The sequence below is a fragment of the Brevundimonas sp. AAP58 genome, from assembly GCF_001295975.1.
Classification (GTDB): Bacteria; Pseudomonadota; Alphaproteobacteria; order Caulobacterales; family Caulobacteraceae; genus Brevundimonas.
Window position 1 is genome coordinate 1 of sequence record NZ_LJHU01000002.1, and the last position, 41,398, is coordinate 41,398.

Annotated in this window: 35 protein-coding genes and 1 pseudogene; 15 read left to right on the forward strand and 21 right to left on the reverse strand. The window is 66.5% G+C overall.

All coding sequences use genetic code 11. The features are described from left to right. From IP78_RS00040 to IP78_RS00050, 3 genes are all read right to left on the reverse strand, one after another. On the reverse strand, positions 1-1,149 hold a 1,149-nt coding region (locus IP78_RS00040; RefSeq protein WP_054109669.1), incomplete at its 3' end, for a 3-deoxy-D-manno-octulosonic acid transferase. After that, the gene (locus IP78_RS00045; protein WP_054109670.1) at positions 1,146-1,832 is read right to left on the reverse strand and encodes a lysophospholipid acyltransferase family protein; all 687 of its coding nucleotides are present in this window, start codon (positions 1,830-1,832) and stop codon (positions 1,146-1,148) included. The genes IP78_RS00045 and IP78_RS00040, both read right to left, overlap by 4 nt. Position 1,833: 1 nt before the next feature. After that, a complete protein-coding gene (locus IP78_RS00050; RefSeq protein ID WP_054109671.1) occupies positions 1,834-3,666 on the reverse strand; it encodes an ABC transporter ATP-binding protein in 1,833 nt (610 codons plus the stop codon). Between the two features lie 98 nt (positions 3,667-3,764). Here IP78_RS00050 and IP78_RS00055 point away from each other — a divergent pair, with 98 nt between their 5' ends. Continuing rightward, a complete protein-coding gene (locus IP78_RS00055; protein ID WP_054109672.1) occupies positions 3,765-4,433 on the forward strand; it encodes a beta-lactamase hydrolase domain-containing protein in 669 nt (222 codons plus the stop codon). 3 nt (positions 4,434-4,436) lie between these two features. On the opposite strand, the gene IP78_RS00060 is transcribed toward IP78_RS00055, so the two are convergent. From IP78_RS00060 to IP78_RS00080, 5 genes are all read right to left on the reverse strand, one after another. Continuing rightward, positions 4,437-4,640, reverse strand: coding sequence for a hypothetical protein (locus tag IP78_RS00060; protein WP_054109673.1), 204 nt, complete (start codon positions 4,638-4,640; stop codon positions 4,437-4,439). After that, positions 4,637-4,861: a hypothetical protein gene (locus IP78_RS00065; protein ID WP_054109674.1), complete on the reverse strand. Its 225-nt coding sequence runs from the start codon at positions 4,859-4,861 to the stop codon at positions 4,637-4,639. The genes IP78_RS00060 and IP78_RS00065 overlap by 4 nt, the downstream gene beginning before the upstream one ends. A 93-nt stretch (positions 4,862-4,954) precedes the next feature. Next, on the reverse strand, positions 4,955-5,200 hold the full coding sequence (locus IP78_RS00070) for a DUF4170 domain-containing protein (RefSeq protein ID WP_054109675.1): 246 nt from the start codon (positions 5,198-5,200) through the stop codon (positions 4,955-4,957). 25 nt (positions 5,201-5,225) lie between these two features. Then, the gene (locus IP78_RS00075; RefSeq protein ID WP_054109676.1) at positions 5,226-6,020 is read right to left on the reverse strand and encodes a 3'(2'),5'-bisphosphate nucleotidase CysQ; all 795 of its coding nucleotides are present in this window, start codon (positions 6,018-6,020) and stop codon (positions 5,226-5,228) included. Continuing rightward, entirely contained in the window at positions 6,017-7,363 is a 1,347-nt protein-coding gene (locus IP78_RS00080; RefSeq protein ID WP_054109677.1) for a TldD/PmbA family protein, read from the reverse strand. Before IP78_RS00080 ends, IP78_RS00075 begins: the two co-directional genes overlap by 4 nt. A gap of 82 nt (positions 7,364-7,445) precedes the next feature. Between IP78_RS00080 and IP78_RS00085 the strand changes: the two genes are divergently transcribed. Further along, positions 7,446-8,972, forward strand: a complete 1,527-nt coding sequence (locus IP78_RS00085; protein ID WP_054109701.1) for a UbiD family decarboxylase — start codon at positions 7,446-7,448, stop codon at positions 8,970-8,972. Positions 8,973-9,029: 57 nt separating this feature from the next. Beyond that, on the forward strand, positions 9,030-9,401 hold the full coding sequence (locus tag IP78_RS00090; protein WP_231680821.1) for a hypothetical protein: 372 nt from the start codon (positions 9,030-9,032) through the stop codon (positions 9,399-9,401). A 120-nt stretch (positions 9,402-9,521) separates the two neighbouring features. Here the strand turns inward: IP78_RS00090 and IP78_RS00095 are convergent, their stop codons facing one another. The 3 genes from IP78_RS00095 to IP78_RS00105 all read right to left on the reverse strand — a co-directional run bounded on the left by IP78_RS00095 (position 9,522) and on the right by IP78_RS00105 (position 12,722). After that, on the reverse strand, positions 9,522-10,841 hold the full coding sequence (locus IP78_RS00095) for an MFS transporter (RefSeq protein ID WP_054109679.1): 1,320 nt from the start codon (positions 10,839-10,841) through the stop codon (positions 9,522-9,524). Positions 10,842-10,955: 114 nt separating this feature from the next. After that, entirely contained in the window at positions 10,956-11,816 is an 861-nt protein-coding gene (gene purU / locus IP78_RS00100) for a formyltetrahydrofolate deformylase (protein ID WP_054109680.1), read from the reverse strand. Positions 11,817-11,840: 24 nt separating this feature from the next. Beyond that, positions 11,841-12,722, reverse strand: coding sequence for a methylenetetrahydrofolate reductase (locus IP78_RS00105; protein WP_054109681.1), 882 nt, complete (start codon positions 12,720-12,722; stop codon positions 11,841-11,843). 116 nt (positions 12,723-12,838) lie between these two features. Here IP78_RS00105 and IP78_RS00110 point away from each other — a divergent pair, with 116 nt between their 5' ends. Together IP78_RS00110 and IP78_RS00115 are read left to right on the forward strand one after the other, a co-directional pair. After that, positions 12,839-13,576 (forward strand): alpha/beta fold hydrolase, encoded by a 738-nt coding sequence (locus IP78_RS00110; RefSeq protein WP_054109682.1) that lies wholly within the window; start codon positions 12,839-12,841, stop codon positions 13,574-13,576. A 25-nt stretch (positions 13,577-13,601) separates the two neighbouring features. Beyond that, a complete protein-coding gene (locus IP78_RS00115) occupies positions 13,602-14,999 on the forward strand; it encodes an aminomethyltransferase family protein (RefSeq protein ID WP_054109683.1) in 1,398 nt (465 codons plus the stop codon). Between the two features lie 18 nt (positions 15,000-15,017). Here the strand turns inward: IP78_RS00115 and IP78_RS00120 are convergent, their stop codons facing one another. The 7 genes from IP78_RS00120 to IP78_RS00150 all read right to left on the reverse strand — a co-directional run bounded on the left by IP78_RS00120 (position 15,018) and on the right by IP78_RS00150 (position 22,635). Then, positions 15,018-15,794 carry an IclR family transcriptional regulator gene (locus tag IP78_RS00120; RefSeq protein ID WP_054109684.1) on the reverse strand — a complete coding sequence of 259 codons (777 nt, stop codon included), beginning with the start codon at positions 15,792-15,794 and terminating at the stop codon, positions 15,018-15,020. A gap of 61 nt (positions 15,795-15,855) precedes the next feature. Further along, on the reverse strand, positions 15,856-16,260 hold the full coding sequence (locus IP78_RS00125; protein ID WP_054109685.1) for a nuclear transport factor 2 family protein: 405 nt from the start codon (positions 16,258-16,260) through the stop codon (positions 15,856-15,858). 55 nt (positions 16,261-16,315) lie between these two features. Further along, positions 16,316-18,739: a TonB-dependent receptor gene (locus IP78_RS00130; protein WP_054109686.1), complete on the reverse strand. Its 2,424-nt coding sequence runs from the start codon at positions 18,737-18,739 to the stop codon at positions 16,316-16,318. 165 nt (positions 18,740-18,904) lie between these two features. Continuing rightward, a complete protein-coding gene (locus IP78_RS00135) occupies positions 18,905-20,038 on the reverse strand; it encodes a cobalamin-independent methionine synthase II family protein (RefSeq protein WP_197272340.1) in 1,134 nt (377 codons plus the stop codon). Further along, entirely contained in the window at positions 20,029-20,916 is an 888-nt protein-coding gene (locus IP78_RS00140) for an amidohydrolase family protein (RefSeq protein WP_054109687.1), read from the reverse strand. The genes IP78_RS00135 and IP78_RS00140 overlap by 10 nt, the downstream gene beginning before the upstream one ends. After that, positions 20,913-21,968 carry a 4-oxalomesaconate tautomerase gene (locus IP78_RS00145; protein ID WP_054109688.1) on the reverse strand — a complete coding sequence of 352 codons (1,056 nt, stop codon included), beginning with the start codon at positions 21,966-21,968 and terminating at the stop codon, positions 20,913-20,915. Before IP78_RS00145 ends, IP78_RS00140 begins: the two co-directional genes overlap by 4 nt. Next, the gene (locus IP78_RS00150; protein WP_054109689.1) at positions 21,961-22,635 is read right to left on the reverse strand and encodes a 4-carboxy-4-hydroxy-2-oxoadipate aldolase/oxaloacetate decarboxylase; all 675 of its coding nucleotides are present in this window, start codon (positions 22,633-22,635) and stop codon (positions 21,961-21,963) included. The genes IP78_RS00145 and IP78_RS00150 overlap by 8 nt, the downstream gene beginning before the upstream one ends. A 94-nt stretch (positions 22,636-22,729) precedes the next feature. On the opposite strand from IP78_RS00150, the gene IP78_RS00155 reads away from it, so the two are divergent. From IP78_RS00155 to IP78_RS00180, 6 genes are read left to right on the forward strand one after another with little or no spacing between them, the layout of a single operon-like run. Next, the gene (locus IP78_RS00155) at positions 22,730-23,935 is read left to right on the forward strand and encodes a LysR family transcriptional regulator (protein ID WP_054109690.1); all 1,206 of its coding nucleotides are present in this window, start codon (positions 22,730-22,732) and stop codon (positions 23,933-23,935) included. A 54-nt stretch (positions 23,936-23,989) separates the two neighbouring features. Then, positions 23,990-24,868 carry an NAD(P)-dependent oxidoreductase gene (locus tag IP78_RS00160; RefSeq protein WP_054109691.1) on the forward strand — a complete coding sequence of 293 codons (879 nt, stop codon included), beginning with the start codon at positions 23,990-23,992 and terminating at the stop codon, positions 24,866-24,868. After that, positions 24,865-25,890, forward strand: coding sequence for an amidohydrolase family protein (locus IP78_RS00165; RefSeq protein ID WP_054109692.1), 1,026 nt, complete (start codon positions 24,865-24,867; stop codon positions 25,888-25,890). The genes IP78_RS00160 and IP78_RS00165 overlap by 4 nt, the downstream gene beginning before the upstream one ends. Beyond that, positions 25,887-26,297 (forward strand): protocatechuate 4,5-dioxygenase subunit alpha, encoded by a 411-nt coding sequence (gene ligA, locus IP78_RS00170; protein WP_054109693.1) that lies wholly within the window; start codon positions 25,887-25,889, stop codon positions 26,295-26,297. Before IP78_RS00165 ends, ligA begins: the two co-directional genes overlap by 4 nt. Then, on the forward strand, positions 26,297-27,175 hold the full coding sequence (locus IP78_RS00175) for a class III extradiol dioxygenase subunit beta (RefSeq protein ID WP_054109694.1): 879 nt from the start codon (positions 26,297-26,299) through the stop codon (positions 27,173-27,175). Before ligA ends, IP78_RS00175 begins: the two co-directional genes overlap by 1 nt. Then, positions 27,172-28,113, forward strand: a complete 942-nt coding sequence (locus tag IP78_RS00180) for a Gfo/Idh/MocA family oxidoreductase (RefSeq protein ID WP_054109695.1) — start codon at positions 27,172-27,174, stop codon at positions 28,111-28,113. The genes IP78_RS00175 and IP78_RS00180 overlap by 4 nt, the downstream gene beginning before the upstream one ends. A gap of 125 nt (positions 28,114-28,238) precedes the next feature. Here the strand turns inward: IP78_RS00180 and IP78_RS00185 are convergent, their stop codons facing one another. Then, the gene (locus tag IP78_RS00185; protein ID WP_054109696.1) at positions 28,239-29,408 is read right to left on the reverse strand and encodes an MFS transporter; all 1,170 of its coding nucleotides are present in this window, start codon (positions 29,406-29,408) and stop codon (positions 28,239-28,241) included. Between the two features lie 180 nt (positions 29,409-29,588). Continuing rightward, positions 29,589-32,258 carry a TonB-dependent receptor gene (locus IP78_RS00190; protein WP_054109697.1) on the reverse strand — a complete coding sequence of 890 codons (2,670 nt, stop codon included), beginning with the start codon at positions 32,256-32,258 and terminating at the stop codon, positions 29,589-29,591. Between the two features lie 181 nt (positions 32,259-32,439). Between IP78_RS00190 and IP78_RS00195 the strand changes: the two genes are divergently transcribed. Next, a complete protein-coding gene (locus IP78_RS00195; RefSeq protein ID WP_054109698.1) occupies positions 32,440-33,483 on the forward strand; it encodes a LacI family DNA-binding transcriptional regulator in 1,044 nt (347 codons plus the stop codon). Here IP78_RS00195 and IP78_RS00200 read toward each other — a convergent pair. Next, complete coding sequence (locus tag IP78_RS00200) at positions 33,474-35,948, reverse strand: glycoside hydrolase family 3 protein (protein ID WP_054109699.1); 2,475 nt, start codon at positions 35,946-35,948, stop codon at positions 33,474-33,476. The two genes, IP78_RS00195 and IP78_RS00200, sit on opposite strands and share 10 nt — an antisense overlap. 104 nt (positions 35,949-36,052) lie before the next feature. Between IP78_RS00200 and IP78_RS00205 the strand changes: the two genes are divergently transcribed. The 3 genes and pseudogenes from IP78_RS00205 (at position 36,053) to IP78_RS00210 (ending at position 41,320) form a co-directional block, all read left to right on the forward strand. Next, positions 36,053-36,886: a family 16 glycosylhydrolase gene (locus tag IP78_RS00205; protein WP_054109703.1), complete on the forward strand. Its 834-nt coding sequence runs from the start codon at positions 36,053-36,055 to the stop codon at positions 36,884-36,886. A 283-nt stretch (positions 36,887-37,169) separates the two neighbouring features. Then, positions 37,170-37,622: pseudogene (locus IP78_RS14885) on the forward strand (transposase). 419 nt (positions 37,623-38,041) lie between these two features. Beyond that, positions 38,042-41,320 (forward strand): TonB-dependent receptor domain-containing protein, encoded by a 3,279-nt coding sequence (locus IP78_RS00210; RefSeq protein WP_082384762.1) that lies wholly within the window; start codon positions 38,042-38,044, stop codon positions 41,318-41,320. The last annotated feature ends 78 nt before the right edge of the window (positions 41,321-41,398 follow it).

Genomic DNA, 41,398 nt, shown 5'->3' on the forward strand with positions numbered 1-41,398 from the left:
GACGACGGCGGGCAGGTCTCCAGGCGAGGCGGCGACGGCGAGGCCGCCCGCCGCCGTCAGGGCCTCGGTGACCTCTCGCCAGTTGGCGGCGTCCGGGCCGGTTACGGCGGGTTTGGCCAGTCGTGCGGGTTCCAGCGGATTGTGCCCGCCCCAGGGCTCCCGGCCGAGGAACGACCCGAACGAGCCGCCCATGACCACCACATCCGCTAGCCGCAGGAACAGGCCGAGCTCGCCCAGGGTGTCGGCGACGTAGATGTCGGTCTCGGCGTTCGGCGCCGCGCCCCGCGAGCGCAGGGCGAAGCGGTAGCCGTCGCGGGTCAGGGCGGTCGCGATCTCGGCCCCGCGCTCGGGGTGGCGAGGGACGAGGATCAGGCAGAGCCGCTCGGTCAGGTGATCCAGCGCCCGGACGATGGCGATCTCCTCGCCCTCATGGGTCGAGGCGGCGACGACTACGGGCCGGTCGCCGATGGCGGCGGACAGGGCGGTGAAGGCGCGGGCATCATGGGGCAGGGGGCCGCCTGAGAGCTTCAGGTTGACCAGCCCATCGATCCGCCCTCCCAGCGCCTGGATGCGGTCGGCCGACACGATGTCCTGAGGCAGGATGCGGTCGAAGGCCTGGACCACGGTCCGCGCCGCGCCGGGAAAGCGCGCCCAGCCGTCGGCGGTCTTCTCGGTGATGCGGGCGCTGACGAGCGCGAGCGGAATGGCGCGTGCCTTGGCCGCCAGGATCAGATTGGGCCACAGCTCGCTCTCGACGAAGACGCCGAGCGCCGGTTTCCAGTGATCGAGAAACGCCGCGACCGCGCCGGGGGCGTCGACCGGGGCGTACTGGTGGATCACGCCCGGCGGCAGGCGCTGGGCCAGCAGCTCGGCCGAGGTCACCGTGCCGGAGGTGACCAGCACGGTCAGGTCGGGACGGCTCTTCCTGAACCGTTCGACCACCGGCAGCAGTGACAGGGTCTCGCCGATGCTGACGCCGTGCAACCAGACGAGGTCGCCCTCCGGCCGCGCCACGCCCGCAACGCCCAGGCGTTCGTCGACCCGACGCGGGTCCTCCTTGCCCTGCTTTGCCCGGGCGTCGAGCAGACGCGGAGCCAGAGGCTCCAGCATCCGTGTCAGCAGCCGGTAGGCGGTCAGGGCCAGGCTCATATGCGCTCCAGCCCCGTCAGCGCGTCGGCGCGCGCTTCGACCGCCGTCAGGCGCTCGGTCCAGGCGGCGGTGACATCGCCGAGGTCGGCGCCATCAGGATAAAAATCCAGACCGTAGACGATGGCGCCGCGCGCGAAGGGCAGGGGAAGGAGCGCGCGATCCCAGCTGTTCAGCCGAATAGCGGGGTTGCAGCTCATCCCGATGAACAGCACCGGGGCGCCGGACATCCGGGCCATCAGCGGCATGCCTTCGGCCATGACCCGAGCCGGTCCGCGAGGGCCGTCGGGGGTGATGGCGAGCGCGCCAACCTTCAACTGCTTCAGGCCGTCCCTGAGAGCACGGGATCCGCCCTTGGCCGCATCGGCCTTGTCCTTGTTGGCGGAAGAGCCGCGCACGGCGGGGAAGCCCTGGCGGGCCACGGCCTTGGCGATGAACTCGCCGTCGGCGCTCAGCGATATCAAGGCCTTGGCGGGCTGAGCTCGCGTCAAATCCCAGCAGGCGGGCGACAGGCCGATGCGGGAATGCCAGAAGGCGCAGATGACCCCGCCCTTGGCCGCCCAGACCGCCTCGGCATGCTCGCGGCCTTCATAGGTCCAGCGAATGGTGGCGAAGCAGAAGCGCATCCAGGCGGCCAGCAGCGACGCCAGCAGGCTTTGGATGACCGGGTTCCTCAGCGGCCTCACGTCAGGCGACCGAGGCGACGGACGGAGTCCCGTCCAGCGACTGCGCCTTGGCCAGACGGCTGTAGAGCCCGCCCTTGCGAACCAGGGCGTCGTGGCTGCCGCTCTCGACGATGCGGCCGGCTTCCAGCACCAGGATGCGGTCGGCGTGGCGCACGGTGGACAGTCTGTGGGCGATCATCAACGTTGATCGGCCTGTCATGAGGCGCTCCAGAGCGGCCTGGACCAGGGCCTCGCTCTCGGTGTCGAGCGCCGAGGTGGCCTCATCCAGCAGCAGGATCGGCGCGTCCTTCAGGAACGCCCGGGCGATGGCGATGCGCTGCCGCTGGCCGCCCGACAGGCGCAGGCCCGCCTCGCCCGCGCGGGTGGCGTAACCTTCGGGAAGCGTTGTGATGAAGTCGTGCGCCGCCGCCGCCCTGGCCGCCGCCTCGATCTGCGCCTGCGTCGCGCCGGGCCGGCCATAGGCGATGTTGGCGGCGACGGTGTCGTCGAACAGGAAGGGCTCCTGCGTCACGAGCGCGATGCGGTCGCGCAGGTCCGTCAGGCTGAGCTCGCGCAGGTCGACACCGTTCAGAGTCACGGCCCCGGCGGTCACGTCGTAGAAGCGTGGCAAGAGGCTCAGCAGGGTGGACTTGCCGCCGCCGGACGGGCCGACCAAGGCGACGGTTTCGCCCGGCGAGACGGTGAAGGACACATCCGACAGGGTCGGCCCGACGGCTCCATAGGCGAAGCTCACATCCTCGAAGCCGATCGTCACAGGACCGGCAGGTAACGGCCGGGGCGTGGCCGCCTCGCGGATCTCGGGCGCGATGTCCAGCGCCGCGAACAGCCGACGCGCCGCCGTCATCCCTTCGGTCATCACGGTCTGGAGGTTGGTCACCTGACGCAGCGACTGGCCCGCCGACATGAGCAGGCCGACGTAGGCGGCGAAGGCGCCGATGGTCAGCTGGTCCTGCCGCGCCTGCCAACCCGCATAGGCCATGATGGCCGCGACGATCAGCACGGCGACCAGGTTCGAGGACGGCCCGGCGAAGGCGCGACTGTCCGCCGACTTGATGACGTGCTTCTGGCGGCGCGACACGACCTCGCCGACGCGGGCCTCTTCGGCCGCCTCGCGGTTCTCGATCTTGATCAGGCGGACGCCGTCCAGGTTCTCCATCAGGGCGGTCGACAGGTTCTCGGTCTCGACCATGGCCCCCGTGGTGGCCTTCCTCATCCGCTTGCCGAAGCGGCGGATGATCCAGGCGATGACGGGCGCGCCCAGGAAGACGACCAGCGTCATCCGCCAGTCCAGCCACAGCATGTAGCCCAGCACGGCGACCAGGGTCAGGGCGTGCTGGGTGTAGTTGACGACGCCGTTGGTGAAGGCTTCGCGCACCAGATTGGCGTCGAAGAGAACCGAGGAGACAAAGGCGCCCGAATGCTGGCTGCGCAGCCGTGCCAGGTCGGCCCGGATCATGGCTCCGAACAGCCGCACCTGGATGTCGCCGACCACGCCGTGGCCGATGCGGTTGACCAGCGCCGCCTGGCCGAGCGCCGCGATCGTCGAGATCAGGCCGACGCCCACGATGACCGCCGGCACGCCCCACAGCGCGTCCTCGGGCGGGATGCGGAACAGGCCACCCAGCACCCTGACCGGCTGGCCCAAGAACATGCCGTCGATCGCGGGCTGAAGCAGTTGCAGCACCGTCGCGGTGCTGATCCCCGCGACTGCGGCGCAGATCAGCGACAGGATCAGCGCGCCCCTGCGCCGGGACAGGTAGTCCCGCCAGACGCGCGCCAGCAGGCCGCGCGAGCGCGCGGGCGGGGCGTCCGGGTTCGGAACGATCAAACTCATCCGTCGGAGGTCGGACGCCCCGCCGGTCAAGTCAAGCGAAGTCCGCGCGCAACATGGCTGGTGGCGCCGGTCTGCGAGGCTCGCTATCTGCGCTACCCATGACCAGCCGGTTCGACATGGCGACGGAGGCCGGCCGCAAGGCCGCAGAGCGCGACTACTTCTGGAACGACCACGCCTTCCTGCGGCTGGCGTTTCAGAACGCCCACTGGCTGGGGCCGGATCTGGTGCGCACCAACCAGCCGTCGCCGCGACAGCTTGAAGGTTGGGCGAAGCGGGGGATCAAGACGGTCATCAACCTGCGGGGTCAGAGGGACGAGGGCTACTACTGGCTGGAGAAGGCGGCGTGTGAGCGGCTGGGGCTGACGATGATCGACGCTCCGCTCGACAGCCGCGATCCGCCCGGCAAGGACCGTGTGCGCCGCGCGCGCGACCTGTTCGCCACCATCGAGTACCCGGCGCTGATCCACTGCAAGTCCGGCGCGGACCGGGCCGGTCTGATGGCGGTCTTCTATCGCCATTTCCACCTGGGCGAGCCGATCTCCCAGGCGATGCGGGAGCTATCGAAGAAGTATCTGCACAGCCGCGAGGGCCTGACCGGAGTGCTGGACCACTTCCTGGAGACCTATGTCCGGGAGGTCGAACCGACCGGCGTCGGCTTCATGGAGTGGGTCGAAAGCGACGCCTATGACCCCGAGGCCATGCGAAAAGACTTTCGCGCCAACTGGTGGGGCACCCTGCTGACCGAGAAGCTGCTGCGGCGCGAGTAGGGCTCAGCCCCAGGGACCGGTCGGGGTGCGTGACGGCGGCTCGTCGCGCTCGCGCGTCTCGGCCTTCTTCTCGCTGGACCAGCCCCGGAACCAGCGGCGGTAGCCGTCGGCGTCACGAAGGGCGAAGACCCAGATAACCAGCGTCGCCAGAAGCCCGACCAGTGCCGCGATCTGCGTGCCGTCGAGCGTGGTTCCGAACAGGGTCATACCTGCCTCTCCGGCTCGCGTGCGGGCTCAGTCGCAGTCTTGGGCAGGGGCGCATGGGCGAAGGGGTCGGCGGCCTGTTCAGTGGCCGTAGGAGGCTCGCCCCAGGCGGTGTCCTGTTCCTTGCGCTGTTCATACGGGCGGGACGGCGTCTGACGCGTAGCGACGGCGACGATGGCCACGCCCAGCGCCAGAAGGCTCAGCACGATCAGGGTCGGGGTCATGGGATCGCTCCTGTGCTCTGGCGGAACCTAGACCGAAACAGCGCGCACGTCGCCGGGGCGGTTCCCGCCGCGACGATTGGCCCCCTCGCAGGCTCAGGCGTCGCCGCGCGGGTCGATCAGCCGGTGGGCGTGCAGGATGAAGTAGCGCATGTGGGCGTTGTCCACTGTCGCCTGGGCCCGCGCCTTCCACGCCGCCTTGGCCTCGGCGTAGTTGCCGAAGGCGCCGACGAACTCGACCTTGGACAGGTCGCGGAAGACCGGCTGGTCGAGGTGGCGCAGCTCGCCCCCGATCACGAGGTGCAGAAGCTGGGGGTCGGCGGTGTTGGGGGCATCGGTCATGGAAGAGCGTCCGGGGAGGGGGCGTTTACTCGCGCAGCGGGATAGGCGCAGTGCGCCGGATGATCAACGGGTGGAGCGCCGGGGCCGAGCAGACCAGGCTGGCCTGTCGCGGATCGGGCTGGTTGAACCGCCAGGAGCGGCCGTGGTGGTCGGACACCCTGGCCCCGGCCTCGGCGGCGATCAGGGCCCCGGCGCAGACGTCCCAGTCCCATTTGGGCGTGAGCGCGATGGCGGCGTCGAAGGCTCCGGAGGCCACCAGCGCCATGCGATAGGCGAGGGCGTTTCTCTTCTCGTAGCGCATCGTCGGCCACGGCTCGGGCCAGTGCGGGCCCTCCATCAGTCGGGCGTCGGCGAGGACCGCGGCGTCGTCCAAGGTCGTCTCGTCGGAGGCAGCGATCGGCTTGCCGTTCAGGCGGGCACCCCCGCTGGTCGTTGCTTCATAGGTCTCGCCCGTCGCGGGCACATGGATCACGGCGGCGACGGGCTGGCCGTCCTCGACGACGGCGATGGGCACGCACCACCACGGGCGGGCCTTCATGAAGGCGACGGTGCCGTCGATGGGATCGACGACGAAGATGCGCCGCCGCGACAGGCGGTCCGGGCTGTCCGCCGTCTCCTCTGACAGCCAGCCATAGTCGGGTCGGGCAGTCAGAAGGCGGTCCTTCAGCATGGCGTCGACGGCGAGGTCTGCGTTCGTGACCGGCGATCCGCCGGGCTTGGCGGTGATCTTGAGCCCGCGCGCCCGTTCCGCCTCGGCCAGCGCCCCAGCCGCGAGCGCCGCCTCCCGGATCAGGGCCAGGTCGGCGTCCAGATCGCTCATTTGCCCGCGATGGCAACGCCGTCGATCAGCAGGGATGGGCTGTTGGCCGAGCCCCGGAATTCCAGGTCCGACCCGGGGACCAGCCGCAGCATCATCTCCGCCAGCTTGCCGGCGACGGTGATCTCGCTGACCGGATAGGCGATCTCGCCGTTCTCGAACCAGAAGCCGTGCACCCCCGCCGACCAGTCGCCGGTGTTGGGATTGAGCGACGGTCCGAACATGCCGGTGACGACCAATCCGCTCCCAGCGTCAGCCATCAGCCCGGCCTGATCCTTATCGCCCGGCGTCAGGTGCAGGTTGTGGGTCGAGACGCCGGGCGGCCCGGCGGAGCCCCGCGAGGCATGGCCGGTGGTCTTCAGGCCCAGCTGGGCGGCGGCCGCACGGTTCAGCAGCCAGGTCTGTAGCACACCGTCCTCGACGATGGCGATCTCTTCGACCGGCGAGCCTTCGTCGTCGAAGGGGGTGGAGCCCAGGCCGCGCACGCGGAACGGGTCGTCGATGACGCTGACGCCCCTGGCCAGCACCTGCTGGCCCATTCGCCCCATCAGAAAGGACGTACCGCGCGCCACCGACGGTCCGGCGATGGCACCGATCAGGGGCGACAGCACCTGGGTGGCGATCCTGCGATCGAAGATCACGGGGGCGGTGGTGGAGGCGATCTTCCGCGGTCCCAAACGGGCCGCGGCCCTGCGTCCGGCCTCGGCGCCGATGGCCTCGGGCGAAGGCAGGTCGGACAGGTGGCGCGTGGTGCGGCCCTCTCCGCCGCGCTCCATGGCCCCGTCGCGCTCGGCGATGACGCTGGCGTGCAGCGAGAAGCCGGTGGCCTCGTAGCGGCCGTCGAAGCCCTCCGACGTGACCAGCCGCCAGCGCGAGGAGGAATAGCCGGCGCCCGCGCCCTCGGACCGGGCAACCTCGGGCGTGGCCAGCGCCACGGCCTCGGCCTCGCGGGACACAGCTTCCAGCTCGGCGGCGGATTGTTCGCTGGGATCGAACAGGTCGAGCTCCCGGAACGGCCCCTGCGCCAGCTGATCGCGCGGCGTGATGTCGTTGTAGGGATCTTCCGGGGCCAGCCGCGCCATGGCGACGGCGCGTTCGACCAGGCGAGCGCGGGCGGCTTCCGACAGGTCGGACGCCGAAACCGTCGCCTGACGCCGTCCGACGAAGACCCGCAGTCCGAGGTCGCGGCTCTCCTCGCGCTCGACGTCCTCCAGCGCGCCGTTGCGAACGCCAACCGAAAGGGATGCGCGCTCCGATGATACGGCTTCTGCGGCGTCGGCTCCGGCTTTCAGGGCGTCTCGGACAAGATCGTGCAGAAGGTCGGCGGGCGCGGGACTGTCGGACATGGGGCCGCATATGGCCGACGCGCGCCTGTGCCGCAATCGCCGTGGGCTTCCCAGCGACGCCGGGCGGCTCTACCACCCGACCATGGCTTACAAAGACCTTCGCGAGTTCATCACGGTGCTGGAGGCGCAGGGCGAGCTGGTCCGCGTGACGGAGCCCGTCTCGACCGTGCTGGAGATGACCGAGATCCAGACGCGGCTGTTGCGGAATGGCGGGCCGGCCGTCCTGTTCGAAAAGCCCGTCATGCCCGACGGGTCCATCAGCCCCATCCCGGCGCTGGCCAATCTGTTCGGCACGGTCAAGCGCGTGGCCATGGGCGTGACGCTGGAGAAGAAGCAGCGGACCACGGCGGCGGAGCTGCGCGAGGTCGGCGAACTGCTGGCCTTCCTCAAGAACCCGACGCCGCCGCGCGGCTTCGGCGAGGCGATGGAGTTGTTGCCGCTGGCCCAGACCGTCATGGCCATGCGGCCCAAGACGGTGAAGTCCGCGCCGGTGCAGGAGGTGGTGCTGAAGGGCGACCAGATCGACCTGACGTCATTGCCCATCCAAACCTGCTGGCCCGGAGAGCCCGCGCCGCTCATCACCTGGGGCCTGGTGGTTACCAAGGGGCCGAGCGAGGACCGCGAAGACGACTTTAACCTCGGCATCTATCGCATGCAGGTGCTGGGCAAAGACCGGGCGATCATGCGCTGGCTGGCCCACCGCGGCGGGGCCCAGCACTATGCCCGCCACAAGAAAAAGAAGACCGGGCCGCTGCCCTGCGCCGTCGTGCTTGGGGCCGATCCGGGGACCATCCTGGCGGCTGTGACGCCGGTGCCCGACACCCTGTCGGAGTATCAGTTCGCAGGCCTGATGCGGGGCCAGAAGGCCGAGCTGGTCCCCTGCAAGACCGTGCCGCTGATGGTGCCGGCGCGCGCCGAGATCGTACTGGAGGGCCACGTCCTGCTGGACGAACACGCGCCCGAGGGCCCCTACGGCGACCACACCGGCTACTACAACTCGGTCGAGACCTTCCCGGTCTTCCAGGTCAGCGCCATCACCATGCGCCGCGACCCCGTCTATCTGACCACCTTCACCGGCCGCCCGCCGGACGAGCCTAGCGTGCTGGGCGAGGCGCTGAATGAGGTCTTCATTCCGCTGTTGCGCGCCCAGTTTCCGGAGATCGTCGACTTCTGGCTGCCGCCCGAGGGATGCAGCTACCGCATCGCGGTGGTGTCGATGAAGAAGGCCTATCCCGGCCACGCCAAGCGGGTGATGCTGGGCGTCTGGAGCTTCCTGCGCCAGTTCATGTACACCAAGTGGGTCATCGTCGTGGACGACGACATCGACGCCCGCGACTGGAAGGACGTCATGTGGGCCATCTCGACCAAGATGGACCCTGCCCGCGACATCACCGTCATCGATAACACCCCGATCGACTACCTGGACTTCGCGTCCCCCGAGAGCGGCCTGGGTTCCAAGATCGGCCTGGACGCCACGGACAAATGGCCGCCGGAGACGAAGCGCGAATGGGGCGAGGTCATCCGCATGGACAAGGCCGTGGTCGAGCGGGTGTCGGAGATGTGGGGTCGGCTGGGATTGCCGGGCGATGGGGCCCCCATCTGGAGGTGAGCGAGGAGACCCCGCGGGCATTGTGACGCAAAAAAGATTTTTCGTGACCGATTGGTAATGTCGAAGTATCGTTTTGGGCCACCTCCCCGGGAGTTCACCATGAAGTCTGTAGCCGTAGCTGTCCTTTCGCTTGCCTTGGCCACCCCTGTTTTCACAGTGCCTGTGCCGGCGGATGCGCAGGTGATGGTGGGCCGCGGTGCCGCACGAGGTGCCGCCCCCCGCCGTCCAGCGCTGACCCCGCGCGAAGAAAACCGGCTGATTGAGGCCGAGGATGCCGTCTGGGAACTGGAAGATCAGATCGCCGAAATCGAAGCGGCCGAGTCTCCAACCCCCGAGCAGCAGGCCCAGTTGCCTGAGCTGCGGGAGCGGCTGGAGCGCGAGACGGCTGTCGTCGAACGCCTGACGGCCAAGCGCGACCGCCGGAGCTGAACCGGAACTCTGCGGGCCTTTCTTGAGAGACCCGCAGAGCCCTCAGGACGCAGAGTCCTCAGCGCACCGCAGACCACGACGGCACGAAGTCCGACACCGATACGCGCTTGATGCCAAGGGTCAGGCCGGGCCGGCCGAAGACGCCCTGCCGATGCCGCCCCTGGCCAGGAAGAGCATCAATGCGGCGAGCGTCGCCCCGAGCCCAAGCATGGTCGACACGGTCGACAGTGACCAGCCTGCCTGGAACAGGAAGCCGGCGATGACGGGTGCTAATGCTGCGCCGCCTCTGCCCACACCAATCACGAAACCCGTGGCTGTAGCGCGGAGTTCGGTCGGGAAGGACTGGGCGACGATCGCATAGAGGCCCACGATCGGTGCGTTGGTAAAGAAGCCCGCCACAGCGGCCGCGATAGAGATCTGGTTCAGTGTTTCCCAGCCGAGCCCGAAGCCGATAACGGCAACGGTCGAGGCCAGCATGGCCGCGATGGTCAAAGCCGTCACCCGCGCCTTGAGCGTCAGCAGTCCCAGGGTCAGGGCCCCGAGCGCCCCGCCGATGCTGGCCCAGACCAAGACACCCGCCGCGGTCGGGGCTGCGAAACCCATGTCCACCACGATCTTCGGGATCCATTTGATGATGTAGTAGAAGGTGATGATGTGGGCGAAGTAGGACGCCGCCAGCAGCACAGCCAGCATCGCGAACTGTGGCGAGAACAGTAGCGGCAACCCGGCCTTGGGCTTGATGACGGGGGCTTCTGGCAGGGCCTCGATGGCGGCATGACCCATGCGCTTAAGGGTCTTGTTGATCCGCTCCAGCGCGCCGGGACCCCGCTTGTGCATCTCGAAGGCGATCGACTCCGGGGCGAGCCAGAGAACCAGCGGAATGAAGGCCGCCGTGGCAAGCCCGCCCAGAATGAAGACGGCGGGCCATTCGTAGACCTTCAGCAGTTCGCCTGAAACGAGGCCGCCTAGCACCGAGCCGAACGGGAGGCCCGCCGACATCAAGACGACGCAGAGCGCACGCCGTTTGGCGTTCGCGGCTTCCGCCACGGCGGCATTGATCGAGGCCAGCATGCCGCCGATGCCCAAGCCAGTAATGACGCGATAGATGCAGAGCGTGGTGATGTCGGTCGCGGTGGCAGCCGCAAACATGCCGCCTGACATGACGACGAGGCAGCCGAGGATTGTCTTTCGCCGCCCGATGGCGTCAGCGACGTTACCGAGCAGCAGCGAGCCGAAGGCCATGCCCACCAGCTCCATCGACAGAACGATTCCGAGCGCTGCGCGGTCGATGCCCCAATCGGCCACAATACCGGGCGACGCATAGCTGATGGACAGCACGTCGAAGCCGTCCAGAGCGTTGAGACCGATCATCAGAATGACCACGGTCCACTGGAAGCGCGACATGCGCGCCTGATCGACAAGTGCGCGGGGGTCAGTCATCACCGAAAACTCTCCCTGTGCGGCCACTGGCGGGACGCTTATGGACGCATACCAGATGCGTGGATGGCGTCATGCACATCGCTGACGACGGGTCGCTTGGAAAACGCGATACCATCAGTCGCTGAACACGACGGTCTTGGAGCCGTTCAGCAGCACCCGGTCCTGAAGATGGAAGGCGACCGCCTTGGCCAGCACGCGGCGCTCGATGTCGCGACCCTTGCGGACCAGATCGTCGGGCCGGTCTGCGTGGGTGATCGTCTCGACGTCCTGAGCGATGATCGGGCCTTCATCCAGGTCGGAGGTGACGTAGTGGGCGGTCGCGCCGATCATCTTCACGCCTCGCTTGTGCGCCTGATGATACGGCTTGGCACCTTTGAAGCCCGGCAGGAAGCTGTGGTGGATGTTGATGCAGCGGCCCGACAGATACCCCGCCATGTCGTCGGACAGCACCTGCATGTAGCGGGCGAGCACGACCAGTTCGGCACCCGTCTCCTCGACGATGCGCTTGATGGCGGCTTCCTGCTGCGGCTTGGTGTCGGGCGTGATCGGCAGGTGGTGGAAGGGGATATCGCCGATGAGCGAGATCTTCAGCACCTCGCGCGGGTGATTGGAGACGATGCCGACCACCTCCATCGGCAGCTCGCCTGTGCGCTCGCGATACAGCAGGTCGCCCAGGCAGTGGTCGAACTTCGACACCAGCATCAGCACGCGGCGCTTCTCGGCCGTGTTGCGCAGCGTCCAGGTCATGAGGTGGGCCAAGGCGATGGGGGCGAAGGCCTGGCGCAAGGTCTCGACGTCGGGTGCGTCCGGTGCCAGTTCGAACAGCACCCGCATGAAGAAGCGTCCCTCGTCGCGGTCGTCGAACTGGCCCGCTTCCAGGATGTTGGCACCGTGCTCGAACAGGAAGCCAGCGACCTTGGCGACCAGGCCCGGCTGGTCGTCGCAGGACAGGGTCAGGACGCAGATCTCGGACATGCGGGGCGCGGTCTCCGAAAGGGATCAGGCGGCGTGGGCGACGCGGAAATCGCTGACCCACTGGGCGGTCTTGGCGATCCCACCAAAGGGATAGAAGTGCAGGCTAAGGGGACCATGGCGCTCCAGGTCCAACTGTCCGGCCAGGTCGTGGACCAGGCGGTCGGGCCCGGCTGATCCGATCAGGTTGGTGATCGACAGGCCATAGCGGCTCATGACCCTGGCCGACGTGCCGACACCACAGCGGGCGGCGAACCGCATCAGGGTCTTGATCCCGGCCGGACCCGGCACGCCGATGCGGATCAGGGCGTCCACGCCGTGGTCACGGACCTTGCCGACCCAATGGACGATGGCGTCGGGGTCGAACCCGAACTGGGTCAGGATGGTCATGGAGATGCCGAGCTCGGCAAGCGCGTCACGCTTGTCAAACATGGCCCCCCAAAGGGCGGGCTCGCCGATATCGGGGTGGCCCTCCGGATAGCCGGAGACGCCGACGCTCTCCAGACCCAGGTCGGCCAGCATTCCGGACCGGATCAGCGAGAGGGCGTCGAAGTACGGACCGAGCGGCTCAGGCGGATCGCCCGCCACGACGAAGAGGCGCCGGATCGCGGCCTGGGCGGCGAGCTGTTCCAGAAACGTCCGCAGTTCAGACTCCGACGCGATGCGCCTTGCCGAGAGGTGCGGGGCCGGGTCGAAGCCCAGCGAGTGGACGCGAACGGCTGCGTGCAGGCGCTGCTCGAAGGTCTCGCCGGGCAGGAAGGCGATGGCGATGCGCGTACCCTGGGGAATGACACCAGCCGCCTCTTCCAGCGCCGGAACGTCCTTGGCCGTCATCTCGAGCGAGAACGACTGGAGGAGCGCAGCGAGGCGCGGGCCGGTGGTGGTGTCTGGTCCGGTGACGTCCAGCATTGGGCCTCCCGTCGGCCGCCCTGCGACGACCCCTGCGACAGCCTCTAGCGGGCGTCTGTTTATTCGTATAGATGAAGAGTTCAGGTATGTGAAGCAAAAGAGCGACGGGAGGAGAGATGTCTGGATCGTCGGCCGCGCCGCTTCTGCTTCTGCCCGGCCTGCTGTGTGACGCGCGCACCTGGCCGTCGGAAACCCTGTCCCTGACGCGGCCGGCGATCGCCCCGATGGGCTATGGGGACGCCGACACCTTGACCGACATGGCCGAGCGAGCGCTGGAAGGCGCGCCGGAGCGCGTGTCGCTGCTGGGTCATTCCATGGGCGCGCGGGTTGCACTGGAGATCGTGCGGCGGCATCCGCATCGCGTGGAGCGCCTGGCGCTGGTGTCGACTGGAGTGCACTTGACCCGGCCTGGCGAGGCGAACGCGCGCCATGCCTTGCTGGACATCGGTCTCGCCCAGGGCGCGGAGGCTTTGGTCGACCGCTGGCTGCCGCCGATGGTGGCTGCGCATCGTCGCTCTGACGAGGCGCTGATCCTGTCGCTGAGGACCATGTGCGTTCAGGCGGGCGTCGAGACCTTCGCGCACCAGATCAAGGCCCTGCTCCATCGGCCTGAGGTGGAGCGGCTGCTGCCCACAATCGGCTGTCCGACGCTCGTGCTGGTCGGGTCCGAGGACCAGTGGAGCCCGCCGGACCAGCACCGGGCTATCGCCGCGGCCATCCCGGGCGCGACATTGAAGATCATCGAAGGCGCGGGCCACATGCTGCCCGCCGAGGCACCCGCCGGCTTCGTCGCCGCTATGGCCGAGTGGTTGGCGGCCGAGCCCGCCTCGCTTCCCGTCCGACACGTCGCCTGAACAAGAAACTCAAGGAGGAGACCCCATGACCCAGAGCCTGCAGGACGTCCTGAACGGCGTCAGCAACATCCCCGACTTCCTGCGCAATCAGCAGGCGGGACCCAACGCCTATCCGGGCGTGCCGGCCGAATACAGCAACTGGCGCGACGAGCAGATCGCCTGGCAGCAGACCTGCGTCCTGTTCAACCAGAGCTACCACATGGTGGACCTGCTGGTGGAAGGCCCCGATGCCTTCGCCATGCTGAACAGCCTGGGCATCAACAGCTTCAAGGGCTTCGTGCCCGACCGCGCCAAGCAGTTCGTGCCGGTCAGCCATGACGGCTACGTCATCGGCGACGTGATCCTGTTCTATCTGGCCGAGAACACCTTCAACATGGTGGGCCGCGCCCCGACCATCGAATGGGTCGAGTACCACGCCGCGACCGGCGGCTGGGACGTGCGCGTCGCCCGCGACGAGCGCACCGCCGTGCGCCCCGATCCCCAGAACCGCAAGTCGTACCGGTACCAGATCCAGGGTCCGAACGCGATGAAGCTGATGGAGAAGGCGCTAGGTCACACTCCGCCGGAACTGAAGTTCTTCCACATGACGACCCTGACCATCGCCGGCCGTCAGGTGCGGGCGCTGCGCCACGGCATGGCGGGTCAGCCGGGCTTCGAGCTGTTTGGACCGTGGGAAGAGCGTGAAGAGGTCCATGGTGCCCTGGTGGCCGCCGGGGCTGACTTCGGCCTGAAGCTGGTGGGTGGCCGGACCTATTCGTCCAACACCCTGGAGTCAGGCTGGATCCCGTCGCCGCTGCCGGCCGTCTACACCGGCGAAGCCATGCGGCCCTACCGCGAGTGGCTGCCGGCCACGAGCTATGAGGGCAAGGCGTCCCTGGGCGGCAGCTTCTACTCGGAGAACATCGAGGATTACTACCTGACGCCGTGGGACCTGGGGTACGGCCCCTTCGTCAAGTTCGACCACGACTTCATCGGCAAGGAGGCGCTGGAGAAGAAGCAGGCCGGGCCGCACCGCCAGAAGGTCACCCTCGCGCTCGACAGCGAGGACCTGGTGCGGATCATGAGCTCCTACTTCCAGAAAGGCGACCGGGCGAAGTTCTTCGAGTTCCCCTCGGCGGTCTACACCATGCACCAGTTCGATCGGGTGCTGGGCGCGGGCGGCAAGGACGTCGGCCTGTCGACGTGGGTCGGCTACAGCGCCAACGAGGGCCGCGGCTTGACGCTGGCCATGCTGGACGCCGAGCACGCCAAGCCGGGCACGCAGGTCACTCTGCTGTGGGGCGAGGAGAACGGTGGGTCGAGGAAGCCGACGGTCGAGCGCCACGTCCAGGCCGAGATCCGCGCGACGGTCAGCCCCGTGCCCTATTCGGAAGTGGCGCGGGACGCCTATGCCGACAGCTGGCGCAACCGCAAGGTCGCCTGATCGCGCCGGGCCGGCGGCTCAGGCCGCCGGCTTCCGCTCTGCGTCGTCGGGATGTTCCAGCAGGTCGACAGCGTTCTTCAACGCCTCGATCGCCTGGGCTTCGAACGCCGGCGTGACGCGGGGCAGGGGCACGGCGATGCTGATGGCCCCCGACGCTCGACCGCCCGCCATGACGACCCGAGCGATGCCCTGGATGCCCGCCGTGTGCTCCTCGCGCGTGCGGGCCCAGCCGTTCCTTCGTATGGTCTCGATCTCCTGCCGCAGCTCGGCCTCGGTCGTCAGGGTGTGGCGTGTGAAAGCCTCGCGCTGCGAGGTGGCCAGATACTCCGCCAGTTCGTCCTCGGAATAGGTCGCCAGAATCGCCTTGCCGGCGGCGAAAGCGTGCATCGGCGCGCGGCGTCCGACTTCCAGTGAATAGCGCAAGGCTTGGGTGCCGATCTCGCTGACGGCGGCCTCGACCTCATGGCCCTTGGGCACGAAGAAGCCAACGGTCTCGTTTAGACGCAGGCGCAGCGATCGGATGATGGGTCCCGCACGAGCGATGACATCATCCGCCGAACGTCCGGGCTGAAGTCGCGCGAGGCCCGCGCCGGGGCCATAGCGGCGCCCCAGCTTCTCGACATAGCCGCGCTCCGCCAGGGTCGTCAGCAGGTAGGACAGGCTACTCACCGGGATGACGAGGGCGGTGGCGATCTCGTGCGCCGCCAGCGGCCGACCCTGAGCAACCAGCAACTCGAGGATGTCGAGCGTCCGCATGGCGGATTTGACGGTCGATGTGGGCGCGGCGTCGGTCATGGCGTCAGGCCTCCCATGCGGCGTCTGCGGCGGACTGGCAAGGGGACTGGGCGGTCATGGGTCAGGTCGAGGACTGAAAGCTCAGCGCCCCTCTCCGTTCCGAGAACAGCCATCGACCGTCGAAGCGCACGAAGCGATCGTAGTACCGGCCAACTAGTGGTGGGGCGTCCGCGCCAGTGAACAGCAGCATCGCGCTGGTCGCTGAGGCCGTATCGGGACCCTCCACAGTCACGACGATGTTCGCGCAAACGTGCTGGGTCGTTCGGGGCGGTCGGGCCCTGAAGGCGGCCAGCAGAGCCTCGCGCCCGACGATGGGCTGGTCCGGCGCGGTCGGTCGGGTCATCAGACCGTCGGGGGCGTACAGCGCGACGACCTCCTCCCAGCGGGACTGATCGTTGTGCGTCGCATAAAGATTGATCAGGCGGGCGCAGGCCCATTCGATCTGGAAGCGTTCGGCATCGGTCAATGGGACCCCCGAAACGATGTGGCCCGGGACGGCGAACCGCCCCGGGCCCTGGGCATCAGAAGCGATAGCCGATGGTGAATCCGTAGGTCCGCGGCGGCAGGTAGGTCACCCCGATCAGACGGCCGGTCGAGACCGCAAAGGTCGAGGCCCGCACTTCCTCGTCGCCGATGTTCTTGGCCCAGAGCTGGGCCGTGACCGAGCCATCGCCGCTCTCATAGACGAGAGAGGCGTCGACCATGGTGTAGGCCTCCGAGCTTTCGATATCGCGCTCGAACTCCGAGAAGAAAGTCTGGCTCTTGTAGGAGACGTCCCCCATCAGGGTCAGCATGCCGTCCATCGGCATGACGAACGGCAGGTCGACCTCGCCGTGCAGGTTCCAGGCCCATTCCGGCGTGTTGCGGACGCGGTTGCCCGCGAGCTGCAGATTGCCACCGCCCGGCGCGCCAAAGGCGGTCGGATCGGGGTTGGTGATCGGATTGTAGGGCGTGCCGCCGGCGACGTTGCGCGGATCCAGGGGATCGACGGTGATGTAGTCGTCGAAGGCCGCGTCGGTCCAGGACAGGCCGCCGGACAGGCGGACCGTGTCGGTCGGGGCAGCGAAGAAGTCAGCTTCGAAGCCATTGGCCGAGGTTCGCGCGGCGTTCTGGAAGATGGTGGTGAAGCCCGCCGGGCCGCCCGTGATGGTCTTGTTCAGCTGCAGGCCGTCCAGCTCGTAGGCGTAGGCCGCCATGTTGAGCGTCAGGCGGTTGTCCATCAGAGTGGCTTTCACGCCGATCTCGTGGTTGGAGATTTCCTCGGGGTCCACGATGGTGCGCGACGCATAGGCGTTCTCGCCCGAGCCGGCTTTGAAGCCTTCCGAGTAGGTGTAGTAGAGCAGCAGGTCGGGGTTGACCTCCCACTGGATGCCGATCTCGGGCGTGAAGTCCTCGAAGGTGCGCTCGGTCAGGGTCGCGCCGCGCGGTGTGTAAAGCGTCGGCAGGGCCTGGTTCGGCGCGGTCGGCGAATAGCGGATGATGTAGCCCGCGTTGTCGGTCGTCACCGTTTCGTGGCTGTAGCGGCCACCGATCTTGATGCTGAAGCCCTGGAGCTGTTCCGACAGCATGCCAAGGTCAAAGGTCGCCTGACCAAACAGGGCAGTCGCCTCAGTCTGAAGGTCAGAGCTGACGCAGACGCGCTTGGGCGTCTGGATGGCCGATCCGCCAGTCGTGTTGCCCGGTCCGTATCCGCAGAACTCATAGGCCGTGGCCAGCGGGACGTTGTCGCGGGCCAGTATGGTCGGGGTGCCGGGCAGGCCGGTGGCGCGGCCGAAACCGACGTTGTCGATCGGGTTCTGCTGCTCCTCGAAGTAGTAGCCGCCGAGCACCAGGTTCACGAAGTCGGTATCGTAGTTCAGCTGCAGCTCGGTGGAGAACTGCTCGCTGTCGATGCGGCGCTCCTGGACCGTCGAGTTGACCCCGTTGATCGTGAAGGCGCTCTGAACCGCCGACAAGTCCAGGTCCTGGAACAGGGAGGTTTCGAAGCTGCGGAAGTTGGTGATGTTCGTGAACGACAGATTCTCGTTGATGTTCGCCCGGAACGTCGAGGTGAGGGCGAACGACTCCGTGTCGGTGCCCGGCTGGACCTCGCTGGCCAGGTCGCGCGGGTCGGTCGCATAGCCGCCGACGCCGAGCGCCGGAAGACGGGCGATGCCGGGGAAGCTGGCGCGCAGGTAGTGGATGGCGCCGGAGCTGTCGTCCTGGCGGAAGTATTCGCCCGACAGCAGCAGGCTGACGTCCGGGGTAAAGTCGAAGTTCAGCTGGCCCCGGACCATGCGCCGGTTCAGGTCGTCGACATCAGCACCGGTGAAGGGGTTTTCGCCGAAGCCATCGCGGCCCTCGGTCTTGCCGGCGATGCGGAACTGGATGGTGTCCGTGACCGGGCCACCCACGGCGACCTCGGTGATCAGGGTGTTGTAGTTGCCGATCGTCAGACGGCCATAACCTTCGAACACGTCTGACGGCTTGGCGGTGATGACGTTGACCGAGCCGCCTACGGCGTTCCGGCCGTACAGCGTGCCCTGGGGTCCGCGCAGGACCTCGACCCGCTCCACGTCGAACAGGGAGGTCAGCTGGGCCTCGGCGCGGGCGACGTAGGCACCGTCAACGTGCAGGGCGACACCGGTCGACGAGCCGGTCGTGGAGGTGTTGGCGCCGACGCCGCGGATGAAGATCTTGGCCTGGTTGAAGTCATTGCCGAAGTTGACTGACGGCACGATGGTCTGCAGGTCCGACAGGTTGTTCACCTGGGCGTTATTCAGCCGCTCCTCGCCCAGCGCGGTCACAGCAATGGACACGTCCTGCAGCGACTGCTCGCGGCGAGACGCGGTGACGATGATGTCATCGACGGTGGCAGCCTCTTGTTGCTGAGCAGGGGCCCCGGTCTGGGCGTAGGCGCTGGTCGAGGCCAGCAGAACGGCGAGCGCGCCGAATGCGATCTTCATTGGTTTCCTCCCGGTGGTCGTTTTTCGTTGACGGTGGCCCAGCCTCTTCGGGCTGCTACTCGAACCCGCCGGACCTCCATGTCCGGACCCAGTCGCCTGCCTGACTTTTCTTATATGTGAAAAGTTCAGAGACGTGAAGTATACCAGCGTGCGGCCGCTGGCAAGCTACAGCCTTGCCGCAGCCCTATCTGCGCCTTCACGCAGGGCGGCGAGCTTCATCCAGGTCACGGCGGGATCGATTTTGCCGTAGCCAGCGAAGGTCCCGAAACCGCAGTCGGTGCTGGCGATCACGCGCTCCGGACCAACGATCCCGGCGAATCGCTCGATCCGCTGGGCGATCAACTCGGGGTGCTCCAGATAGTTGGAGCAGGTGTCGATCAGGCCAGGCGCCAGGATCTTGTCGTCGGGCAGGTTCGCGTCGCGCCAGACGATCCACTCGTGCTCGTGCCGGGGGTTGGCGGCCTCGAACAGGATTGTCGAGGGCCGGGCCTTCAGAATGATCGACAGGATCCGCTCCAGCGGGATGTCGTGGTCGTGGGGGCCTTCGTAGTTCCCCCAGCAGATGTGCATCCGCATCTGCTCAGGCGCGATGTTGGCGGTCGCGGCGTTCAGGGCCTCGACGTTGACCTCTATGGTCTTCAGGAAGCCCGCCTCGTCCATGTCCTGGTAGCCGGTGTGGCGCGACATCGCGAGGTCGGGACAGTCCAGCTGCAGCTCGAAGCCCGCGTCTGCAATCGCCTCGTATTCCGGCCGCATGGCGTCCGACAGGTCGGCCAGATAGGCCTCGTGGCTCGGATAGAAGGCGTTGGGCTGGAATGCCGTGATCAGGCCGGGCGAGGCGGCGTTCATGAAGGCGCGGACACCCTGGCCGTGCTGATCCAGCGCCGAGCGGAACCGCCGGATGTCGTCGTGCAGCGGCTGAAGGTTCACCAGCCTGACCTCGCCGATGCACGAGGCGCGGGTGAACTCCTGGGCGCCCATGATGCCGGCTAGCTTCTCGCGGAACTCCGGCAGGGGCGCGAGGTCGAGCGCGGGCTTCCTGGGGCTATGGCCGCCGAAGCCGGACAGGCGTTCGATGATGTAGGTCGAATAGCCGACCTTCCCGAGCTCGCCGTCGCTGATGACCGTGACGCCGGCCTCGACCTGCTTCTTCACTGCCTCGTCCACGGCTTGCTGGACCACGCGGTCGAAGGCCTCGGCGTCGTAGGGCTCGCCGTGGTCGCGGGCCAGCAGCAGCGGCGTCAGCTCGGGGCCGCGCGGCAGGCTGCCGACGTGGGTGGTGGCGATGCTCACAGCCATTCTTCGCTCCAGTACAGGCGCATGGGGTTGTCGATCAGGAGCTTGCGTTGAAGCTCCGGCGTCGGTGCGATGCGGGGAATCATGTCGACCAGGGCCCCGTCGTCGGGGATGCGGCTTTCCATGTTCGGATGAGGCCAGTCGGTGCCCCACAGGCAGCGGTCGGGATAGGCCTCTACCAACGGCCGGACGGCCTCGGCGAAGTCGTCCCAGGGTGGTGCTTCGGACAGGCGGTCGGGGCAGGTGGCCTTGAAGTGAGTATCCGGCCTGCTGTCGAGCAGGGCGCGGAAGGCGCGCATGTCGGGGCCGTCCGGTCCCAGGCTCACGTCCGGGCGGCCCATGTGATCGACGACGACCGGGACGGGCAGGGCGTCGAGGAAGGGGCGAAGCTCGTGCAGGATGTCGGCCTCGAAGTAGACGACGACATGCCACCCGGCGGGCAGCCGGCCAGCCACCTCCAGGAACCTGTCCTTCGGCGCGTCGTCGACCAGCCGCTTCAGGAAGTTGAATCGCACGCCCCGGATGCCGCCGTCGTGGAGCGCTTGAAGATCTTCGTCCGAGATCGCGGGATCGACCACGGCCACGCCGCGCGCCAGGCCGTTCGAGGCGGCGATGGCGTTCAGCGTGGCCGCATTGTCCGTTCCGTGGCAGCTGGCCTGGACGATGACGTTGCGGGTCAGGCCCAGATGGTCGCGCAGCGCGAACAGGGCGTCCGGTCCGGCATCCTGCGGGTGGTACTTGGCCTTGGGGCTGAAGGGAAAGCGGTCGGCGGGGCCGAAGACGTGGCAGTGGGCGTCCACCGCGCCGGGCGGCGGGCTGAACCTCGGGACCGAGGGTTCCAGCGTCCAGCTGCGGACCCGGCCTTGGGCGTCCGTGCTCATCCGAAGACCACTCCGTCCATGAGTTTGCGCGCCGTACGGAGCAGGGCGGCAGAGACGACCGCGCCCGCGTCGTCCGTCTCCAGGACGCAGGTCATCTCGCCGGTGGGATGCTCGACCGACAGGGTCTTGCGGCGGCCGTCGGGAACCTCGGCCACTTCGGCAGCCGGCGAGCCTTTCAACAGGCAGGCCGTCGCGACGCTGACCGCGCCCAGGACGCCGACGCTGGCATGCGCCCGCTTGGGGATGAAGCTGCGGACCGTGACCGCGCCGCCGTTCCGGGGCGGGGCGACCAGCATCATCTTCGGCACCGAAAGGTCGGCCACATCGCCGAGGTTCATCATCGGCCCGGCCTTGAGGCGGATGGCCTCGATCCTGGCCTTGACGGCGTCTGCGGCGTCCAGCGTCTCGCGGTCCTCGTAGCCCGTGGCCCCGACCGCGTCGGCGCGCATGACGATGCAGGGCATGCCGTTGTCGATCAGGGTGCAGGCCACGCCGTCGATGACATCGACCGCGTTTCCGGTGGGGAGCAGCGCGCCGCAAGACGATCCGGCAGTGTCGCGGAACTCCAGAGGTACAGGCGCGGCCGTTCCCGGCACGCCGTCGATCCTTGCCGAGCCCTCATAGGTGACGCGTCCCCCCGGCGTGGCCACCATGGCGACCGCCGTCTGGCCTGTGTTGACCATGAAGATGGAGACCGGCGTCTCGCTATCGTTTGCCTGGACCAGCCCGCGCTCGATGGCGAAGGGTCCGACGCCCGCCAGCATGTTCCCGCAGTTCTGGGCATCGGTGACGATGGCCTGATCCACGAAGACCTGAAGGAACAGATAGTCTACGTCAGCGCCTTCGCGAGCCGAGCGCGACACCATCGCGACCTTGGACGTCAGGGGGTCGGCGCCGCCCATGCCGTCGATCTGGCGCGGATCGGGCGAGCCCATGACGCGCAGCAGAAAGGCGTCGCGCGCGGCGGTGTCGGCGGGCAGGTCCTCGGCGAGAAAGAAGGCCCCCTTGGAGGTGCCGCCGCGCATCCACAGGCAGCGGACGCCCTCACTCATAGCGCAGGCCCATCGCCTCCAGCTTTCCGCGCATGTCGTAGATGTCGAGGCCGAGCTCGCCGGCCGCCAGCCGCTCGCGCTTGGACGCCTCATTGGCCTCCCGCGCCAGCCCTTTCTCCAGCACCGAGGCCGCGTCCGTGCGGCGGACCACGCAGACGCCGTCGTCGTCGGCCACGATGACGTCGCCGGCCTCGATCGCCGCCCCGGCGCAGACGATGGGCACATTCACGTCGCCCAGCGTCGCCTTGACCGTCCCCTGCGCGAACACGGCCTTCGACCAGACCGGAAAGCCCATCTCGGTCAGGTCGCGCACGTCGCGCACGCCCGCGTCGATCACCAGCCCCCGGCACCCCCGCGCCTGCGCCGACGTCGCCAGCAGATCGCCGAAGTAGCCGTCCGAACAGGGCGAGGTGGGCGCCAGCACCAGGATGTCGCCAGCTTGCAGTTGCTCGATGGCGACATGCAGCATCCAGTTGTCGCCGGGCGGGGCCGAGATGGTCACGGCCGATCCGGCGATCCGCGCGCCGGGATAGATGGGCCGCATGTGGGGGGCGAGCAGGCCGATGCGCCCTTGCGCCTCGTGCACCGTGGCGACGCCCAGCCGGGCGAGGCCGTCGATCACGGCGGCGTCCGCGCGCGCGACCTTGGTCACAACCCGACCCGCCATTGATGCCTCCCTTTCGCTCGCCCCGCTCATGGCGGGGGGGAGGGGCAGGGGGAATTCGCATTTGCGCCGGGCCGATAAGATTTTACGATAGGTCATGAGCGACCTGTCGCCGTTAGATCTGAACCTGCGCCACCTGCGTGCCCTGTCGGTGGTGATCGCTCGCGGCAGCATGAGCCGGGCGGCCGAGACCGTGGGCCTGTCGCAACCGGCGCTGACGCAGGGCTTGGCCAAGCTGGAGCGGGCGCTCGATGTGCGTCTGCTGACGCGCCAGCCGGACGGCGTGCGCCCGACCGAGGCCGGGCAGGTGCTGGCCGAGCGGGCTGACCGGGCCTTCCACCACATCGCCGAGGCCGCGCGTCAGGCAGGACGCAGCGGCTTCGCCCGGCCCGAACGGCTGGTGACGGCGACGCAGCTCAGGGCTTTCCTCGCCTTGGCGGACGCCGGTTCGTTCACGGCGGCGGCGCGGGCGACGGGATTGTCTCAGCCCGGCCTGCACGCGGCCGTGCGAGACCTGGAGCAGATCTGCGCCGTACCGATCGTGGAGCGTCAGGGACGCGGTGTCGTCCTGACCCGCGCGGGGCGAAGGTTGGCGCGCGGCGCGCGGCTGGCGCGGTCGGAGATCGCCTCGGCTTTGGCGGAGTTGCGGCCCGGCGCGGGCGGCGACCTCAATCGCATCACGGTCGGGGCCATGCCGCTGTCGCGCGCCGTGCTTCTGCCGCGCGCGGTGGCCGGGATGGTGGCCGAAGAGCCGGGTTTCGTGGTCGACATCGTCGACGGGGCCTGGCGCGAACTGGTCGAGCCCCTGCGCGACGGCGTCATCGACGTCATGGTCGGCGCCCTGCGCGACGAGGTCTCGGCCGATCTGGTGCAGAGGCCGCTGCTGGAAGACCGGTTGATGGTCGTGGGCCGAAAGGGCCACCCGCTGGCCGGGGTGGCGAGGCCCAGCCGGGAGGCGTTGGCGGCCTATCCCTGGGTGATCGGACGGCCGGGTTCGCCATTGCGGCTGCTCTGGCAGACCCTGTTCGCCGATGGTCCGACGCCCGCCGCGCCGGTGGAGTGCGGCTCGGTCACGGCGATCCGGGGCATCCTCCGCCAGAGCGATCTCCTGACCCTGCTGTCCCGCGACCAAGTGGCGCTGGAGATCGAGGCCGGCGTCCTCACACCCATCGGTCCGTCGCTTAGCCAGACCAGCCGGACCATCGGCCTGACCACGCGGGCGGACTGGCGGCCGACACCGACGCAGGCCCAGTTCCTTGCGCGGCTCGAACAGGCGGCAGCTTCCATTCAGGAAAATGAATAGCCTTCGACCCATAGTGATTTGCGGATCGTGTGCCTCGCCGCGATAGGTCCGCCCATGACGCAGCGCCTCGCCTTCATCGGCTTCGGGGAAGCGGCCTCGGCCTTCGCCGAGGGCTGGAGCGGCGTGTCCGCCCGCGCGTATGACCGGAAGACCGAGGCGGCCGGGACCCGTGCGGGCAAGTTGGCCGACTACGAGCGGTTCCGCGTCGCGGGATGTTCGACCCTCCTTCAGGCGTTGTCGGACGCGCCTCTGATCCTGTCGCTGGTGACGGCGGATCAGGCGCTCGCCGCCGCACGATCCGCCGCCGCAGTCATCACGCCGGGCGCGCTCTACTGCGACATGAACAGCGTCGCGCCCGAGACCAAGCGCGTCGCGGCCGAAGCCGTCGAGGATGCGGGCGGTCGCTATGTCGATGTCGCGGTCATGGCCCCGGTCCACCCCAAGCGTCGTGCAGTCCCTCTGCTGATCTCTGGTCCGCATGCGGCGGAGGCGGCGCATGGCCTGACCGCGCTGGGCTTCGTCAACATCCAGATGCTGGACGGACCCGTCGGCACGGCGGCGGCGGTGAAGATGATCCGCTCGGTGATGGTCAAGGGGATGGAGGCCCTGTCGGCCGAATGCATTCTGGCCGCCGACCGGGCGGGCGTGACCGACGCGGTGATCGCCTCGCTGGACGCCAGTTCGCCGGGCGCCGATTGGCGCGGACGTTTCGACTACAACCTCGACCGCATCCTGATCCACGGCGTGCGCCGCGCCGCCGAGATGGAGGAATCCGCGAAGACTCTGGAAGGGCTCGGCGTCGAACCCCGCATGACGCGCGGTACGATCGCGATTCAGCGCGACCTCGGCGCGCGCGGCCTCGGCTCGCCGGACGGCCTAGAGGCCAAGCTGGAGCTGCTCGCTGGCGCGCCGGCTCAGGAGGCCGCTGCATGAGCCTGATCATCGACTGCCATGGCCACTACACCACCGCCCCGCCCCAGCACGACGCCTGGCGCGACGCCCAGAAGGCCGCGTTCAAGGCCGGCGAGGCCCCGCCGCCCTATCCCGAAATCACCGACGACGAGATCCGCGAGACGATCGAGGTCAACCAGCTGCGACTGCTGAAGGAGCGCGGCGCGGACATGACGATCTTCAGCCCGCGGGCCTCGACCATGGCCCACCACGTCGGCGACGAGGCGGTGTCGACCGTCTGGGCGCGGGCGTCCAACGACCTGATCGCGCGGGTCTGCGGCCTGTATCCCGAGACCTTCGCCGGGGTCTGCATGCTGCCGCAGAGCCCCAAGGCCGACCTGACCGGCTCCATCGCCGAGCTGCGCCGCTGCGTCGAGGAACTGGGCTTCATCGGCTGCAACCTGAACCCCGATCCTGGCGGCGGCCACTTCACCGCCCCGCCCCTGACGGACCGGTTCTGGTATCCCTTCTACGAGGCGATGGTGGAGCTGGACGTCCCGGCCATGATCCACGTCTCGGGGTCCTGCAATCCGGGCCTGCACGCGACCGGCGCCTTCTACATCGCCGCCGACACCATCGCCTTCATGCAGCTGATCCAGGGCGACCTGTTCCGGGATTTCCCGACGCTGAGGCTCATCATCCCGCACGGGGGAGGGGCCGTGCCCTATCACTGGGGGCGGTATCGCGGGCTGGCGGACATGCTGAAGCAGCCGCCGCTGGATCAACACCTGATGGACAACGTCTTCTTCGACACCTGCGTCTATCACCAGCCGGGCATCGACCTGCTGACCACCGTCATCGAGACACCCAACATCCTGTTCGGATCGGAGATGGTCGGGGCCGTGCGCGGTATCGATCCGCAGACCGGGCACTACTTCGACGACACCAAGCGCTACATCGACAACGCGCCCATCACGGCCGAGCAGCGCCACGCCATCTTCGAGGGCAACGCCCGGCGCGTCTTCCCCCGCCTCGACGCCAAGCTGAAGGAGAGAGGGCTATGACCACGCCCCGCGACATCCACGCCTATCTGGCGGAGTTCGAGGACATCCCCGGCACCCGTGTCTTCACCGCCGCGCGCGCGCGTCAGGGCTATCACCTGAACCAGTTCGCCATGAGCCTGATGAAGGCCGAGAACCGCGAGGCCTTCAAGGCCGACGAGCGGGCCTATCTGGACCGCTGGCCCATGACGGAAGAGCAGAAGCAAGCGGTTCTGGACCGCGACTTCAACCGCTGTTTGGAGCTGGGCGGCAACATCTACTTCCTGGCCAAGCTGTTTTCGACCGACGGCAAGAGCTTCGCCCAGGCCGTCTCGACCATGACCGACATGAGCTTCGAGGACTACACCGCCATGATGATCGCCGGGGGCCGGTCGCCCGTGGGCGTCCGCTCGATCAAGGAGAAATACTGATGGCCCGCATCACCGCAGGCGTGGCCTGCAGCCACATCCCGGCGCTGGGCGTCGCGGTCGACTTCGACAAGACCGAGGAAGCCTACTGGAAGCCTGCCTTCGCCGGCTTCGACTGGACCCGCGCGTGGGAAAAGGCCGAGAAGCCCGACGTCGTCATCCTGGTCTACAACGACCATGCGACGGCGTTTGACATGAAGTTCATCCCGACCTTCGCCATCGGTTGCGCGGAGACTTTCACGCCTGCCGACGAGGGCTGGGGCCCGCGCCAGGTGCCGGTCGTGGAGGGCCATCCGGATCTGGCCTGGCACATCGCCCAGAGCTGCATCCTGGACGAGTTCGACATGACCATCATCAACGAGATGGAGGTCGACCACGGCCTGACCGTCCCGCTGTCGATGATGTTCGGCAAGGTCGACAAGTGGCCGTGCAAGGTCATCCCCGTGGCCGTCAACGTCGTCACCTATCCGCCGCCCTCGGGTAATCGCTGTTGGGCGCTAGGCGAGGCCATCCGCCGGGCCGTCGAGAGCTATCCGGAAGACCTGAACGTCCAGGTCTGGGGCACGGGCGGCATGAGCCACCAGCTGCAGGGACCGCGCGCCGGTCTGATCAACAAGGAGTGGGACAACCGCTTCCTGGATCAGCTGTCGGGCTCGACCGATGCGCTGCGTCACATCCCGCACATCGAGTATCTGCGCGAGACGGGGTCCGAGGGTATCGAGATGGTCATGTGGCTGATCATGCGCGGAGCGATGGGCAAGACGACCGAACAACTGCACCGCCACTATCATGTGCCGGCGTCGAACACCGCCGTAGGCCACATCGTGCTGCGGCCGGTCGATGAGGCCACAGCCGCAAACGACGTCGGAGCCGCCGCATGAAGATCGCGCTCGCCGGCGCCGGGGCCTTCGGCGAAAAGCATCTGGACGCGCTCGCCCGCATCGAGGGCGTCGAGGTCGTAAGCCTTATCGGCCGCGCGCTGGAGGCCACGCAGAAGGTCGCCGACAAATACGGCATCGCCCACGTCACGACCGAACTGGACGAGGCCCTGGCCAAGCCCGAGATCGACGCCGTCATCCTGGCCACCCCGACGCAGCTGCATGCGTCCCAGGCCATCGCCTGCATGAACGCGGGTAAGCATGTGCAGGTCGAGATCCCGCTGGCCGACAGCCTGGCCGACGCCGAGGCCGTGAACGACAAGCAGCGCGAGACCGGCCTCGTCGCCATGGTCGGCCACACTCGCCGCTTCAATCCCAGCCATCAGTACATCCACAACCGCATCCGATCGGGCGCGCTCTCGGTCCAGCAGATGGACGTGCAGACCTATTTCTTCCGCCGGACCAACATCAACGCCAAGGGCGAGCCGCGCTCCTGGACCGATCACCTGCTGTGGCATCACGCGGCCCACACGGTCGACCTGTTCGCCTGGCAGGCTGGCCCGATCGTGGACGCTCATGCCATGCAGGGGCCGATCCATCCGGACCTGGGCATCGCCATGGACATGTCGATCCAGATGAAGGCCGAGAGCGGCGCGATCTGCACCTTGTCGCTCAGCTTCAACAACGACGGTCCTCTGGGCACCTTCTTCCGCTACATCTGCGACAACGGCACCTTTATCGCCCGCTACGACGACCTGGTCACGGGCCGCGAGGAGCCGGTCGACCTGACCGGCGTGGCGGTGTCGTCGAACGGCATTGAGCTTCAGGACCGCGAGTTCGTCGCCGCCATCCGCGAGGGCCGCGAACCCAGGGCCAGCGTGGCGCAGGTCCTGCCCTGCTATCGCGTGCTGGGTTCGCTGGAGACGCAGCTGGCTGGCTGAAGAGCGATGGCCTTGCTATCGGTTCATCGCGAACGGGCGTCCGACCTGAGCGCGAGGCCCGGCGTCGGGTTCTCCAAAAAGCTGAGCTCATGGCGGAGCAGTCCCGATAGACCGATGCGAGCCCATCAGCGGACGCGACGCACCCCCATGATGACAGTAGCCCCGAGGATCGCCAGAACAGAGCCACACAGGTAGATGACGGGCAGTCGGGCCCCTGAGCCCAGGATCATCAGTCCAATCGCCGGCGCTAGGATCTGGGCACCGGTGTTGGCCGCGTTCAGCAGGCCTAGGTCGCTTCCGGTTCTGTCAGGAGCCGGCAGTACGCTCGCGGCAAGAGCCAGTTCGGTCACGCCATAAGCGCCGATCCCGATGCCGAACAGCGTCTGGGCAACCAAGGGGCCCGGCCATGAGGGGAAGCACCCAAGCACCAGGGCACCGGATGCGATAAGGGCTGCGCCGGTGAATACAACGATCTTCCGACGCCCCAGTCTGTCCGAGAGACGCCCCGCGGCCAGACCCGTGATCACGGATAGGACTGTGGAGAGAGCGAGCAGACCACTGACAATCGTTTCCGGCCTGCGGTTTGGCGCTGAGCCGAGAACCTCGCCCTCCTGGCCAATCAGGTACAGCAGGTAGAGAACATTCAGTGCGACCGCCGTTTGTACCAGCAGACGGGAAACGAAGGTTGCGACGAAATCCCGATCGGCGAAAGCGTTCAGAGAGAGCGATCCCGGTACCGCGGATTGGGCGGTCTGGAGTGGATTTGTCGCGTTCCAGACGATGAAGGGCATCACTAGGGCAATCGTGATCGCCATGACGACCGTCATTCGAGATGCCGCTTCCGTGAGCCAAAGGCCGATCACGACGGCCCCGCAGAGACTGGCAAGCGGGAAGGCCAGGCCCGCGAATCCGGCCACGAAACCTCGCCGATGTTCGGGGACCCGCTCGGCTAGGGTCGCGGCGAGCGGATTCAGCATGAAGTTCAAGCCGACTTGCAGGATGAGGACCGCGGTCAACAGTTCGCCCGCGCTCCCCGACCGATGGATTAGGATGTAGCTCAGGGCGGTGGCGATCAGACCTACCGTGATCCAGACAGACCTTCCGCCCGGCCAGCGGCGCGTGCGATCTCCGAGAAACCCTGCGAACACCCCTGAAATGCTCGCTGTAACCGATCCCCAGAGTGCGACCTGACTTAGCAACTTTCCGGGGGCCGACGGGTCGATCACGGCCGCTTTCAACGGCAACAGCAAGGTCAGGAGCGGGATAAAGGCGATGTAGGTCCCCACCTGGGCCATGGCATAGATTGCGACAAACGCCGGACTCGGCGTCCCTCTTATTCCATTGGCGCTGGTGTCTTCGCTTGGACTCATGGGCGGGACAATGACGAGCGCAGGTCGCACTGTCATCGCGCAAAAAAGAAGCGGCTCCTCCCCAACGGAAGGAGCCGCCTGAAGGCCGCTCAGGAGATTGGCGGATCAGTACTGGACGCGAACCCGAGCGCCGAATGTGCGCGGACGAGTAAAGAAGCGGGTGTTGTCGAACTGGGTGATGATGATCGCTGCCTCGTGGATCTCGTCCGTCAGGTTGTTGACGTAGGCCTCGAAGCGCAGTCGGCCATCGCCAGGAGGCGTCCAGCCGAAACCGGCGTCGAAGGTCCAGTAGCCATCGACGTGGTCGTCGAGACGGCGCCGAGGATTGTTGGGCTGCTGGAAGTCTTCGCCATTGAAGATGGTGGTGAAGAAGTCCGAGCGATATCCCGCCGAGATCACGTAGTCGAACTGCCCCATGGTCTCGGTTGGGAAGGCTTGGGTGAAGTTCATGTTGAACTGCCACTCGGGCGTGCGGGGCAGCGTCTTGCCTTCGATCGACTGGAACACGGCCTCGGTCGGCGAGACGTCCGCTTGGAAGCGGAAGTCCTGGATCGGCTCAGCTTCGGTGACTTCCGCCTTCAGATACAGGAGGTTGAAGTCCAGCCCGATGTTCCAGGGAAGGTCGATGCCACCGTCGAACTGCGCGCCGTAGATGCGGGAGGATGCGGCGTTGTAGGAATAGGACACGACCAGGGCGAGCGACGAATCCGTCGGCACGGGAACGTTTTGCGGCCCGCCCAGGAAGTCCACGATCTGGGCGACCGACAGAAGCGAGGTCAGGACCTGGTCTTCATAGTCGTTGTAGAACAGCGAGGCGTTCAGTCGCGCCCGCAGGTCGCCGACGTAGAACTCGTTCTTGGACCCCAGCTCGTAGAGCGTGACGGACTCGGCATCGTAGGTGGGAGCGAGGCCCGCATTGCCGATGTTGTCGTTGAAGCCGCCAGACTTGTTGCCCGTCGAGATCAGGCCATAGATCAGGTTGTCCGGCGTGATGTCGTACTCGGCCCGGATGCGCCAGTCGACGAAGTCGATCTCGCTCTCGCCAACCTGCTGGAAGATCTGCCCGGCGAACGGAACGGCATAGGTGAGCCGACCGTCGGCGGCGCAGTTCCAGAAGTCTCCCGTTATGGTGTCGAGGCAAGCGGGGCGGTTCGGCGCTCCGCCCGGCACAGGTCCGTTGCGGAAGATGTCATCGACGTTGTCGCGCGCTCCGAACCGGCTCACGCCGTTGAAGTAGAAGTTGAGGATTTCCTGCTCCGAAATCGATCCGTTGCCGTCGGTGTCCGGATTGAAGATCGTGCGGTTCCGGCCGGCGAACTCGAACCCTTCGGTGCCGACACGCACACCGCCGCAGCAGTTGAAGTCCCCGGCACCCAGGGCGAAACCGTAGCGCGCGGCGACGCCCCTACGGCTCTTCTCATCCTCGGTGTAACGCAGGCCAGCAGTGATCCGGAACCGATCGGTGACGCTGTAGGTCGTGTCGGCAAAGAGCGCATAGGACGAGGTGTCCACGTCGGGCATGTTGAACTCGACGCCCTGGAAGAACAGGCCCCGATCTCCGGTCGAGCCGAGGAAGGCGTACTGGTCTTCCTCGAAGTAGAAGGCACCGACGCTCCAGATCCATGGGCCTTCGTTATCGTAGAAACGCAGTTCGTGCGTCTTGGACTGGCTGTCCGTGATCGACTGGAACTGGGAGAAGTTGTCCAGGGTTTCCTGGATGCCGCCCGGACCGGTCAGGTTCTGAAGCACGCCGGGATAGAAGGGCGAGAGCGGCGTGGCCGCCCGATAGTCATAAACGAGGTCTCGGTAGCTCGCCGTATACTCGATGTCGAACAGGTCGCCGTCATAGCGGATGTTGGCCCGGGCACCCCAGTGGCGGGTGTTCAGGTCTGGTGCCTGCGCGCGGGCGATGACTCGACGCGGATCCTCGATGTCGTCCGGATCAATGCCATTGCCGAGCGGGTTGGCGTAGTTGGTGCCAGTGTAGCCCGTTCCGGTTTCGCGGATGTAGTCGGCACCCAGCAGAATCGACAGGCGGCTGGTCGGCTCCCAGAGAAACTGGATTCGTCCGGCGTCATTGTTTTCGGCCTCTGCGACCCCGACGCCGGCCGGGCCGACATCCTCGTAGTAGCTGTCATGTTCGAGGTGATAGCCAGCGATACGAACGGCAGCGGTTTCGCCTATGGGAATGTTGACCATCCCCTGGAAGGCGCGCTGCTGATAGTTGCCGATCTCGAACTCGGCTGCCGCATCCCAGATGTTGAGGCCGGGCTTCCAGGTGACGATGTTGACGGTGCCGGCTGTGGCGTTGCGTCCCCGCAGCGTGCCTTGCGGTCCGATGTTCACTTCGACCCGCTGAATGTCGAAGAAGGCCGAACCGATCCCGGCCGGACGCGGCAGATAGACACCATCGTAGTGGGTCGCTGCGGCGGGGTCGCCGAGCTCGGTGTTGTTGGAGGAGCCAACGCCCCGGATGTAGATTTCGATGTTGCCGCCGTTGTTGGCGACAGACAGGCCGGGCACGCGGCCTTCGAGGTCCGCGATATCCTGCACGCCGACGGCTCGCAAATCCTCTCCGGAAAGAGCGACGGCCGTACCTGCGTAGTTCTGTAGGCTTTGCTCGCGACGCTCCACCGTGACCACGATCTCTCCGAGATCGGTGGCGTCTTCGTCGTCCTGGGGAGCGGGCGGGGTCGCCGTCTGGGCTAGCGCCAGACTGGGAACCGCCAGCATGAATGCCGCGCCGCACAACAGCGCCGTCTTGCGATAGGCCATAGGTCGTCCTCCCGACGCGGATCGTTGATCTTCCGCTTGCCATCAATGCGCCATTGTTTGACAACGTTGTCAACATCGCTTTTCGACTGGCCGGACAGCGTAGACATGGTGCAACACCGTATCCGGCGAACGGGCGAATGGCGGAGCCCCGACTGCACGGCCCTGGCATGGAGAGGAGCGGATGGCAAAGGTGACGATCCGCCATGTCGCGGAGGCCGCCGGGGTCGCGGTCAAGACCGTGTCTCGCGTCATGAACGACGAGCCAAACGTCACGCGCGATGTTCGGGAACGGGTCATGCGTGCGGTCGAGGCGCTGGGTTATGTGCCGAGCATGGCCGCGCGACGCATGGGCGGGCGGCGATCCTATCTGCTGGTGGCGCTCAATGACCGGGAGAACACGATCAACAACTGGCGGAGCGGTCGCGGGAACGACTGGATCGACCAGATGCTGCATGGTGCCATGCTGGCCTGTGAGGCGCAGGGGTACCGGCTCTTGTTCGAGCTTGTATCCGCCGAGGCGAAGGACCTGGATCGCCGAGTGATGGCGATCCTGTCGGCCCTGCAGCCCGATGGGATCATCCTGACGCCCCCTCACTCGCAGAACCTCGCGCTTGTCGAGATGCTGGGCCGGCGAAATCTTCCTGTGGTTCGGATGGGCGTCCGGGCGGAAGGCGTGGCCTATGGCGTGTACATGAATGACCGCGCCGCCGCCGAGAAGGCCGTGGAGCACCTGCTGGAGTTGGGGCATCAGCGGATTGGCTTCATCGAGGGCAGCCCCAGGTTCGAGGCCAGCCGTCAGCGGTTGGAAGGCTACAAGTCCGCCCTGACCCGTTCCGGCCATGCGATCGACGACGCCTTGATCGTCCCTGGCGATTTCACGTTTGAGAGCGGCGTCGTGGCGGCCGAGCGACTGTTGGCGCTGTCACCTCCACCCACCGCGATCCTGGCCAGCAATGACGAGATGGCCTTGGCAACGCTCCACGTCGCGTCGCGGCTGGGGCTGCGCGTGCCGGAACTCTCCCTCGTCAGCTTCGACGATACGCCAGGGGTGCGCCTGAGCGTGCCCGGGCTGACCAGTATTCGCCAACCCATCTCGGAAATGGCGGGCAGGGCCGCCGAACTCCTGATCGAGGCGAGCCGGACGGGTGAGCATGCGCCTCACGACGAAGAACTGCCCTTCAGACTGGAGGTCCGGGGTTCGACCGCCCCGAGGGTTCAGGGCTGATCAGAGGCGCAGGTCGAGCCATTCGCCGGCGACAGCCGGATATCCTCGATCGATACGGTTGCCTCAGCCTGCGCGGTGAGGATCCAGACGCGATCCACCCCCGTCAGTCCGCCGACGCCTCCGGCGAAACAGTTCAGGGGGGCCCTGAAGGTCGACCATCCGCTGGCGTCGGCCAGAGGCAAGACACCGTTGCCGAGGCCGACCGTCAAATCGTCCGACGAGCCGGCGTCGACGCGATACCGGAACGACAGAGCCAGCCCCTCGTAATCCTGCCTTCCGAAATCGACCGCAGGTCCGGTGACGATGGCCTGGCCTGGGCCGCCAAAGGTGATCCGACGTGCCGACTCCTGGCCCTCGCCATCCACCGGGGTGACGGTGACACGATTGCGGGGACTGACACCTCGGGCACCATCGGCGATGCGGGCCTCGCCACCATCATCGCGCACCACGAGCGACCATGGCGTGACAAAGCGCCCATCTGCGAAGAAGCGTGTCGTGCCAGCCTGAAACCCTTCCTGGACCTCCGCCAGCAGGGGCGTCTGGATCGCATCTGCATAGGTCAGGCCGAAGCCGTAGGCGAACTGTGGATCGTAGTCTACGGCTCCCCGGTTCTGGGGTGGCTGATCGGGTCGGCGCGGCCAGCTGAACGACAGGCTTCCGCGAAAGTCATGACGCGGCCGTCCGTCGGCCCCGGCGACAATCACATCCGCAATGCCTCCACCCTCGGATCCTGGCAACCAGGCTGCGACGAAGGCATCGGAAGCATTGATCTCGGGGTTAACATAGAGCGGCCTGCCGGACAGGAAAACCGAGACCGTCGGGATGCCTTCGGCGCGGAAGCGGCGAAGCATCGCCAGCGGACCCTGCGGTCTGAAGTCGAGGTCGGAAAGGTCGCCCTGGAATTCAGCGTAGGGTTCCTCTCCAAACACGACGATCGCCACATCGGGACGCTGTTCGAACATCCCGTTAGGGCTGAGCTCGGCGGTCCCCCCGCTAGCCGTGACCGCCTCTCTCAGGCCTTCCCAGATGGATTGCGCGTTGGGGAAATCGGCGCGGGTATTGCCGGTTCCTTGCCAGGTGATGGTCCAGCCTCCCGCCGCCTGACCGATGTCGTCGGCCACGCCCGCGACGCCGACGCGCGCTCCGGGTTGAATCGGCAGGATGCTGTTGTTGTTCTTGAGCAGGACCAGAGACTGCCGCACGGCTTCGCGGGCCAGCGCGCGATGGTCTGGAGACCCAAGCACCTCCAGCCTGCCCTCGACGGGTCGAGCTTGCTCGAACACTCCCGCCTTGACCTTGACCAGCAGGATCCGGCGTACGGCCTCATCCAGCCGTGCCAGCGGGATCTCTCCCGATCGAACCTGAGACAAGGTGTTCTCGTAGAGTGGCCGCCAGCTGTCCGGTGCCATGAACATATCGATCCCGGCATTGAACGCGGCGGGACAGCTCTCGTTGGTGCAGCCCGGGATCTGGCCATGGGCGTTCCAGTCGCCGACCACGAAGCCGTCAAAGCCGAGCGGCCCGCGCAAGACGTCTGTCAGAAGGTCGGCGTTGGCTGTGTGCTTGACGCCGTTCCAGCTCGAGAAGCTGGCCATGATGGTCAGAATGCCCGCGTTGATGGCGGGGGGATAGCCAGCGGCGTGGATGTCGATCAGTTCGCGTTCGCTGATCCGGGCGTCGCCTTGATCCGTGCCGTTCTCCGTGCCGCCATCGGCGAGGTAATGCTTGGCGGAACCCGCGATCCGCCCGGGAGCCAACTGTCCCGCCCCCAGGGCACCTTGCAGGCCCAGGGTCATTCGGCCGGCATATGCGGCCGTGACTTCCGGGTCCTCGGAGTAGCCCTCATAGGTTCGGCCCCATCGGTCATCTCGGGGCACGGCCACGGTCGGACCAAACGTCCAGTCGGCACCGGTCGCGGCGACCTCCAGAGCCGTCGCCTGACCAATGCGTTCGATCAGGTCCGGATTGCGCGCCGCACCCAGGCCAATGTTGTGAGGAAACAGGGTCGCGCCGACGACATTGTTATGGCCATGAACCGCGTCGATGCCAAACAGCAGCGGTACCCTCGCACCTGGCCTTGCCGCGGCGGCGGCGCGGAACTGGCGCGCCAGATCGACCCAGGCCTGCGCGGGAGCCCTCTCATCGCCTCCAGGAGCCGAGTTGCCGCCAGCGAGAATGGATCCCAGGGGGTAGGTCGCGAGATCCTCTGGCGTGATCGATCCGATATCGGCCTGGATGACCTGCCCGACCTTCTCCTCCAGGGTCAGGCGCGAGAGAAGGGCCTCGACGAAGGCCATGCTTTCGGCATCTGTCATGACCGCCGGGCTAGCGGCCCTGGGCCAGTTCGCGAGGTCAACCGTAGCGCTCTCTTGCGCCGAAGCGATTTGCGGGGCCAGCAGGCTGATCGTGAACAGGGCGGTCGCCGTGCGCCGCTGCCAGGTTCGGGGTGCGGTCGATTTGACCATCGGCGTTCTCCCTCAGTGCGTCTCGCCAAGAGGTGTCTGTTATTGACAACGTTGTCAAATCTGGATGCCTTTGCGGTTCTCTCGCGAAGGTGATGGAGGCCGGGATGAGCAAATTGGTGTGGCCTGTGGCGATCGCGGTCGCGTGGGTCCTGTGCATAGGTTCCGCGTCCGCTCAGGACGATATGCTCGACGGTTACCGTCTGGTCTGGAACGACGAGTTCAACGTCGACGGTCTGCCCGATCCGACACGCTGGACTTATGACGTCGAGCGCAACCGGGACGGCTGGTACAATAACGAGCTTCAGTATTACGCCGCCGATCGGCCCGAGAACGCCAGGGTCGAAAATGGCTATCTGATCATCGAGGCGCGCCGAGAGCGCCTCGATCCGGCGGTCTTCAGCGACTGGGGTGGTCAGGACTACACGTCGGCTCGTCTCATTTCGCGCGGGCGGGGCGAGTGGACCTACGGCTTCTATGAGGTGCGCGCCAAAGTGCCGTGCGGCCGAGGCACGTGGCCGGCGATCTGGTTGCTGCCTGTCGCGTCGGCGGAATGGCCTGCAGGCGGCGAGATCGACATTATGGAGCATGTCGGACATGCCCGGGGCGAGATTCACGGCACCGTACATACGACCCGCTACAATCACACCCAGGGCACAGAACGCGGGGGACGCAGGCGGGTCCGCGACGCCTGTGACGCCTTTCACCGCTACCAGGTCCTGTGGACGCCAGAGGGCATCAACTTCGGTGTGGACGATGTCGGCTACTATCGCTTTCGAAACGACGGTCGAAACGACCCCGCCACCTGGCCGTTCGATTCGCCATTCTACATGATCCTGAATCTGGCTGTCGGCGGCGACTGGGGGGGTGCCGAGGGTGTTGACGAACGTGCGTTTCCGCAAAGATTGGAGATTGACTACGTGAGGGTCTTCTCACGCTGAGCAAGGGGTGCGGCTGAACTCCAAAATCGTCCGACGAGGAAGCTCTCCGAGTACTTCCCTGTTCTCAGGGATCGCGGCTGGTCACAGGAAAGGGACCCGTCTCGCGCGCGGCAGCGACGAAGCCGGCATATTGGCTGGGTCAGGGGCGGACGAGCGACCGCAGATACCGCAAGTGTGTCTTCTGTTTCGGGCAAGTTGCTGTAACGACGGAGTATTTCGCTATGGGCAGGGCCCATTGATGTGAGGCTCGCGATCTGATCGAGGCTCTTGAGGTGCTTGGATCATGAGTGACCTGTTTTCGCTGACGACGAGCACATGGCTCGGGTGGAAGCCTGTTTCCCGAAGAGCCGCGGCAGGCCCAGGGTCGATGATCGCCGCGTCCTGAGCGGGATCATCCTTGTCAATCGCAACAGCCTTCGCTGGCGCGACGCGCCGGCGGCCTACGGTCGTCACAAGACGCTCTACAAGGGCTGGAAGCGGTGGAGCGAGGCGGGCGTCTTTTTTCCGGATGATGGAGGCCCTGCAGGCCAAGAGCCTCACGCCCTGCATCCCTTGCCGCAAATCCAGAACCGATCCCGTCCGCCCCCGGCAAGCGCCGCTACAAACGCCGTAACCGGATCGAGATTATGTTCAGTCGGCTCAAAGACTGGCGATGCGTAGCAACACGGTACGACCAATGGCGACCGCCTTCCTGTCCGCCGTCGCCCTCGTAGCTACCGTTCTTTTCTGGCTGTGAGTCCTGACCCCAAGTTGTCAGTCCCGATTTGGCCATGCCAGCGAGGCTGGGGCCCGGACAGGGACCGGCAATCAGTCTGAGGTGACAGGGCCGGCTGGCTGCATTGCGTCTGATGCAGGTGTGTTGCAAATGGACGCGATGACGCAATCAAGATACAAAGAGTATATTATGTAGTTCTAGTGCATCAATTGCGCTCATGTAATAGAATATGTCGTGTCTAAATCGTGACGTAAATCCATAAATACAATAACACGAGTGATGGCAGTCTATCTGTCTTGGTGGGGCCTGGATAATGTCTCTGTTGGAACGGCGTCGGCTCTTTCGGCGCCGGGGAGGCTTGGTTCGGTCAAGGGGATCCCGCGGCGCTCTGTGCTGGGGGTCGTCGGGCCGGGGTCTCGCAAGAACAGGATCGACTCCGAATGACACGTCCCCTCACGCGTTCACGTCTGTTGGCCACGACCGTTATCGCCGGATTGTCTCTGGCTGCGCTGTCGGTCGCCGCACCGGCCCGGGCCCAGGAGGCACCGGAGCCGGACCAGGGTGCCGTGGTCGACGACATCGTGGTCACGGGATCGCGTATCCGCCGCAGCGCGACCAATGCGCCGACGCCGCTGATCCAGCTCACCCGAGAAGAACTCGACAACTCCGGCGAGGCCAATGTCGTGGACTACCTCGCCGACGTTCCGGCCCTGACCTTTTCGACGGTGCCCGAGGACACGACCGGAACCGGCCTGAACGACGGCGGTCTATCCCTGCTCAATCTGCGTGGCCTTGGCGCAGCCCGCACACTGACGCTGGTCGACGGGCGTCGCCATGTGGGATCCCTGCCCAACTCGCTCGCGGTGGATATTGACACCATCCCCCGCCTGCTGATCGAGTCGGTCGAGATCATCACTGGCGGCGCGGCTTCGGTTTACGGTGCCGATGCGGTTTCCGGGGTGGTCAACTTTATTCTTAAGGACGACTTCGAGGGCCTTGAGGTCGACGCCTCGTACGCCCAGGTCAACCAAGACGGCCAGGCCAGCCAGCGCCTTTCGGTCTTGTGGGGTGGCAACTTCCTCGATGACACCCTGAACGTCTATGCGACCGGGGAGTATCAGCGCAATGACGAGACTCTGGACCGTGATCTGGACTGGCTGCGGGAAGGTTGGGGGCTGTTGGCTGTCGACGCCGACCCCAGCACCGCGCCCGATGACGGCGTGCGCGACCAGGTATTGGTGAGGGATCTGAGAACCTTCATCCGCGGCACGCCGTTCGGCGGCATCACCATCTTGGCCACGGGTGTGCAACCGTCACCCGCGAGCGATCCGGACATTCCGTTCGGCACCTGCTCGGCCACGACCTTCGCCGCAGGCTGCTTCTCGATTGCGCCGTCCAACAATCCCAACAACAGTTTCCTCTATAACGCTCAGGGGCAGACCATGCCCCTGGTGTTCGGCGACATCCGCCAGGGCACCGGTTTCAGCCGGACCCAGTCCAACGGCGGCAACGGTCAGGAAGCCAATACCGACCAGGCCGGTGCCAGTCGCCTGCCGGAATCCGAGGCCTATCGTTTCCAGACTGGCTTCACGTGGGCGCTCTCTGATCGGGTCGAGCTGTTCGGGGAGGCCAAGTACGCCGAGGAGGAAACCTTCGACGCCAGCCAGAGAACTTTCTTCGACTTCAATATTCGGGCGCTTCCAGCGGGCCAGATGGGACGCGTCACGGCATCTAACGCCTTCGAGATCGGCATCGACAACGCCTATCTGCCAGCCAATGTCCGGACGGCCATCCAGAACAATGTCAGAACGATCTACAACTCGGCCGGCCAGGTGACGGGAACGGTCGCCGACCCGCGGGCCCAGCACAAACTCTATCCCACCAGCCGCTCGCAGCTGAACAACCGGGATCTGCAACGCTATGTGCTGGGTCTCCGGGGAGAGGCCGGCGACGTCGGCTTCATCCGTAATCTCAACTGGGAGGTTGGCTACACCTACGGGGAGATGAACAACACCAACCGCGAAACCGGAACAGACAACATCCGCGTCCAGGCCGCAGCCGACGCCGTGGTCGACGCGGCCGGGATCGTCAACGGCCGGCCTGGAGAGATTGTCTGCCGGGTCCAGCTGCTCGCGGCCCAGGGGACTCCAGCCGCGCCGGCTGCGGGCGTTTACTCCTACGGGGGTGCCACGACCACCGACTGCGTCCCAATCCGCATCTTTGGAGAGGGCGGCATCTCGGAGGAAGCGCTGGCCTACCTCAACACCAGTGTCACGGTCAGCGACCAGAACCGGCAGCAGGATTTCCTTGCCTTCGCTTCAGGCGAACTGTGGGACTTCTGGGGTGCCGGACCGATCGGCTTCGCGGTCGGCGTGGAAAGCCGTAAGGAATCGACCAGCGGCGTCGGTCGAGATCGCGACACGGCCGGCCGGCTGCTCTTCCTGAACGGTAGCCCGGACTTCGATCCGGTGTCCTATGAGACCCGCGAGGCCTTCATCGAACTGCGCCTGCCGTTGTTCCGCGACAGCTGGCTCGGCCGCTCGGCCGAGATCAGCGGCTCCTACCGGACTTCGGACTATTCCTCGATCGGACTGCAGGACACATATTCCATCCAGGCCTCTTGGAGGCCGATCGACGACTTCCTGTTCCGGGCGACCCAGAACACCTCGATCCGCGTCCCCGATCTGGGCGAGCTGTTCGATCCGGGCGGCGAGACCTTCGTCAACTTCACAGACCCTTGCGCGATCACGGTCATCCAGAACACCGCGGATGCCACCATCCGGGCGAACCGCGTTGCGAACTGCACGGCGCTTGCCAATGCGGCGGGTCTGAACTTCAACTTCAACCCGGCCAATGCGACTGCGCCGAACTCCTTCACACCTGTCTACGGGACCGGAGGAATCTCGGGCAACAACGGAGGCAACCCCTTCCTGGCGGCCGAGACGTCTGAATCAAACTCCTTTTCGGTGGTGTGGACGCCTTCGGTCTTCCCGAACTTTTCGCTCGTGCTCGACTACTTCAATATCGAGATCGACGACGCCATCTCCACGGTCGGTGCACAGCAGGCGGTGAACCAGTGCGTGGCCGGTGCGGTCTTGAACACCAACGCCTGCGCGACGATTTTCCGGGATCCCAATACCTTCTTGATCAACGGCTTCATTCAAAGCTCGCTCAACTACGCCAAGTTGACGGCCGAGGGCGTCGACTTCGCTGCTCGCTACCGGCATGACCTGGAAAACGTCTTTGGGCGTGATCTCGGACGCCTCGACTGGAACCTGCGGGGCACCTGGACAATCGAGCAGCACGACTTCGTCAACATCGACGATCCCTCGGACTTCGATGCGAACGAAGGCAAGTACGTGCTTAACGGTGTCCTCCAGAATCTGTCCAGGGTCCGTTACCTCTCCACCCTAAACTGGTCGCCAAACCCGCGGCTGAGCGTGATCTGGGACTGGGACTGGCAGTCGAGCCAGGAAATCCTCAGCGCCCGCAACTTCGTGGTGAATGCGGACATCTACGATCCGGATTTCCGCGAAACGGGGGCCTTCAGTCAGCACGACTTCACGGTGCGCTACAATCTGCGGGACGACATCGTCCTGCGGGCTGGCGTGGTGAATGCGTTTGATGAAGAGCCCGCGCGCCACCTGGGACGCACCACGGCGGACGCCTTCGACCTGTTCGGCCGTCGCTACTTCGTCGGTGTGAACGCCCGCTTCTAGTCGCCTCGTCCCCCGGGACCGTCTTGCCGCCGCTGTCGAACGACAGCGGCGGCTTTGTCGTGCGCCGTGCGCGTGGTC

What these genes read in the sequence shown, in the direction of transcription:
- IP78_RS00050 (WP_054109671.1), bottom strand. Translation starts at nt 3,666, where the DNA reads ATGAGTTTGATCGTTCCGAACCCGGACGCCCCGCCCGCGCGCTCGCGC.
- IP78_RS00055 (WP_054109672.1), top strand. Translation starts at nt 3,765, where the DNA reads ATGACCAGCCGGTTCGACATGGCGACGGAGGCCGGCCGCAAGGCCGCA.
- IP78_RS00060 (WP_054109673.1), bottom strand. Translation starts at nt 4,640, where the DNA reads ATGACCCTGTTCGGAACCACGCTCGACGGCACGCAGATCGCGGCACTG.
- IP78_RS00065 (WP_054109674.1), bottom strand. Translation starts at nt 4,861, where the DNA reads ATGACCCCGACCCTGATCGTGCTGAGCCTTCTGGCGCTGGGCGTGGCC.
- IP78_RS00070 (WP_054109675.1), bottom strand. Translation starts at nt 5,200, where the DNA reads ATGACCGATGCCCCCAACACCGCCGACCCCCAGCTTCTGCACCTCGTG.
- IP78_RS00075 (WP_054109676.1), bottom strand. Translation starts at nt 6,020, where the DNA reads ATGAGCGATCTGGACGCCGACCTGGCCCTGATCCGGGAGGCGGCGCTC.
- IP78_RS00080 (WP_054109677.1), bottom strand. Translation starts at nt 7,363, where the DNA reads ATGTCCGACAGTCCCGCGCCCGCCGACCTTCTGCACGATCTTGTCCGA.
- IP78_RS00085 (WP_054109701.1), top strand. Translation starts at nt 7,446, where the DNA reads ATGGCTTACAAAGACCTTCGCGAGTTCATCACGGTGCTGGAGGCGCAG.
- IP78_RS00090 (WP_231680821.1), top strand. Translation starts at nt 9,030, where the DNA reads ATGTCGAAGTATCGTTTTGGGCCACCTCCCCGGGAGTTCACCATGAAG.
- IP78_RS00095 (WP_054109679.1), bottom strand. Translation starts at nt 10,841, where the DNA reads ATGACTGACCCCCGCGCACTTGTCGATCAGGCGCGCATGTCGCGCTTC.
- purU (WP_054109680.1), bottom strand. Translation starts at nt 11,816, where the DNA reads ATGTCCGAGATCTGCGTCCTGACCCTGTCCTGCGACGACCAGCCGGGC.
- IP78_RS00105 (WP_054109681.1), bottom strand. Translation starts at nt 12,722, where the DNA reads ATGCTGGACGTCACCGGACCAGACACCACCACCGGCCCGCGCCTCGCT.
- IP78_RS00110 (WP_054109682.1), top strand. Translation starts at nt 12,839, where the DNA reads ATGTCTGGATCGTCGGCCGCGCCGCTTCTGCTTCTGCCCGGCCTGCTG.
- IP78_RS00115 (WP_054109683.1), top strand. Translation starts at nt 13,602, where the DNA reads ATGACCCAGAGCCTGCAGGACGTCCTGAACGGCGTCAGCAACATCCCC.
- IP78_RS00120 (WP_054109684.1), bottom strand. Translation starts at nt 15,794, where the DNA reads ATGACCGACGCCGCGCCCACATCGACCGTCAAATCCGCCATGCGGACG.
- IP78_RS00130 (WP_054109686.1), bottom strand. Translation starts at nt 18,739, where the DNA reads ATGAAGATCGCATTCGGCGCGCTCGCCGTTCTGCTGGCCTCGACCAGC.
- IP78_RS00135 (WP_197272340.1), bottom strand. Translation starts at nt 20,038, where the DNA reads ATGGCTGTGAGCATCGCCACCACCCACGTCGGCAGCCTGCCGCGCGGC.
- IP78_RS00140 (WP_054109687.1), bottom strand. Translation starts at nt 20,916, where the DNA reads ATGAGCACGGACGCCCAAGGCCGGGTCCGCAGCTGGACGCTGGAACCC.
- IP78_RS00145 (WP_054109688.1), bottom strand. Translation starts at nt 21,968, where the DNA reads ATGAGTGAGGGCGTCCGCTGCCTGTGGATGCGCGGCGGCACCTCCAAG.
- IP78_RS00150 (WP_054109689.1), bottom strand. Translation starts at nt 22,635, where the DNA reads ATGGCGGGTCGGGTTGTGACCAAGGTCGCGCGCGCGGACGCCGCCGTG.
- IP78_RS00155 (WP_054109690.1), top strand. Translation starts at nt 22,730, where the DNA reads ATGAGCGACCTGTCGCCGTTAGATCTGAACCTGCGCCACCTGCGTGCC.
- IP78_RS00160 (WP_054109691.1), top strand. Translation starts at nt 23,990, where the DNA reads ATGACGCAGCGCCTCGCCTTCATCGGCTTCGGGGAAGCGGCCTCGGCC.
- IP78_RS00165 (WP_054109692.1), top strand. Translation starts at nt 24,865, where the DNA reads ATGAGCCTGATCATCGACTGCCATGGCCACTACACCACCGCCCCGCCC.
- ligA (WP_054109693.1), top strand. Translation starts at nt 25,887, where the DNA reads ATGACCACGCCCCGCGACATCCACGCCTATCTGGCGGAGTTCGAGGAC.
- IP78_RS00175 (WP_054109694.1), top strand. Translation starts at nt 26,297, where the DNA reads ATGGCCCGCATCACCGCAGGCGTGGCCTGCAGCCACATCCCGGCGCTG.
- IP78_RS00180 (WP_054109695.1), top strand. Translation starts at nt 27,172, where the DNA reads ATGAAGATCGCGCTCGCCGGCGCCGGGGCCTTCGGCGAAAAGCATCTG.
- IP78_RS00185 (WP_054109696.1), bottom strand. Translation starts at nt 29,408, where the DNA reads ATGGCCCAGGTGGGGACCTACATCGCCTTTATCCCGCTCCTGACCTTG.
- IP78_RS00190 (WP_054109697.1), bottom strand. Translation starts at nt 32,258, where the DNA reads ATGGCCTATCGCAAGACGGCGCTGTTGTGCGGCGCGGCATTCATGCTG.
- IP78_RS00195 (WP_054109698.1), top strand. Translation starts at nt 32,440, where the DNA reads ATGGCAAAGGTGACGATCCGCCATGTCGCGGAGGCCGCCGGGGTCGCG.
- IP78_RS00200 (WP_054109699.1), bottom strand. Translation starts at nt 35,948, where the DNA reads ATGGTCAAATCGACCGCACCCCGAACCTGGCAGCGGCGCACGGCGACC.
- IP78_RS00205 (WP_054109703.1), top strand. Translation starts at nt 36,053, where the DNA reads ATGAGCAAATTGGTGTGGCCTGTGGCGATCGCGGTCGCGTGGGTCCTG.
- IP78_RS00210 (WP_082384762.1), top strand. Translation starts at nt 38,042, where the DNA reads ATGACACGTCCCCTCACGCGTTCACGTCTGTTGGCCACGACCGTTATC.